The 57,671-nt window shown below is 48.9% G+C and carries 53 protein-coding genes (1 of these 53 running past the window's edge); 30 read left to right on the forward strand and 23 right to left on the reverse strand.

Features of this window, described 5'->3' with window-relative positions; genetic code table 11:
* From N836_RS65955 to N836_RS65990, 8 genes are all read left to right on the forward strand, one after another.
* Positions 1–389, forward strand: a 389-nt coding sequence (locus tag N836_RS65955) for a transposase (protein ID WP_023071803.1), incomplete at its 5' end; no start/stop codon positions are given.
* A gap of 149 nt (positions 390–538) precedes the next feature.
* On the forward strand, positions 539–1,717 hold the full coding sequence (locus tag N836_RS65960; RefSeq protein ID WP_023075739.1) for an efflux RND transporter periplasmic adaptor subunit: 1,179 nt from the start codon (positions 539–541) through the stop codon (positions 1,715–1,717).
* A 2-nt stretch (positions 1,718–1,719) separates the two neighbouring features.
* On the forward strand, positions 1,720–2,865 hold the full coding sequence (gene devC / locus N836_RS65965; protein WP_023075740.1) for an ABC transporter permease DevC: 1,146 nt from the start codon (positions 1,720–1,722) through the stop codon (positions 2,863–2,865).
* Positions 2,866–2,875: 10 nt separating this feature from the next.
* The gene (gene devC, locus N836_RS65970; RefSeq protein WP_023075741.1) at positions 2,876–4,045 is read left to right on the forward strand and encodes an ABC transporter permease DevC; all 1,170 of its coding nucleotides are present in this window, start codon (positions 2,876–2,878) and stop codon (positions 4,043–4,045) included.
* Between the two features lie 55 nt (positions 4,046–4,100).
* Positions 4,101–4,889: an ATP-binding cassette domain-containing protein gene (locus tag N836_RS65975; RefSeq protein WP_023075742.1), complete on the forward strand. Its 789-nt coding sequence runs from the start codon at positions 4,101–4,103 to the stop codon at positions 4,887–4,889.
* 14 nt (positions 4,890–4,903) lie between these two features.
* A complete protein-coding gene (locus tag N836_RS65980) occupies positions 4,904–5,386 on the forward strand; it encodes a hypothetical protein (protein ID WP_023075743.1) in 483 nt (160 codons plus the stop codon).
* Positions 5,387–5,771: 385 nt separating this feature from the next.
* Positions 5,772–6,764, forward strand: a complete 993-nt coding sequence (locus tag N836_RS65985) for a sulfotransferase family protein (protein ID WP_081716987.1) — start codon at positions 5,772–5,774, stop codon at positions 6,762–6,764.
* Between the two features lie 280 nt (positions 6,765–7,044).
* Positions 7,045–9,081, forward strand: a complete 2,037-nt coding sequence (locus N836_RS65990) for an elongation factor G (protein WP_023075746.1) — start codon at positions 7,045–7,047, stop codon at positions 9,079–9,081.
* Between the two features lie 86 nt (positions 9,082–9,167).
* Here N836_RS65990 and N836_RS65995 read toward each other — a convergent pair whose 3' ends face one another.
* Positions 9,168–9,452: a DUF3288 family protein gene (locus N836_RS65995; protein ID WP_023075747.1), complete on the reverse strand. Its 285-nt coding sequence runs from the start codon at positions 9,450–9,452 to the stop codon at positions 9,168–9,170.
* A gap of 274 nt (positions 9,453–9,726) precedes the next feature.
* Between N836_RS65995 and larE the strand changes: the two genes are divergently transcribed.
* Positions 9,727–10,554, forward strand: coding sequence for an ATP-dependent sacrificial sulfur transferase LarE (larE, locus tag N836_RS66000; protein ID WP_023075748.1), 828 nt, complete (start codon positions 9,727–9,729; stop codon positions 10,552–10,554).
* 97 nt (positions 10,555–10,651) lie between these two features.
* On the opposite strand, the gene fusA is transcribed toward larE, so the two are convergent.
* Together fusA and N836_RS66010 are read right to left on the reverse strand one after the other, a co-directional pair.
* A complete protein-coding gene (gene fusA, locus N836_RS66005; protein WP_023075749.1) occupies positions 10,652–12,739 on the reverse strand; it encodes an elongation factor G in 2,088 nt (695 codons plus the stop codon).
* 305 nt (positions 12,740–13,044) lie between these two features.
* Positions 13,045–13,809, reverse strand: coding sequence for a DUF429 domain-containing protein (locus tag N836_RS66010; protein WP_023075751.1), 765 nt, complete (start codon positions 13,807–13,809; stop codon positions 13,045–13,047).
* A 407-nt stretch (positions 13,810–14,216) separates the two neighbouring features.
* Between N836_RS66010 and N836_RS66015 the strand changes: the two genes are divergently transcribed.
* Positions 14,217–15,941, forward strand: a complete 1,725-nt coding sequence (locus tag N836_RS66015; RefSeq protein ID WP_023075752.1) for a cation:proton antiporter — start codon at positions 14,217–14,219, stop codon at positions 15,939–15,941.
* A 4-nt stretch (positions 15,942–15,945) separates the two neighbouring features.
* Here the strand turns inward: N836_RS66015 and N836_RS66020 are convergent, their stop codons facing one another.
* The 5 genes from N836_RS66020 to N836_RS66040 all read right to left on the reverse strand — a co-directional run bounded on the left by N836_RS66020 (position 15,946) and on the right by N836_RS66040 (position 21,123).
* Entirely contained in the window at positions 15,946–17,847 is a 1,902-nt protein-coding gene (locus N836_RS66020) for a two-component system response regulator (RefSeq protein WP_023075753.1), read from the reverse strand.
* Positions 17,848–18,018: 171 nt separating this feature from the next.
* On the reverse strand, positions 18,019–18,924 hold the full coding sequence (locus N836_RS73855) for a sensor histidine kinase (RefSeq protein WP_023075754.1): 906 nt from the start codon (positions 18,922–18,924) through the stop codon (positions 18,019–18,021).
* A gap of 131 nt (positions 18,925–19,055) precedes the next feature.
* Entirely contained in the window at positions 19,056–19,661 is a 606-nt protein-coding gene (locus tag N836_RS66030) for an L-threonylcarbamoyladenylate synthase (RefSeq protein WP_023075755.1), read from the reverse strand.
* 143 nt (positions 19,662–19,804) lie between these two features.
* Entirely contained in the window at positions 19,805–20,728 is a 924-nt protein-coding gene (gene murQ / locus N836_RS66035) for an N-acetylmuramic acid 6-phosphate etherase (protein WP_023075756.1), read from the reverse strand.
* Positions 20,725–21,123: a DUF3110 domain-containing protein gene (locus tag N836_RS66040; protein ID WP_031293978.1), complete on the reverse strand. Its 399-nt coding sequence runs from the start codon at positions 21,121–21,123 to the stop codon at positions 20,725–20,727. Before N836_RS66040 ends, murQ begins: the two co-directional genes overlap by 4 nt.
* Positions 21,124–21,400: 277 nt before the next feature.
* Here N836_RS66040 and N836_RS66045 point away from each other — a divergent pair, with 277 nt between their 5' ends.
* The 3 genes from N836_RS66045 (at position 21,401) to N836_RS66055 (ending at position 24,816) form a co-directional block, all read left to right on the forward strand.
* Positions 21,401–22,783, forward strand: a complete 1,383-nt coding sequence (locus N836_RS66045) for an NCS2 family permease (RefSeq protein WP_023075758.1) — start codon at positions 21,401–21,403, stop codon at positions 22,781–22,783.
* 182 nt (positions 22,784–22,965) lie between these two features.
* Entirely contained in the window at positions 22,966–23,955 is a 990-nt protein-coding gene (locus N836_RS66050) for a hypothetical protein (RefSeq protein ID WP_023075759.1), read from the forward strand.
* A 264-nt stretch (positions 23,956–24,219) separates the two neighbouring features.
* Positions 24,220–24,816: a Uma2 family endonuclease gene (locus tag N836_RS66055; RefSeq protein WP_023075760.1), complete on the forward strand. Its 597-nt coding sequence runs from the start codon at positions 24,220–24,222 to the stop codon at positions 24,814–24,816.
* 156 nt (positions 24,817–24,972) lie between these two features.
* Here the strand turns inward: N836_RS66055 and N836_RS66060 are convergent, their stop codons facing one another.
* Together N836_RS66060 and N836_RS66065 are read right to left on the reverse strand one after the other, a co-directional pair.
* On the reverse strand, positions 24,973–25,926 hold the full coding sequence (locus tag N836_RS66060) for an alpha/beta hydrolase (protein ID WP_023075761.1): 954 nt from the start codon (positions 25,924–25,926) through the stop codon (positions 24,973–24,975).
* Between the two features lie 278 nt (positions 25,927–26,204).
* Positions 26,205–26,831 (reverse strand): LabA-like NYN domain-containing protein, encoded by a 627-nt coding sequence (locus N836_RS66065; RefSeq protein ID WP_023075762.1) that lies wholly within the window; start codon positions 26,829–26,831, stop codon positions 26,205–26,207.
* Positions 26,832–27,051: 220 nt separating this feature from the next.
* Between N836_RS66065 and N836_RS66070 the strand changes: the two genes are divergently transcribed.
* Positions 27,052–28,695 carry an ATP-dependent DNA ligase gene (locus N836_RS66070; protein WP_023075763.1) on the forward strand — a complete coding sequence of 548 codons (1,644 nt, stop codon included), beginning with the start codon at positions 27,052–27,054 and terminating at the stop codon, positions 28,693–28,695.
* Positions 28,696–28,917: 222 nt separating this feature from the next.
* Positions 28,918–29,181, forward strand: coding sequence for a hypothetical protein (locus N836_RS0139340; RefSeq protein ID WP_023075764.1), 264 nt, complete (start codon positions 28,918–28,920; stop codon positions 29,179–29,181).
* Positions 29,182–29,260: 79 nt separating this feature from the next.
* Here N836_RS0139340 and N836_RS66075 read toward each other — a convergent pair whose 3' ends face one another.
* Both N836_RS66075 and N836_RS66080 read right to left on the reverse strand, forming a co-directional pair.
* Complete coding sequence (locus N836_RS66075) at positions 29,261–30,043, reverse strand: hypothetical protein (RefSeq protein WP_023075765.1); 783 nt, start codon at positions 30,041–30,043, stop codon at positions 29,261–29,263.
* A 176-nt stretch (positions 30,044–30,219) separates the two neighbouring features.
* Entirely contained in the window at positions 30,220–30,810 is a 591-nt protein-coding gene (locus tag N836_RS66080; RefSeq protein WP_023075766.1) for a sulfite oxidase-like oxidoreductase, read from the reverse strand.
* Between the two features lie 248 nt (positions 30,811–31,058).
* Here N836_RS66080 and N836_RS66085 point away from each other — a divergent pair, with 248 nt between their 5' ends.
* The 3 genes from N836_RS66085 (at position 31,059) to bioF (ending at position 33,472) form a co-directional block, all read left to right on the forward strand.
* On the forward strand, positions 31,059–31,529 hold the full coding sequence (locus N836_RS66085; protein ID WP_152532263.1) for a hypothetical protein: 471 nt from the start codon (positions 31,059–31,061) through the stop codon (positions 31,527–31,529).
* Positions 31,530–31,793: 264 nt separating this feature from the next.
* Positions 31,794–32,273: a hypothetical protein gene (locus N836_RS66090; RefSeq protein WP_023075768.1), complete on the forward strand. Its 480-nt coding sequence runs from the start codon at positions 31,794–31,796 to the stop codon at positions 32,271–32,273.
* An 8-nt stretch (positions 32,274–32,281) separates the two neighbouring features.
* Positions 32,282–33,472, forward strand: a complete 1,191-nt coding sequence (bioF, locus tag N836_RS66095) for an 8-amino-7-oxononanoate synthase (protein WP_023075769.1) — start codon at positions 32,282–32,284, stop codon at positions 33,470–33,472.
* On the opposite strand, the gene N836_RS74930 is transcribed toward bioF, so the two are convergent.
* A complete protein-coding gene (locus tag N836_RS74930) occupies positions 33,438–33,662 on the reverse strand; it encodes a hypothetical protein (RefSeq protein WP_071789093.1) in 225 nt (74 codons plus the stop codon). The two genes, bioF and N836_RS74930, sit on opposite strands and share 35 nt — an antisense overlap.
* A gap of 54 nt (positions 33,663–33,716) precedes the next feature.
* Between N836_RS74930 and ribD the strand changes: the two genes are divergently transcribed.
* Positions 33,717–34,829 (forward strand): bifunctional diaminohydroxyphosphoribosylaminopyrimidine deaminase/5-amino-6-(5-phosphoribosylamino)uracil reductase RibD, encoded by a 1,113-nt coding sequence (ribD, locus tag N836_RS66100; protein WP_023075770.1) that lies wholly within the window; start codon positions 33,717–33,719, stop codon positions 34,827–34,829.
* A gap of 50 nt (positions 34,830–34,879) precedes the next feature.
* On the opposite strand, the gene N836_RS66105 is transcribed toward ribD, so the two are convergent.
* Both N836_RS66105 and N836_RS66110 read right to left on the reverse strand, forming a co-directional pair.
* Positions 34,880–35,248: a thioredoxin family protein gene (locus tag N836_RS66105; protein WP_023075771.1), complete on the reverse strand. Its 369-nt coding sequence runs from the start codon at positions 35,246–35,248 to the stop codon at positions 34,880–34,882.
* A gap of 413 nt (positions 35,249–35,661) precedes the next feature.
* Positions 35,662–36,063, reverse strand: a complete 402-nt coding sequence (locus tag N836_RS66110; protein ID WP_023075772.1) for a hypothetical protein — start codon at positions 36,061–36,063, stop codon at positions 35,662–35,664.
* A 163-nt stretch (positions 36,064–36,226) separates the two neighbouring features.
* Between N836_RS66110 and gntT the strand changes: the two genes are divergently transcribed.
* From gntT to N836_RS66130, 4 genes are all read left to right on the forward strand, one after another.
* Positions 36,227–37,573, forward strand: a complete 1,347-nt coding sequence (gntT, locus tag N836_RS66115) for a guanitoxin biosynthesis MATE family efflux transporter GntT (RefSeq protein WP_023075773.1) — start codon at positions 36,227–36,229, stop codon at positions 37,571–37,573.
* 25 nt (positions 37,574–37,598) lie between these two features.
* On the forward strand, positions 37,599–38,378 hold the full coding sequence (locus N836_RS66120) for a TIGR00297 family protein (RefSeq protein WP_023075774.1): 780 nt from the start codon (positions 37,599–37,601) through the stop codon (positions 38,376–38,378).
* Between the two features lie 226 nt (positions 38,379–38,604).
* The gene (locus N836_RS66125) at positions 38,605–39,729 is read left to right on the forward strand and encodes a phosphotransferase enzyme family protein (protein ID WP_023075775.1); all 1,125 of its coding nucleotides are present in this window, start codon (positions 38,605–38,607) and stop codon (positions 39,727–39,729) included.
* Between the two features lie 162 nt (positions 39,730–39,891).
* A complete protein-coding gene (locus N836_RS66130; RefSeq protein WP_023075776.1) occupies positions 39,892–40,416 on the forward strand; it encodes a DOMON-like domain-containing protein in 525 nt (174 codons plus the stop codon).
* Here N836_RS66130 and N836_RS66135 read toward each other — a convergent pair.
* Entirely contained in the window at positions 40,400–41,476 is a 1,077-nt protein-coding gene (locus N836_RS66135) for a mechanosensitive ion channel family protein (protein WP_023075777.1), read from the reverse strand. The two genes, N836_RS66130 and N836_RS66135, sit on opposite strands and share 17 nt — an antisense overlap.
* 83 nt (positions 41,477–41,559) lie before the next feature.
* Here N836_RS66135 and N836_RS66140 point away from each other — a divergent pair, with 83 nt between their 5' ends.
* On the forward strand, positions 41,560–42,045 hold the full coding sequence (locus N836_RS66140; RefSeq protein ID WP_023075778.1) for a GNAT family N-acetyltransferase: 486 nt from the start codon (positions 41,560–41,562) through the stop codon (positions 42,043–42,045).
* 227 nt (positions 42,046–42,272) lie between these two features.
* On the opposite strand, the gene N836_RS73860 is transcribed toward N836_RS66140, so the two are convergent.
* Entirely contained in the window at positions 42,273–43,346 is a 1,074-nt protein-coding gene (locus N836_RS73860) for a fibro-slime domain-containing protein (protein ID WP_023075779.1), read from the reverse strand.
* Between the two features lie 260 nt (positions 43,347–43,606).
* Here N836_RS73860 and N836_RS66145 point away from each other — a divergent pair, with 260 nt between their 5' ends.
* Positions 43,607–44,689 carry a DUF362 domain-containing protein gene (locus N836_RS66145; protein WP_023075780.1) on the forward strand — a complete coding sequence of 361 codons (1,083 nt, stop codon included), beginning with the start codon at positions 43,607–43,609 and terminating at the stop codon, positions 44,687–44,689.
* 142 nt (positions 44,690–44,831) lie between these two features.
* Here N836_RS66145 and N836_RS66150 read toward each other — a convergent pair whose 3' ends face one another.
* The gene (locus N836_RS66150) at positions 44,832–45,392 is read right to left on the reverse strand and encodes a phosphoribosyltransferase (protein WP_023075781.1); all 561 of its coding nucleotides are present in this window, start codon (positions 45,390–45,392) and stop codon (positions 44,832–44,834) included.
* A gap of 198 nt (positions 45,393–45,590) precedes the next feature.
* Between N836_RS66150 and N836_RS66155 the strand changes: the two genes are divergently transcribed.
* Positions 45,591–46,994: an MFS transporter gene (locus tag N836_RS66155; protein ID WP_023075782.1), complete on the forward strand. Its 1,404-nt coding sequence runs from the start codon at positions 45,591–45,593 to the stop codon at positions 46,992–46,994.
* An 8-nt stretch (positions 46,995–47,002) separates the two neighbouring features.
* Here the strand turns inward: N836_RS66155 and N836_RS66160 are convergent, their stop codons facing one another.
* The gene (locus N836_RS66160) at positions 47,003–47,431 is read right to left on the reverse strand and encodes a HEPN domain-containing protein (protein ID WP_023075783.1); all 429 of its coding nucleotides are present in this window, start codon (positions 47,429–47,431) and stop codon (positions 47,003–47,005) included.
* Between the two features lie 300 nt (positions 47,432–47,731).
* Between N836_RS66160 and N836_RS66165 the strand changes: the two genes are divergently transcribed.
* Positions 47,732–49,435 carry a serine/threonine-protein kinase gene (locus tag N836_RS66165; protein WP_023075784.1) on the forward strand — a complete coding sequence of 568 codons (1,704 nt, stop codon included), beginning with the start codon at positions 47,732–47,734 and terminating at the stop codon, positions 49,433–49,435.
* An 80-nt stretch (positions 49,436–49,515) separates the two neighbouring features.
* On the opposite strand, the gene N836_RS66170 is transcribed toward N836_RS66165, so the two are convergent.
* Positions 49,516–50,346, reverse strand: coding sequence for a prohibitin family protein (locus N836_RS66170; protein WP_152532264.1), 831 nt, complete (start codon positions 50,344–50,346; stop codon positions 49,516–49,518).
* Between the two features lie 65 nt (positions 50,347–50,411).
* Complete coding sequence (purM, locus tag N836_RS66175) at positions 50,412–51,476, reverse strand: phosphoribosylformylglycinamidine cyclo-ligase (RefSeq protein ID WP_023075786.1); 1,065 nt, start codon at positions 51,474–51,476, stop codon at positions 50,412–50,414.
* A gap of 529 nt (positions 51,477–52,005) precedes the next feature.
* On the opposite strand from purM, the gene N836_RS77735 reads away from it, so the two are divergent.
* Entirely contained in the window at positions 52,006–52,923 is a 918-nt protein-coding gene (locus tag N836_RS77735; protein ID WP_071789094.1) for a septal ring lytic transglycosylase RlpA family protein, read from the forward strand.
* 207 nt (positions 52,924–53,130) lie between these two features.
* A complete protein-coding gene (locus tag N836_RS66185; RefSeq protein WP_031294001.1) occupies positions 53,131–54,684 on the forward strand; it encodes a bifunctional pantoate--beta-alanine ligase/(d)CMP kinase in 1,554 nt (517 codons plus the stop codon).
* Positions 54,685–55,026: 342 nt separating this feature from the next.
* On the opposite strand, the gene N836_RS66195 is transcribed toward N836_RS66185, so the two are convergent.
* A complete protein-coding gene (locus N836_RS66195; protein WP_023075790.1) occupies positions 55,027–55,791 on the reverse strand; it encodes a YebC/PmpR family DNA-binding transcriptional regulator in 765 nt (254 codons plus the stop codon).
* Positions 55,792–55,959: 168 nt separating this feature from the next.
* Complete coding sequence (locus N836_RS66200) at positions 55,960–56,991, reverse strand: glucokinase (protein WP_023075791.1); 1,032 nt, start codon at positions 56,989–56,991, stop codon at positions 55,960–55,962.
* A gap of 233 nt (positions 56,992–57,224) precedes the next feature.
* Here N836_RS66200 and cofH point away from each other — a divergent pair, with 233 nt between their 5' ends.
* Positions 57,225–57,671 carry the beginning of a 7,8-didemethyl-8-hydroxy-5-deazariboflavin synthase subunit CofH gene (gene cofH / locus N836_RS66205; RefSeq protein ID WP_023075792.1) on the forward strand. The gene runs 705 nt beyond the window's last position, so 447 of the gene's 1,152 nt are visible here — the first part of the coding sequence; it begins with the start codon at positions 57,225–57,227; its stop codon lies beyond the right edge, outside the window.

The following is a 57,671-nucleotide window of genomic DNA, read 5'->3' on the forward strand; positions in this document are numbered from 1 at the left end:
CTCTGTTTTTTCAAGCCTTAGCTGCGCGCTATCCTAATGCGGACAAAATCCAGGTTGTGCAGGATAATCTCAACACCCATAATGTCAGTTCTTTCTATGAATACCTGACGGCTGAGGAGGCCTTTGCCCTTGCCCAACGGTTTGAGTTTCACTACACCCCAAAGTCAGCCAGTTGGCTCAATATGATTGAGATCGAGTTTTCGGCACTGGCTAGAGGCTGTTTGCATCAGCGCATTCCCACACAAGACCAATTAGAGCAAGCGGTGCTCGCCTTGGTGCAAGAACGGCATGACCAGCGTATCCGCATCCATTGGCAATTTTCAGTTGAGGCCGCACGCGATAAATTTCAGAAGCATTATGTCAAAATTCGAGAAGATAAGACTCTCTAAAATGGTAGAAAACTTACTTTCCAGTGTATTTAGTAGGCAGCGGATAATTCTTTACCCATTATTCTCTCTTGAAGAATTAAACTAAACAGTACATTTTGCCCTATTTTCCATAACAGCCAACACCATAGAGAAAGAGCTGAGCGATCCATATGGTTACACAATCTGAGCAACGTCCCCTTCGCAAAAACAGCTTATGGATTGGGATAGTGCTACTTTTGCTGACTGGCGGTGCATCGCTGTGGGCACTGCGCTCTGTTCAACAATCACGACAGGCTGCCCTTGAAGAAGCCGCTAAACCTCCGCCAGAGCGAGTAGATGTCGCTGCTTTGGGACGGATTGAACCCAAGAGTGAAGTGATTGATGTGGCCGCCGCTGAAACTGGGGTGCTCGCCAAATTATTGGTGGCAGAAGGCGCACAGGTAGAATCCGGCCAGGTCTTAGTCGAGCTGGATATGTACGAAATCCGTAAAGCTGAGCGCGACTATGCTGCTAGCCAGCTGACAGAGGCTCAGCAAACCTTAGCGGCTGAGCGCGGTCTTGGCACCGCTCGGATTACTGAAGCCAATACTAAAGCTAGCCAAATCGATCAGCCCCAGCTGCAAGCCATCGAGGCCCAGGCTGCCAAAATTCAGAGCTTGGCAGCTCGGTTAGCGTTAGCGGAAACAGATCTGGCTCGATTTGAGGATTTGTTTAGCCAGGGAGCAATTACGCGCCAGGATCTGGACCGGCAGCAAACCCAGGTCGACGAACTTACCAACGATATGGCTAATGCGATCGCGACCAAAGCTCAGCTAGAACTTGCACGGGATACAGCATTAGAAAATGCAGCGGCTCAGGTAAACATGGCCGAGGCCGATTTACAGCTGGCCTCGGTAGAAACCGGGGTAGAGGCTGCTCAGCAAAACCTGGCCTTAGCTGAAGCCAGGCTTGAGCGTACGGTAGTCAAAGCACCGACCACGGGACAAGTTCTAGACATTTACGTACAGCCGGGGGAAGCCGTATCCAGCAATCGTCTCCTGTCCATGGGAAACACGGATGAGATGTATGTGGTGGCCGAGGTCTATGAAACGGATGTGGGGCTGGTCAAACCAGGACAAAAAGCAACCATTACTAGCCGTAATGGAGCGTTTACAGGAGAACTAACCGGCACAGTAGAAACCATTGGTTTACAAATTTTTAAAAACGATGTGTTGGACGATGACCCGGCTGCCAATGCCGATGCCCGCATTGTGGAGGTGCGCATTGCGGTCGACCAGGATGAGGCGGTCGCTATGCTGACCAATCTCCAGGTGGATGTGCTGATCGACATTAAATCTGAGGGGGGCTAACTATGGCTAGGGTGTCGGTGGCTTGGGCAAATTTGGTGCATGAGCGGACCCGACTGGTAGTTGCGATCGCAGGGGTTGCCTTTGCCGTTGTTTTGATCTTTATGAACCTCGGTTTTATGGGGGCGCTGATCGCAACTGCCACCAATTTTTACGAACAGTTCAATGCCGATCTATTTTTGATTTCACCTGAAACCCTGGAAATCAGCACCTCTACCGCCTTTCCACGGGAACGACTTTACCAGGTAGCCGGTTTAGAGGGCGTCGAGCACGTCATGCCCCTCTACAGCGAATACCTGCTGTGGCGAAACCCAGAAACCGGAGTCAGCCGCGCGATTTTTGTCTACGGCATCAATCCCAATGACCCCGTGTTTCTTATGCCCGAACTCCAGGGCGAAGATGCCCGTCGCATCCTCAGTCAGCCCGACACGGTCTTTATGGATCGCTTTTCACGACCAGAATTTGGTCCCCAGGAGATTGGCACCACCACTGAAGCCGATCGCCGCCGGGCCACCATTGGCGGCACCTATTTTCTAGGCGGCGGATTTGCAGCCGATGGCACGCTGATCATGAGCGATCAAAACTTTGTTCGATATCTAGAACCTCGTCCCTTGAGCTTAGTCAACGTGGGGCTGATTAAACTCAAGCCAGGGGTGTCGCCAACCAAGGTGGCAGCAGCCATGCGCCCACTGCTGCCAGCCGATGTGAATATCTACACCAAAGCCGGCATTATCGAGCACGACTCCACCTACTGGCTAGAATCCACGTCCATCGGTTTTATCTTCAGCATGGGAGTGGTCGTGTCGTTTGTGGTGGGAGCCGTGATTGTCTATCAGATTCTTTTCACCGATATTCGCGATCATTTGCCCGAGTACGCCACCATGAAAGCCATGGGCTATCGCTCCCAGTATTTGTTCAAGATTGTGTTGCAAGAAGCCGTCTTTTTAGCGGTGTTGGGATATCTCCCCGGTCTAGCCGCCGCCCTCGGACTTTATCATCTCACCACTACAGCCACCGCTGGCACCTTACCCGTCGCCATGAATGGCGGGCGAGTCCTGTTTGTTCTGGGGCTGACGTTGCTGATGTGTTGTCTGTCGGGTCTCATTTCTGTCCGCAAAGCCATTAACACTGACCCCGCCGAGATCTTCTAGGGGGAAAACTATGATCAAACGTATCCCTCTAGCCTGGTTAAATCTCACCCACGATCGCCGTCGGTTTGTGACATCCCTGGCGGGCGTAGGCTTTGCTGTACTGCTGATGTTTATGTTTAACGGGTTTATGAATGCCCTTTATGACAGCCAGCTGCAGTTGCTCAATCGGTTTAATGGCGAGGTGATTATCGTCAATCGGCTCAGGACCAATATGTTTGTGCCTCGGGCCTTTGCCCGCCGCCGGCTTTATCAGGCCCGTGCGTTTGAAGGGGTACAAAATGCCTACGCCATCTACATCAGCGAGGTGAACTGGAAAAATCCAGAAAATCGTAATTCCCGTGGTGTTAGGGTCATCGCCATCAACCCCGATGAACCGGTTCTCAATATTCCTGAGATTGCTGACCATCGTCAAACGTTAAAGCTACCAGAAACTGCACTGATGGATACCCAATCTCGGGCGGAAGTCGGTCCCGTGGAGGTCGGAGTGGTTAGTGAATTAGCCGATCGACGTATTCATCTAGTGGGTACGTTTACCATGGGCACTGACTTTGCCTCGGGTAACGGCAATCTGCTGATGAGCGACCAGAATTTTTTGCGCTACTTTGCCGATCGAGGCCCAGAAGAGGACAAACGCAGCTTTGCTACGGTGGATATTGGTGTTGTCAAGTTAGAACCAGGCGCTAATGTAGACCGTATCGTGGCAACACTGCAGGATAATCTTCCCAATGATGTATTGGTCATGGCCCGGGATGGGGAGAACGGATTTGTTATTCGCGAACGTAAGTATTGGCAGGAAAACACCAATATCGGCTTTGTGTTTTCATTACTGACCAGTATGGGCTTTTTTGTTGGGATTATCCTGGTTTATCAGATTCTCTACACCGATGTGGCAGACCATTGGGCTGAATATGCCACCCTCAAGGCCATGGGTTACAAAAATGGCTATCTGCTAGGGGTAGTTATGCAAGAAGCGTTAATTTTGTCAGTGTTGGGATTTATTCCAGGGGTTTTAGTCAGTCAGCTGTTATATCAGGCAGCGGGCAATGCTACTGGTTTGTTTTTTCAGATGACGCCAGAGCGGGTGATGAATTTACTGGTTGCCACGTTCATTATGTGTTTGGTGTCGGGCGCGATCGCAGTTCGTAAAGTTCAAACCACTGACCCAGCAGACGTGTTTTAGAAAGTAAATCCCCATGGTTACCAACTGTATATGGGGGTTGAGTTAGGGTAGTTATATGTTTCAAACTCAGCAAAAATCTACATTTGAACCACCCCAAGATGACCTGGCTGTACAAATCCAGCATCTCAATTATTACTTTGGCCTGGGCGACCTGAGTAAACAGGTGCTTTTTGATATTTCACTAGACCTGCCCAAAGGGCAAATTGTGATTCTGACCGGTCCATCGGGGTCTGGTAAGACAACGCTGCTCACCCTGGCAGGCGCTCTGCGCCACCTGCAGGACGGCAGTCTGCGCATCCTGGGCAAAGAACTTGTGGGCATGAGCGAGCGCGCCATGGTCAATATCCGGCGCAATATTGGGTTTATTTTTCAGGCCCACAATTTATTTGAGTCACTGACCGCCAGCCAAAATGTCGAGATGGCCGTGGAATTAACGGGAGACTTTTCGTCTAAACGGGAACAGGCCGCCGCGATGCTCAGCGCCCTGGGGCTAGCTGATCGTGTAGATTACAAACCCCATTCACTATCTGGCGGTCAAAAACAGCGAGTGGCCATTGCCCGCGCCCTGGTTAACCATCCCAAGCTGGTTCTAGCCGATGAACCCACCGCCGCTCTGGATAAAAAATCCGGTCGAGACGTTGTTAACTATCTGCATACCCTATCGCGGCAAGAAGGCTGCACCGTGCTAATGGTGACCCACGACAACCGGATTGTGGACGTAGCCGATCGTATTATCAACTTGGTGGACGGTCGTTTAGAGTCAGACACTACACCTAACGCCTTTGTGCAAAGGAAGACAAAAAGTACCATTACAGACGTCAGTGCCGACATGTTTATCATGTAAGTAATCAACTATCTATGAAATTTGCTAATGGTGCCCAAGAGCTGACCTACGGACGGGTTCAAGACTATTTGAATGGAAGTAGCTTTAAGCAAACGGTGCGGGCCAGCGATCAGCAGCCATACTTTGATGTACTGTACCAAGACACCACGCTGATTGAACTCTATATCCTGCCCTGGGAAACCCACCCTTACCCCGACAGAGAGCTGGCCATTGTGCGGGCCAGTAGCTGCGTTGCCATTGGGTGTGGCCCAGAATTCGATGTACTCAGGTTTTTGTTAGACGAAAATCGGAAAATGCGGTTTGGTTCGTTTCAAACTGATGAGGCTGGTACAGTCTTTTTTGCCAACCGAATTTTGGGGGGCAAACACATGGACACCACAGAACTAGAGGTATGTTTGCTATCAGTGGGTGCGATCGCAAGCCACTACAGCGACATCATGATCGACAAGTTTGACGGTCACCGTGCCCTGAACTCAACACTAACCTCTAAACTATAAAAGTAGAAAAATATTTACGGTTGACCATGGAAGACCTCGCAGCCTACGACGGTATTTTTGTAGTTTTAGCCCTGATCATCTTAGCCAGTGGCTTTATTATGCTGTTTGGCAATCTCATTGGTGTGAATAAAAACTGGAAATAGTCTGGCTTCAAAATAGTTTTCTCTTCACTGAAAATCATCACAGTCATCCACCCAAAGTAATGAGTTAGAAACACTTCCAGAATTTAACCTGCCTGAAGTATTGGCGCTATTGCAACAATGAAAATGAAAGCCTGGGTTTAGCGTTAACACTGCTAACTTTTAGGGAACCTTACCAATGGGAAACCGTTAGTCCTACCGATTAGGGCTAACGGTTTGTCTTTATCTAGGCCGCTCAGGGTCAGATGCATAAACTAGACAGTGTTCATATGGGTTCCCAGATTTCCTACAAAAAGATTTTCATTGTTGGTTGCCCTCGCTCTGGCACCACATGGCTGCAGCAGATGCTAGCTAAGCACGAAGCTGTGATCCCAATCAAACGTGAGAGTCACATTTATCGTTTAGTCTATGAGCCATTTACCTATATCACTCGCTTAGATGCGCAACAACGCTGGCAACGTTGGCGATACTTCTTACAACACTTTGGCCCCAGCGCTTTGGTATTTGGTGCAACCTCAGCAGACCTATGGAACAGCATCTTAAAAAGCTATCGGATTTATCAAAAAAACAACGATATCGGTCTACATCATTTAATTAGCTATCAACAGCTTGTAACTTTGATCCATCAGGTAAAACAAACTCCAGGTTCAGATTTGGAGAGAGCACAAACCTTAGTTAGTCTGATTCTAGATTCTTTTTTTGCACAGGTAGGGGGACAACCACAACAGTTTCTTCTTGAAAAGACACCCTTTCACATCAAACACGTTGATGTCATCTTAAACAGCTTTCCCGAAGCAAAAATCATTAATATCGTACGCGACGGTCGTGATGTCTGCGCGTCTTTACAAGCCCGAGCTAAAACTAAACGATGGGCTCAGTACGATACAAAAACAATCATTTCCCAGTGGGAGAAATGTATCTATTTAAGCGAGAAGTTTTCCCTAGAGCCTGCCTTTAAAGAACGTATTTACTCGGTTAAATACGAAGCCCTACGCCAGAATACGACGCCTGAGCTAAGACATATCTGTCGCTTTATTGATTTACCCATGGCTCCAGAAAAACTCAGGCAAATTGTAGCGTCATGTAGTATTGAAAAAATCAAAAACAAAGGAGCAGGTCAACACGTAAACCAGGGCAATATTGACAGCTGGAGAACCCACTTACCTAAAGAACATATTGATCTTTGGCATCAATCTGCTGGCACAACCCTGGCACGACTTGGTTACTCCATCGCGTAGTGTTTATAGTAGTTGTCATGCAGTTACAATTCCTTAAATCCTCTTACGCTTCTTAACCTAGTGAACTTTTCCAAACCCTGATCTCCAAAGGGTTACAGCAGAGCTAGGCTAAGCTTAATAACCCAGGGGATGGATAGATTCTTAACCTAGATAAATCTGCCATACGTGTTAAGAATTAGTATCCCCTGTCCCCTTATCAAGACTGATTGATTTACCGTTTTGGGACATCAATCAATATCAGCCTTGGTAGGGCTCTTCTTTTTAGAAAAGGGGTAAACCTATGGCAAAAGCTGCTGTCTCTCGTTCACGAAACGTGGCGATTGTAGGCCCATACTCAAGTGGTAAAACGACATTACTTGAGAGTCTGCTTTCGGTCACCGGTACAATTTCTCGAAAAGGCTCCATCCCTGAAGGTAATACCGTTGGTGACCATACGCCTGAAGCCCGCAATCGCCAAATGACGGTCGAAACGAATGCCGCCTGTACTGAGTACGGCGGCATTCGTTTTACATTCCTTGATTGCCCAGGGTCCATTGAGCTACTCCAAGAACCGCTACATGTGCTGATGGGGGTAGATGCGGCCATCGTTGTGTGCGAACCAGACCCTAGCCGGGTGCTCACCGTATCGCCACTATTACACTTTCTCGACAAGTGGGAAATTCCCCATGTTCTATGGCTCAATAAAATGGATCGAGCCAGTGCGCCATTTTCTGAGGTGCTAGATACTTTGAAATCAGTGTCCAGTCGACCGTTAGTGCCGCACCAATATCCCATCGGTGCGAGCGAAGATCTGGTGGGCTTTATTGACTTGGTGAGTGAGCAGGCCTATCACTATCATGCAGGTGCTGCCGCCGATCCAGTCCCGCTGCCTGCAGACCTGGCGGACGAAGAAAAAGCGGCTCGTACTGAAATGCTAGAAACCCTGGCAGACTTTGACGATCATCTTTTGGAAGAACTGCTAGAGGAGATTGACCCGCCAGAAGATGAGATCATCCAGGATCTGAAAATGGAATTGGGGGCAGACCTAGTGGTGCCGGTTTTTCTAGGTGTGGCCTCTAAAGACTATGGTGTCCGTCCGCTACTGGATGCCCTAGTGCGTGAAACTCCGGAACCTCAGGTGACCGCAGAACGACGGGGCATTGATCTAAGTGCTAGCGAGCCCCTGGTCCAGATTCTCAAAACTTACTACAGCCCTCAGGGTGGCAAGCTGTCCCTAGCACGACTGTGGCGAGGCACCCTCAAGGATGGGGCCAGCCTAGGAGTGGATCGTATGGGCGGTCTATATTCGCTGATGGGTAGTCAGCAGCAAGCGCTGAGTGCGGCTGAAGCTGGGAGTGTGGTTGCGATCGCACGTCTGGAAAACGCCAAAACTGGCGACACCCTCACCACAGCTGAAACTACCGATGAAATCTTACCCACAGGCGATATTCTGCCAGCAGTTTACTCCTTAGCCATTGCCCCCGAAAAACGGGACGATGAAGTGAAGCTGAGCGGAGCCCTCAACAAATTAGTGGACGAAGATCCGGCGCTGCATTGGGAGCAGCATGGCGATACCCATGAGGTAATTTTGTGGGGACAGGGGGATGTTCACCTCAAGATTGCCATGGACTGGCTCAACCGCAAGTACAACTTGCCCATGACTACCCATGTCCCCCAAGTCGCCTACAAAGAAACCATCCGCAATGCCAAAGCGGACATCCGCGGACGCTATAAGCATCAGACTGGTGGTCATGGTCAGTTTGGGGATATTTACATCGACATTCAACCCCTACCGCGTGGTGAAGGGTTTAAATTCGATGAAAAGATTGTTGGTGGTGTGGTGCCAAAGCAATATATTCCCAGTGTTGAGACTGGTGTGAGAGAGTTTCTCAAACAAGGTCCCTTGGGTTTTCCGGTGGTGGATGTGTCGGTTACGCTGAAAAACGGCTCTTATCACCATGTAGATAGCTCTGACCAGGCCTTTAAGCAGGCGGCACGGATTGCGATGCAAACCGGTTTACCTGAGTGCAAACCTACCTTGTTAGAACCGGTTGCTGCTCTATCGGTATCCGTTCCTAATCGGTTTACCTCGAACGTTCTCACCTTGATCAGCGGTCGTCGAGGTCAGGTGATGGGGTACAACCACAAGGAAAATTGGCCTGGTTGGGATGAGGTTTCTGCTCAGCTACCTGTGGCTGAAATGCAAACGCTCATCCTGGAACTGCGTTCGTTGAGTATGGGGGTAGGCTTCTTTAGCTGGCAGTATGATCATCTGAGTATGGTGCCTGAGCGTTTGAAGGAGAAAATTGTGGCTGAAATCAGCAGTCAGCAGCAATAACCGTTACCTGCTCAAGGCTTGATCAAATGTGCGCCGCTACTCACCTGAGTAGCGGCGCACTTGCATTGATGGAGATTGTGCCATATCTAACTCCAATCTTCCTTTTTAGTTCGCTGTGCCTTATACAGCATTTCTGTCTGATGAATCTCACGAGTTTTGGCCATCAGTTCATCTTCTGTCAACGACCAATTGGCTAGGGCCTGATCCAGGTCTGTTTGAATATCCCGTGCCCCTGGAAACCCGTCATAGCGTATACGGAGCCGCGCTAACTCAATCAAATTAAAGTCCGTTGGTTCACCATTGATCAGATTAGTGACCACCTCACGGTCTGCTTTGTATTGGGGATGGGTGAGTTCCTTTTTTTCAGCCATATTTCCTAGGGTGGGGATTGGTAATGGTTATAGTAGCTTGGGCTGAGAGGGAGTTGTGAGTTTTTAAGTTTGGGTTTTGGATTCGGGAGCCGAGCGTTCTTAATTTTGAACTTAGGTTGAGATGCGGAGCAGAGACTATAGGGCAATGACTGCCGACAACTAATGTCCATCAGGCAAAAATCCACCTCAAAACTGATCCCTCAAAACTGATTCATTGTAGTTAGGCTAAACATAGTACTCCCTGCGGCTGAAGACCGATCCCAGATTTCAGATTATGACGATTACTCAAAAACTACAGCAGCTTCAGTCGATCTTTCACGATATGGACTGCGCGCTAATTGCCTACTCTGGCGGTATTGATAGCACGTTGGTGGCTAAGGTCGCCCATGATGTCCTTGGCAAGAGGGCTCTAGCGGTTACTGCAGAATCTCCATCGCTGATGCTAGAGGACCTGGAGGCGGCGAAAACCCAGGCTACGTTTATGGGCCTGGTCCATCGCATTGTCCAAACTCACGAGATGGACAACCCTGACTACACCAGCAACCCTACCAATCGTTGTTATTTTTGTAAAAGTGAATTGCATGACACCCTGAGGCCATTGGCCATTGCTGAGGGGTATCCCTATGTGGTTGATGGGCTCAATGCAGATGACCTGCAGGATTATCGACCTGGTATCCGGGCGGCTAAAGAGCGAGGGGTGCGATCGCCATTGGCAGAGGTCAGCCTGAGCAAGCTAGAAGTGCGAGAAATGTCAAAGTATTTGGGCCTACCATGGTGGGACAAACCCTCTCAACCCTGTCTGAGCTCAAGGTTTCCCTATGGTGAGCTGATCACTACAGAAAAGTTGCATCGCGTAGGCCAGTGTGAACGTTATCTGCGGCAGCTAGGCATCCGCAACCTGCGGGTACGCTCCGATGGTGAAACTGCAAAAATTGAACTGCCACCCAAGGAAATTAAAGACTTTGTGGCAATGGTGGATCTTGATGCACTGGTAATTGCGTTTCAGTCCTATGGATTTACCTATGTAACCCTCGATTTGGAAGGATACAAGAGTGGCAAGCTTAACCGCGTTTTGGAAAAAACAGGGGTAGGCATACCGTAGGGGTATTTCCTGCCTGGAGTGTCTGGAACAAAAAAATCCTCGGCGAATTCGCCGAGGATTGCTCATTCATTGTTCAACCAAAAAGGTTGTTGAAGTTTTATGCCGCTACACCCTGACGCTCTTTGGCTTCCTTGATCACCTCTTCTGCCACATTCTTGGGACAAGGTGAATACTTCTCAAAGGACATGGAGAACTGACCACGGCCAGATGTCATGGTACGCAGGTCGCCAATATAGCCAAACATTTCGCTAAGAGGAACATCTGCCTTGATGCGAACGCCTGTGGGGCCAACATCCTGACCCAGGATCATGCCACGACGACGGTTAAGGTCACCGATGACATCACCGACGTAATCTTCAGGGGCAAATACGTCAACCATCATGATCGGCTCTAGGATCTGAGGGCCAGCCTTGCTGAAGGACTGACGATAGCCTGCTTTAGCAGCGATTTCAAATGCGATCGCACTGGAGTCAACCGGGTGGAAACCACCATCTGTGAGGGTTACCTTAAAGTCAACCACGGGGAATCCGGCTAACATGCCTTTTTCCATACTTGCGGCAAAGCCCTTTTCAACCGCAGGCCAGAATTCACGGGGCACATTACCACCGGTCACCTTGGACGTAAACTCAAACCCAGCCCCGGTCTCATTAGGTTCGATGATGTAATCAATCTTGCCGTACTGACCAGAACCACCGGACTGCTTCTTGTGGGTGTAGCTGTCCTGCAGCACCTTAGTGATGGACTCGCGGTAAGCCACCTGAGGCTTACCAACTTCCACTTCGATACCGTGGGTCCGCTTGAGGATGTCCACCTTAATATCCAGGTGAAGTTCACCCATTCCCTTAAGAATGATCTCACCGCTTTCTTGGTCAGTTTCAACCTGGAAGGACGGATCTTCCTGAACCATCTTGCTCAGGGCAATACCCATCTTCTCAGATTCACCCTTCTTCTTAGTCTCAACTGCAATCGAAATCACAGGGTCAGGGAAAACCATAGGTTCAAGCGTAGCCGGGTTTTTAGGATCGCAGAGGGTATGACCCGTTTGTACGGTCTTCATGCCCAGCAGTGCCACAATATCACCGGCTTGCGCTGCATCCATCTCCTGACGGTCGTCAGCGTGCATCTCCACAATGCGGCTAACCCGTTCACTCTTACCCGTGGCGGTGTTCAGAATGGTGTCACCCTTCTTCAGGGTACCGGAGTAAATCCGAGTAAAGGTTAGAGCGCCAAAGCGATCGTCCATGATCTTAAACGCCAGAGCGCGCAAAGGCTTCTCAGGGTCAACATAGGCCAATTCGCCAGTTTCATTCCCTTCGAGGTCAACTTCGGGCTGGGGCTTAACTTCAGTTGGTGCAGGCAGGTAATCAACCACCGCATCCAGCACCAGCTGTACACCCTTATTCTTAAAGGAAGAACCGCAGTAAGTGGGGAAGAAGGCTAGCTCACGAGTTCCCTTGCGAATGCAAGCCTTAATTTCATCAATGGAGAGTTCTTCACCTTCAAGGTATTTCTCCATGATGTCGTCGTCCTGCTCAACAGCGGCCTCAATCAGCTTTTCGCGCCACTCGGCTACTTCATCGGTCATATCAGCAGGGACATCCTTGATCTCATAGTTCATCGGCTCACCAGAGTCGTCCCAAATCCAGGCTTTCTCAGTCAGCAGATCAACGACACCCACAAAGTCGTTCTCGATACCGATGGGTAACACCATGACTAGAGGATTAGCCGCTAGCACATTCTTCACCTGGCCGACGACGCGGTAAAAATCAGCCCCCGTTCGGTCTAGCTTGTTGACATAGATAATCCGGGCTACCTCGGAATCGTTTGCGTAGCGCCAGTTAGTTTCAGACTGAGGTTCTACGCCACCAGAGCCGCAGAATACGCCGATACCGCCGTCAAGTACCTTTAGAGAACGGTATACCTCAATGGTGAAGTCAACGTGGCCGGGGGTGTCAATAATGTTGAGTTGGTGGTCGTTCCAGAAGCAAGAAGTGGCTGCAGACTGAATTGTAATGCCGCGCTCTTTTTCCTGGTCCATAAAGTCGGTGGTCGCCGCACCGTCATGCACCTCACCAATCTTGTGCACCTTACCGGTTAAATTCAAGATCCGCTCGGTGGTGGTGGTCTTACCCGCGTCTACGTGGGCAAAAATGCCAATATTTCTGTAAGTACTGAGATCTTTCATGGGTATTTTCTAGGATTGAACTACGTCTCCAAACAGTTTTTGACCACCTTTTAGGACCGTTCCAGGACCATTTAGAGCTAAAGCAGACTTGCCAAGTGGAAGCAACCGGGTGGTTGCCCCAAGCAATAGATAGTTTACTTCAAAATTATTCACATTCCCTGAATTCTTAGAACGGACAAGTCTGAGAACTTAGGGAATGTGAATAACGTTTGCTGGCCGATAGATGTCACCATGGTATCAACTTAGCCAGGTCAATGGTATTAGTCGACTTGGGGATAACCGATCACTCACCCCCAGCAGCATTACTAGGGCCGCTCGATTGGACTATTGGCAGGGCTATAGTCTCGGACATCGTAGGACACAGGCGCAACAATATAGCCCGTATTTAGATTACCTAATACTTGGTTGCGATGCTGCCCCCAATACCACCAGTGGGCAGCACCATAGGCACAAACAAGAGCATCTAGCTGATCTTCTACAGCTTTAAGGGCGACTCCACCTTGGGGAATAGTTGGCAGAGCATTGAGACGCAGACTAGGGGTGTGATGAGGCAAGTGCTGCAAAATCAAATTCTTTAGATGTGTAAGTTCTTGCCGCCGCTCGGCAACCCGACCTTTCTTATATTTGAGAATGCGGGATAGCCCAAACAGATGCACTATGGCTGGGTGGGGAAAAAATTCAATCTGATAGCGACCCGGTTGCTGGGGCTCTAGGGTAGGCGCATGGGCAAAGCCATCATCCATCAATGCCTGACCAAAGGCAATCAGCTGTGGGGCAAAAACGGAGGCCTGGTTAGCGGGATAGCACCCGGCATGGTATTTCCCAAAGTGCTTGTGAGCCAGACGATCGGGGACACGCATTCCCGTTGGATTAGGAATGATCATGGGGGCATCGACAGCGACCATAGCCGGGGTAGGTCTTGGCGCATTTTTTTGTAACCAAGCCAGAACATCATGGTGGCTTGCCAATCGATCCAGGGAAACTAGGGACAGGCAATCATTCTCTAAATATAGACAGCAAACACCACTGGGTCCTATTTGCCAGCCTAAATCAACGCCTAGAAAAATCATAGGTTCCTGGTTCGCTCATGTCTGGGAGATACCTTACTGGCTCTCAAGTCACTGACTCTCACTTCAGTAGCAGCAGCAGCTTGTCTGTATAAAATAGTCTCTCTATTAACTTTCTTACACTTTAGGGTTCTAATCCCTTGGTTTTCTAACATCCTGGAAGCAGCAACGCTGGTTTTGTTCTGTTTGGGGTGTAAGCGCAGGGGGCACAGCAGTAATTCGTGTTAGTAGCGACTATCAATGCTGCATAACAAACATCACAAAATCTTTAGAGACTAGGCCTGTCAAAGGATAGATTCACTACTGACAACACCCATCAGCTCTCTCAAACTAGGCAGGTGTTAAGCCTAACTTTCTTAAACTCCACTAGAGTAAATTTGAGAGATCTGAGAACGTATCAAAACTAGGTAATGGTAGCAAACAGTGGGTTTATCTTAGATTTAACCGTGGCGTTGGGCGCTTCTGCCACAGGAGGTTACTTGGCCAATCGGTTGCGTCAGCCGGTTCTGCTGGGCTATTTACTGTCGGGTTTGGTGATTGGTCCCTTGGGACTCCAGTTAATTAATGATACGGATGCTATTCAAGGTCTGGCAGAGCTGGGGGTGGCTTTTTTGCTGTTTTCCTTGGGTGTGCAGTTTTCCTTAGCAGAACTCAACCGCGTGCGCAATGTGGCCCTGCAGGGCAGTCTGTTACAAATTGGTCTGACGACAGCGGCTGTAGCGATAATTAGTAGTCTGTTGGGCTGGGCCAATTCCTGGGTTCAGGGTATTTTTCTCGGGACGGTGCTGTCTTTATCGTCTACAGCTGTTGTCCTGAAGACCCTGACAGAGCGAGGGGAAACCAACACTCGCCATGGTCAAATTATGCTGGCAATTTTGATTGTCCAAGATTTAGCCCTGGGGGTAATGCTGGCTATTGTTCCTTCACTCAATTCCCAGGGCGCGTTATTGCCGATCTTGGGTCTGTCGTTGCTAAAGGTGGGGGCATTTATCAGTGTTGCGATCGCAGCTGGTTATTGGTTAGTTCCCCGAATGATCCGTGCTGTTGCTCGCACGGAAAGTGGCGAGTTGTTTTTACTCACGCTCTTAGCCCTATGTCTCAGCGTTGCTTTGGTGACAGCGCGTTTGGGTCTTTCCATCGAAATTGGAGCCTTTGCTGCTGGTCTGATGATTGCAGAAATTGACTATGCCGATCACGCCCTAAGTCGATTTCTGCCTTTGCGAGATACATTTGCCTGTTTGTTTTTCACCTCTATCGGCATGTTGATTGACCCGCAAATTTTGTTCCAAAATACGGGGATAATATTAGGGTTGGTGGCCCTGGTGATGGTTGGTAAAGCCCTAATTGTTTTACCTGTGGTGCTGTCGTTTGGCTATTCATTCAAAACATCATTACGTACCAGTTTAGGCATTAATCAAATCGGAGAATTCTCGTTTGTACTAGCTTTGGTAGGCTTAGAGAACAATCTGATTTCAGAACAAAAGTATTTGCTTTTGTTGGGAACAACTGCTATCACCCTGGTATTTACCCCGATTTTGTTTAAGTTTGCGACCCCCATCGCTGAAACATTACTCAAATCGCCCCGGCTGCAGAAGTATCTCACCATTTGGGAAGCTCCCCAGGATCTATGGATTGAAAACGAACTTAGTAACCATATTGTGGTCGCTGGCTATGGCCGAGTGGGACAAGTTGTTGTTAACATTCTGCAGCAGCAGGGGCACTACCCCATCTTGGTGATTGAAAATAATGAAGCCGCCATTCAAACCCTACGACACCACCAGCTTCCCTATATCCTGGGCGATGCTGACTCAGAACAAATTTTAGAAAAAGCCTCTTTGGATAAGGCCATCGCCCTGGCGATTACGCTACCCGATCCGGCCAGCGCCAGATTATTGCTCAAGCGATCCCTTGCGATCTCGCCTGATCTTGATGTCATCGCTCGTGCTCACATCACCGCCGAAATAGACAGCCTCACCCAGGCTGGTGCCCGAGAAGTAGTCCAGCCCGAGTTTGAAGCCGCCCTGGAATTGGGGTCTCACCTGCTAAAAATTCTTGGCAATGCGCCAACAGACATTCAGGACACCATGGAAGCTATTCGGCATAATCGCTACCTCAGTATTCGTGGGGGTAGATAAAGCCTTAAAACTTCTCCAATAGCTCCCAAGCCGCCTCACTATCTAGGGGTGGCGCAAACCAATACCCTTGCCCATAGGTGCAACCCAGCTTGACTAGTTGTTGCGCTTGCCACTCAGTTTCAATCCCCTCAGCAACAACATCGAGTTTTAGCACCTGAGCCAGCTGCACAATGGCCTCAACAATCTTGAGGGTATCAGCATCAGACTTGATATCTTTAATAAATGCCCGGTCAATTTTGAGGGTATCCACCGGTAGCTGTTTCAGATAGCTCAAGGATGAATAGCCAGTCCCAAAGTCATCAATGCTAATTTGAATCCCCCAGCGTCTAAGCTGTGCCAGGGTTTCTAACACGGGCTGAGCATCACCAATCAGCAGGGTCTCAGTGATTTCGAACTTAAGCCAGGCCGGTTGCGCCTGGGTTTGTTGCAACACCGTATAAATCTGTTGAGCAAAATGTTCACCCTGTAAATGACGCACCGAGAAATTAACACTGACAAAAGGGACTGGCTTCGATGGATAGGCCTGATGCCATTGGCTAAGTTGCTCACAAACTGTACGAAAGGTCCAGTTGCCCAGCTGTAAAATCAGGTCGCTCTCCTCGGCCAGCGGAATAAAATCTGCAGGTGACATAAAATCAGAGGTGCCCTCGGGCTGCCAGCGAACCAGGGCCTCATATCCGACAATGGGGGCCGTAGCCGCTGCACAGGTTAATGCCACAATAGGCTGATAAAAAACCTGTAGCTGTTGTTGCCGTAATGCCTGACGCAGTTTACCTTCAAGGGTCAGACGCTGTAACGCCTGCTGATGCATTTCAGGTTGAAAAATACGCCAGCCTTGGGGTTTTTGTTGAGCTTGAATCAGTGCTAAAGAGGCATCTCGCAATACATGCTCAGCCTGGGCATAGCTAGAATCAACCAGCACAATACCGATATTGGCGCTCACGGTAACTTCATAGGTGCCTAATTTGATCGGCACCGTCAGCCCTTGCTGCAAACGTTTCACTAGGGGGGCAATCCCTGCCGTGTCCGGTAATTTTGGTAACAGAATTGCGAATTTATCATCCGCTAAACGTACGGTAAAACTATTGTCGGGAACAACTGCTGTAATCCGATTGGCAATATCAATTAGCAACTGATCGCCCTGCTGGTGGCCCAGGGTATCGTTGATGTCTTTGAAGCGATCGCAACTCAACATCAGCAGGGCAGAGGATTCGTACACACTCAATTGACTAGCCTGCACCGTCTCTTCTAAGTGCTTAAGTAACAATGTCCGGTTAGGCAACCCAGTCAACGAGTCATACATAGCCAAATGCATGAGCTGAGCCTGAGCTTGCTGCCGTTCATAGATTTCTTGCTGGAGAGCCTGATTAGTCTCATTTAGCTCTTTTGTGCGTTCTAAAACCCGCTGCTCCAGCTCTTGATTATTCTGATAAATTTGTGTCTCAGCAATTTCATATTGCTGCAAAATGATCCGTAATTTCTGATTTTGCGCTTTAAGCGTCTGTCTTAAATGCTGTAGCTCTAACTGATGCTTGATTCGCACCAATACTTCAGGAATTTGAAAGGGCTTAGTAATATAGTCAGCACCACCGACAGAGAATGCCTTGAGTTTTTCAGGGACATCATCCAAAGCGCTCATAAAGATGATGGGAATATCCGCTGTCATAACGTCATTATGCAGATGACGACAAACAGAAAATCCATCTAATCCCGGCATCTTGATATCCAGCAAAATGAGATCAGGCCGTTCAGTGGCAACTTCCATAATCGCTAAAGAACCACTAATAGCGTTACGAACGCTATACCCAGCCTCAACCAGTGCTGTCGATAGCAGCTGTAGATTACTGGGCAGATCATCAACAATCAAAATCTTTGACGAGCTGCGCTCTTGATGACGCAAGGGCATCTTAGCGATATTAGCGTTAGATATATAGAGCAAGAGAGTTAAACCGTTGTTATCTAGTTGTTATTGATAAAATTTAGCGTTACCCTTTCGTCACTATCAAGCAGTTGTGAGGCTGCTTGCTTAGCCACTACATGCTCATAATTCTATACTAGCCCTAAGCTTGCTACAGGCCTACATAGTTGCCGGTAGCTTTACAGTAATTATAGGAACATCTGCTGCTGTCGGTAGCAGCAAGTCTCCATTGAGGGATTTCACCATTTCTTGAGCAACAGCCAACGTCAGGCCTGTAGAAAGATAAACCGATGAGAGATTGCTTAAATCCACTTCACGACCGTAAAGGGAGGTATCTAGTCTGACACTAAGATCATCGACCGGACGATCAGCCTCTAAACGCAGGATTACATACTCCCCTTCCTCAAAGGCTTCCAGGGTAATATCACCTAATTTTGTAGAAGTAATGGCGTCGTCAATAAGGCTAATCAACATCATCTGTAACCACTTTAGATCGCTAACCACCGACAGATCGGTGGGCTTCAATGTCAGACGTACATTGCTATTGGCGGCCTGAAGATGGGTGAGTTCTTCTAAGGTTTGAAATAGCGTTTTTAGAGCAATGGGTTCCAGGGTAGGAACTTCACGCCCAATATCCAGCTTTGAGGCCGCAATAATGGTATCAAACAGCTGTAAAACCTTATATGCTGCCTCCTTAGCCTCGGCAGTAAATTGTTTTTCCTCTTCGGGGGTTTCGCATAATCCTTCTAAGATCAGCTGATGTAAACCAATCACGCTGTTGATGGGCGATCTCAACTCATGGGCGGTACGAGCCAAAAACCCGCTCTTAAACCGTTCTAACTGACTCAACCGTTCATAGGCGAGGGCTTTGGGCTCGTCCGGGGGTGTGCCCTGGAGGGTAGGAGTAGGCTGGGGCCGCATGTCCTCTTCAGGTAGGGAAGCGGGTTCAGGGGCGGCGGCGGGAGCGGCGGCAGCACTTTCAAGCTGACGAGGTCGGCGTAGGCTGGTAGTCACAACTCCACCTAAAAAGCCAAGGCCGATGAGTACTGCTGTTTGCCAATCCATAGGAATTTATAGGTTGTAAATACTGGTGTAATTAGAAAAGTAAATTAGGAATCAAGCTTGCATGCGTCCTGAGTTGTGTAGATGCTGAGGTCATTTCCTGTTCATCGGAGCGCATCCTCATTACTTATACTCTACAAATATACGGTTCCCTGACGTATCGTCTCCCAATGGTCAGATTGCCAACCAGCCACAGTTGAGGGCAATCCGGACGGAGACGGAATGACGGTTTCAGGCCCTAAAGGTTCCAACAGCGTTTGCCAGGCTTGCTCGTCTAACCCATATACCTGGGGAAATTGAGCCAGCACCTGATCGTTGGTCATCAGGGTAGGTTGTCCTGACAGATTTGCACTGGTCGTGGCTAATGGTCCTGTCAGGGTCAGTATCTGTCGAGCAATCGGATGATCGGGCACACGCACACCGATGGTATCGGGTGTTTTCGGATGCATTGCCATCGGTACTTTAGGACTCGCAGGGACTACCAGGGTAAGCTGACCAGGCCAATACTGTTCCGTCATGGTTTTCCACTGAGCCATATCCAGGGTGATATAAGGCCAGAGATCAGACGCACTAGCTCCCATTAAGATCAAAGACTTTTCGAAGCTGCGCTGTTTGAGCTCATACAGTCGGGGGCTGTGATCAGGCGCTGTAGCTACCCCCCAAACCGTATCCGTGGGCAACGCGACAACACTGCCAGAGCAAGCAGCGTCTACATAATTTTGCAAGGAGACGTAGGGCATAGTTGAAAAAGATGCTGTACCAGACCAAAGGTGTCGTGATGGGAATATAAGGGTGCATATCCAGTCCCATGCAACCCCCTCTAAATTAAATCTTGACTCAAAATTTTTAGTTTAGAAGACTCCAACTGGAACGTGCATGGCACTCATGATTTATGGCTGACTGTCAGCAATGCCTGTCGCAGATTCCCTTCATTGTGCTCTAACGCTGTCTGGGCTGTTGCTTTATCCAAATCAGCCCAGTGCATCAGGAGGGCAAGTTTAACTTTGTGATCACTCCGATTCAGGAGGCCATCGGCCTGATCTCGGGATAAATCAGTAAGGGCAGAGATAATTCGTAAGGCCCGATCATGGAGCTTAGTATTAGTGACCGACACATCTACCATGCGATTGCCGTAGACTTTGCCTAGCTTTACCATCACCCCCGTTGACAAAATATTTAGGGCCATCTTTGTGACGGTGCCTGACTTTAGACGCGTGGACCCGGCCAACACTTCTGGCCCCACGGGTAGCCGCAGGTCAATATCGACCTCAATATCGACTTGATCAGCGGGAACACAGGCCATAAAGATGGTAGTCGCCCCCCTCAGGTTTGCCTCTTGGAGTGCACCATGAACATAAGGGGTGGTACCGCCCGCCGTAATCCCGACGACAACATCAAGGGCAGAAATTTGATGGGTCGCCATGGTCGCTGCCCCATCGGCAGGCAGATCCTCCAGTGCTTCTGAACTGCGCAGTAAAGCAGGCGGTCCCCCCGCCAAAATCCCTTGAACTAGCTCGGGAGGGGTGCAAAATGTCGGCGGGCATTCAGCTGCGTCCAAAACCCCTAACCGACCACTGGTTCCTGCTCCCACATAAAACAACCGGCCCCCATTACGTAGTGAGGTTGCTGTGCGATCAATGGCCTTCGCCAGTAAGGGCGCTGCTGTTGCGATCGCATCCACCGTGCGCTGGTCTTCCTGATTAAATACCCGAACCATTTCCAGGGTTGACAGCTGATCTAGATTCTGACTGTTAGGATTAATCTGCTCAGTTAGCAGGTAGCCACGATTGTTGAGGGTATCCGTCATAGCAACTTCTCCAACTGCTGCCGAATCCGATCCAGTTCATTCTGCGACATATCCTGCTCTGATGAGGCAGCTTCAGTAGGCGTTACACGTTCTTCCGGGCGGGTAGCCGGGTCCCAGTCCGTTGCTTCCAAATTTTGCTCCGGGGGCATCACCAATGTGCCAGTTTCGACATGTTTGGCCTCGTAACCGGCTCCGCGACAAAACTCTTCAATTTCTTCTGACTCAAACCCTTCCACACTACAAGGTGGAAAATCCTGCGCCTCCAGCAGTCCACCAAAGCGTGTGGCATCGTCTTCGTCTTCAAACATCAGCACGATGTTGCGATCGCCCACTTTTAGGGAATGAATCCCCTCATTTTCAGTGCGAGCGTTAAACAGAACCACAAAAACACGCATGGCCATTCTCAGGTGTAGAAGGTTTGCTAGCTATCTTATCAGTCTCATAAAGTCGATACGCACTGGTCATTCATCCATCTAAAAATTTGTAGTAGGCCATGAGCGGTGCGCAATCAGTGGTAAAGATGCTGTACTGGGCTTCAAACATATGGCTGAACCAGCCTCTAATTTCCCAAAAAATAAAAAATAAATATTACATCCATTCCATCGGTAACCACCTAGACAGACGATGGAAGCACTAAGCATTTCACTAGGAGTAAGCTCAGCACTTACCGCTATGTCTAACCAATCGGGAAATATTCAACAATCGTCTGGCCTGACTCGGGCCATCGCCAATTTTTTTCACTTTGATGCCCTTGGTACAGATCTACCCACCGAAGTACTGGCTGGGGTAACAACGTTTGTCACCATGGCCTACATTCTTATTGTCAATCCGGCCATTTTATCGGAGGCTGTGTTTCTTGAAGGATCAGGGGATTTGTTTGGGGAACTGGTAATGGCAACCGGGATCTCAGCTGCGATCGCAACCCTAATTATGGGTCTCTATGCCAAACTCCCCTTTGCCCTGGCTCCTGGCATGGGCATCAATGCCTTTTTCGCCTTCACCGTTGTTCTAGGCATGGGAGTAGATTGGCGCGTTGCTTTAGCCGCCGTTTTAATCGAGGGAATTATCTTTATTATTCTGACCCTCACCAATGTGCGTAACAAGATTGTTGCCGCAATTCCCGATGCGGTTAAACATGCAACAACTGCAGGCATTGGTTTATTTATTGCCTATATTGCTCTGAAGAGTGCGGGCATTATCGCACCATCTGAAGCTACCTTTACTACCCTGGGTGACCTCAGGTCGGCTCCGGCAGCCATGACTCTGCTAGGGTTAGGCATTACTGCCTTTTTATTCTCTCGTCGGGTGGCGGGCGCATTATTGTGGGGCATCATCGGCACTGCATTCCTGGCCTGGGTATTTGGTGTTGCCCCCTGGCCAGAAGGTGTTGTTGCCCTACCGGCAGCACCCACACATCTGTTTGGTCAAGCCTTTACCGGTTTAGGTGAGTTGTTTCAACTCAATCTTTTAGAAGTGATCAGCATTGTGTTTGTTTTCTTATTTGTTGATCTGTTCGATACTATCGGCACACTGACCGGTTTAGGTGCCAAAGCGGGCTACATTGATGGTGAGGGTAAGTTTCCTGGCGTTGAAAAAGCCTTTATGGCTGACGCTGTCGGCACCACAGCTGGCTCGATTCTAGGCACATCTACTGTTACCACCTATATTGAATCTGCTTCAGGCATCTCTGAAGGAGGACGTAGTGGCTTTACAGCAGTCATAGCGGCGGTCCTGTTTCTGTTATCTATCCTCTTCATCCCGCTCTTTGCTGGCATTCCTGCTTTCGCCACAGCTCCGGCATTGATTATGGTGGGTGTGCTGATGATGTCCGGTGCCAGACTAATTGATTGGGAAGATCCGGCAGCTGCGATCGCGGCATTCCTCACCATTATCATGATGCCGCTGGCTTACTCCATCGCCGAAGGTCTCGCCATGGGGTTAATTGCCTATCCTGTAGTCAAGGCATTCCAAGGAAAGGCAAGAGAAACAACTATCGGCATGTGGGTTCTAGCCGCAATCTTTATCCTACGCTACATCTTCGTTGCTGGAGGTTAAGAGAAAGCGTGCTCACCTTATACAAGACTTGAAACCATGAAGGAGCCCTTTCCAGTAAGAGGAAAGGGCTCCTTCATGGTGGGTTAATCCCCTAACGCCATAAACCCACCCTATCTTTGTAACCCTCACCACCACTGCCTCTGAAAATATCGCTACAGTGGTAAAAAATAGAGGAATCTGACATGCGCGGTTGGCAGATGGTCATATCCGGAATACTCGCCCTAGCCTGCGGTTTTAGCACCGTAAGCTGCACCACGGCCATTGAAACAACACCCCGTATTACCTTCGAAGGCGACACACCTACCTGGGCAGATTCTGCTAGCTCGGTTATGGGTGAGTTAGAACAGTGGCGCGGCTTAAACTTTAAAGAAAACCTGCAGGTCACCTTTCAACCGCAAGACGATCCGGGCCTTAACGGCTGGTATAACTCTCAAACCAAGCAGCTCGTTGTGACTACCTCAGGTTCTGAAGAGCTGGGGCGTGGTGTCATGCTCCACGAGATGTTTCATGCCCTGCAAGATCAGCATTTTGATCTCTACAGCCTACGCCTTCAAACTCAAGACATCCCCGACTATGGCAAAGCCGTTAGCGCCGTCATAGAAGGCGAAGCCATGCTAGCCGTCAGTGAGCTAATGAACTACGATTTTCTCGCCCATGCTCAGTTGCCTCCTGAAGGCCCGATCAGCGACCAGCTCTTCGAGAATATATTTCTCTATGGTGCAGGCCTAAAATTTGTCCAAGCTGTCCGCGATCAGGGCGGTTGGGCAGCCGTAGATGCTGTTTTTGCCGAGCCACCTCAGGCAACAGCGCTAATTTTGAACCCAGAACGCTATTTAGCTGGAGAACGAACGGTTGAACCTATCGAGATTCCTCTTAATTCAGGAGAAACCCTAACAAGCGAGACCATGCGCGGCGAGTATGCCATTCGCTTAATGCTGGCCAGACAGCCCGAAACACGATCTCTTATGGAAAGTATGGACAACAGCTATGTGACAGATACTCTGGGAGTGATTAACAACAATGGCGATGTCATCCATCGCTGGGTTGTTGAACTGAGTCATTCGAGTGCTACCGAGTCATTGGCGGCGGGCTTTAAAACAGCCTTAGCAGAAGAACTAGCAGAAGAACCTCTAGTAGAGATAGATAACAACTCAATTATTGTTGAATGGTAGTCTGCAGCTAGCCCACAAAAACCTTTCAAACGTCTTTATCGAAGTAGGGGCAATAGAAGAGAAAATCTCCTAGCTATCTGGTGCTCAGCCTCTGGCTGAGCACCCCTTCGGGCTCCAGTCTCTATGGGTGTTTGCCCTATTACAGTGGCAGAGCCACGGTATTTCCCCCCAGACAGAGCCTGGGAGCGAGTAAGGGGATGCTGTCATGGCTACTGACAGTTATGATGATAAAGAGTAAGCTTACGTCTGATTGAGGCAACGCTGATGACGATCTCAACGGTTCCTCCAATCCCCAAAGAAAATCGACTGCTTTTCAAAGGCCTCACCTGGCGAGAATTCAAAGCAGTAGAGCAGCTCCTTGACCAACCAGGTTATCGTCTTTCCTTTCTAGATGGCATATTAGAGATACAGCAAATGCCTGGTGAGCCCCATGAAACTGTCAAAAAGCGAATTGCAGCACTATTAGAACTCTACTTATTGATGGCTGGGTTCGACTTTCAGCCAACTGGTTCTATGACATTAGAAAATGAAGCCGGTAGCGTTAAACGAGAAGCCGACGAATCATACAAACTGACCTCTAACAGCAGACGTCCAGATCTAGTTATTGAAATTGTTTTTTCTAGCGGTGGTATTGATAAACTAGAAGCTTACAAGCGACTCAAAATAGCTGAAGTCTGGTTATGGGAAGATGGAGTGCTAGAGCTTTATCATTTACAAAATAACAGTAATGAAGCCTGCTATGAGAAAATCAATCACAGTGAAGCTGTTTCAGGAATTGATTTAGAGGTATTTTGTCGATGTATTCTTATTGAGAATCATGTCGAGGCGCTCAAAACCTTTCAAGCGTCTTTATCGATGTAGGGACAATGGAAGAGAAAATCTCCTAGCTATCTGGTGCCCGGCCTCTAGCTAAGTAACCCCTCTGGGCTCCAGCTTCCTGCAGTAGTGCAGTGGCAGAGCCACAAACAACAGTATTTTGCTCCAGGCAGAGCCTGGGAGCGAGTTCTGCAGCAAAACTTACAATACTCGATATGCACCGGTCCCTGCATCAAATGCTAGCCCGCGCTCTGCTTTAGCTCCATTAAAGGCACGTTGAAACAGCTCTTTAATTCTCCCATTTTGCAAAGCGCTGTCGTCCGTAAAGTAATTATGGTGGGCCATCACATTAGCCGCATCGGTAAAGTCCAAATAGGCAGCATTTTGAGCCGTCAAATTCTTGGACCAATGGCCTAACCTTGCCTTTTGTTCATCGCCAGCCAGGGCCTTGGATGCTAGCAAAGCTGCATCATCTTCATTGATGGTGATAAACAGTCTGTTACGAAATCGAACTCGATCAACCCAGCTGGCATGGCCTTCATTATTGACATCTGCTGCCAGCATAACAATGTTGTCAAACAACAGAGTTTCTCCTTGGTAAATTGACGATGATAACAGCCGCTTAAAGAGATAGTTGCCCATACTATGCATCGCCAGGCTAAACTTACGCTTGCAGGCTTGCTCGGCATACTTTATAAAGTAGTCCGCTAACTTCTCAAAGCATCGATCTAAAGCACCAATGGATAAAGAAGCATCACGCTTATCATCTTGATAGCTGGTCAAACCTTCGACAGTGCCACCCCCGTTTGATGGCCATGTGAATAGAATGACCTCAAGGTTATATAGCTGTTCTATTTTGTAAGCACTCTCCAGGGCATCATTAAAGTCTGTATTAAACCCATGAACAAAAAAGAGCGCATTGGTTTGTCTTTGTCCCATGCGCTGCTGCGCTTGCAGAAATGCGGCTTCACTAGCCCACATTTCTTGTCCGTTAAATGTAGTGCGATCGTCTAGGATATTAACCTGCCATCGAGCACCAACCTTTTGTGCCTCCGCTAATCTCAGTTCATTGGGACCTTTCTGGTTAAACATTGGTCCAAATCGTTCTTCTGGTTGTGCGTCTGGCTGCAGATTTCGATTGGTTACTACATACATTAGGCAATCTCCCGAATGCTGAGGCTGATTCTATGCAGGTGGATCTCCACAAGCATCACACTGTTCTCCGGACGTGCCATTAGAGCGTAATAATCTGTATCCTGACAAAAAAACTGAAATTACGGGATGGTGGCGGGAAAAATGAGGGTAGTCTCTAATTTGGTCTAACTATAATAAGGACAGATATCAGTCACAATCACTGCCAACAAGTTTGACCAGTATCCTTGATGGGGATACTGGCCTTTGGTCAAAGTGTATTACGGTGATGCGGTAGAGTATTAACCGACCTTACAGATGCTGTCTCGTAGTGCGGCCAAGTCTGTGTAGCGATCGGCTAAATCAATTAACGTATCGCTGGTCATGGACTGTAAGCTTACTAGCTCTACCCTGACGCCTTGATAGCTGAGGGCGTCTACGGCATAGGTCAACTGTCCATCACCGCTGAGTAGCGTGATGGTATCGCAATGATCGGCCAGACGTAGCATATCCACTGCGATCTCCACATGTAGATTGGCTCGCCTTGTACCATCGGCAACTTGTGCTAGATCTTTGCTGATGACGCGATAGCCATTGCGATTGAGCCACAGCAAAAATCCTCGCTGTTTTTCATTTTTTGGATCGAAGCCTGTGTAAAAGTATGAGCGTAGTAGCTGCCGACCGCCAACTAGGGTCTTGAGCAGACGAACGTAGTCTACTTCAATCCCAAGGTAGGAGGCAGAATAAAATAAGTTTGCTCCATCAATCAAGACCGCCATGCGATCGCAACTATCGGGCACAGCATGTTCCGTATAGGGAGTAAATAATGTCCCTTCCATTGGTGACAGTCTGAGATCTCCTCCCGACATATGACCGTTAGAGCCATTAGACGATTGAGCAGGCCCGTTGTGTTCAATATTTTTTGCCATAAAAACGATCGCGGCTGGACTTCTGCACAGGGCAGACGAGTAGTTTGTCAGAACTTAACTTTTAGCTAGGTGCTATCACCCACCCTTTCAAGCTGAGGTTGAATGCACCACTAGTATTATCGAGGATAATATGGATTTTAATTATTTCTTAAGATTTTATAGATTAACCTGAACAGGCCTCAAATTCCGTTTACTGCCAAGGAGCCCTCCTGTTGAAACCATGCAACGATTTACTCAGCTCTTTCAGGCTGTGGATAGTACCACCTCCACCAATGAAAAGGTAACAGCTCTACAACGATACTTTCATGAGGAGACGGCTGCCAACTCAGTTTGGGCGCTATATCTGTTTCTGGGAAAAACCCGTAAACGCCTGATCACATCACGGATATTGCGGGACATTTTTTTGCAAGTTTCCGATATTCCTGAGTGGCTGTTTGAGGCCAGCTATGCCCATGTGGGTGATTCGGCGGAGACCATTGCCCTATTGCTAAGGGATACACCGCTGCCCAACCCTTGTAAAGATTTTCAGGATCAGCCCCTACACATTTGGCTAGAAACCTTGATTCCCCAGGTGAAAACCTATAGTGACGAGGAACAACAAGCATTGATCGTATCCTGGTGGGCCAGCCTGGAGGGATATGAAGTCTTTGTGCTCAACAAAATTTTGACCGGTGCGTTTCGAGTGGGGGTATCCACAAAGCTGGTGGTCAAAGCCCTGGCGGCTGAGTACGATATCCCTGTCGATGTGGTGACCCATCGGCTCATGGGGGACTTCACACCCTCCGTCGAGTTTTATCAACAGCTCATCCAGACCGATACAACCCAGGCTGCACCCAGTCGTCCCTATCCATTCTTTTTGGCCTCTCCCATTGATGTGGATAAATTTTCGCAAGCAACCATGGCTAATTGGCAAGCTGAATGGAAATGGGATGGCATTCGGGCTCAAATGATCCATCGGGCTCAGCAGCACTTTATTTGGTCGCGGGGGGAAGATTTGATTACCCATCAGTTTCCCGAGTTTGCAGAACCACTGCTGCAGCTGCCTGAGGGTACCGTACTCGATGGTGAAATTGTTTGCTGGGATGGTCACCAACCTTTGCACTTTAACCATTTGCAAAAGCGTCTGGGTCGTAAGCGTGTGGGGCCAAAACTCATGGCGGCAAATCCCGTGCATTTTCTGGCCTATGATCTTTTGGAACACCAGGGAGAAGATATCCGTGAGCGTCCCCTCCGCCAGCGTCGCCAGCTACTAATGGAGTTGCTTGATGCCAGCGAGGCAGGCTATATCAGCTATTCTCAACCCCTCACGTTTAAGACCTTTGAGCAACTGCAAGCATTGAGAAACCAATCCCGTGAGCATCAGGCGGAAGGGTTAATGCTAAAAGCGTTAGAAAGCCCCTATCTGGTAGGACGTAAGCGGGGGTTCTGGTGGAAATATAAGGTCGACCCCATGACCCTGGATGCGGTTTTAATCTACGCCCAGGCCGGCAGTGGCAAACGGGCTAATCTCTTCACAGACTATACATTTGCGCTCTGGCGCGGCGAACAACTAGTCCCCTTTGCGAAAGCCTACTCAGGATTGGATAACCAAGAAATTGCTACCCTGGATAAGTGGATTCGCCGCCATACCCGTGAGCGTTTTGGCCCCGTCAGATCCGTTGAACCCACCCATGTGTTTGAAATTGGGTTTGAAGGGATTGCCCAGTCCAATCGTCACAAGTCGGGGATTTCCGTGCGCTTCCCTCGGATTTTACGCTGGCGGCACGATAAATCGATTACAGAAGCAGACTCTTTGGATGCGGCCTTGGCACTGCTCAAAGCGAACATCCATACGCCTTTGACCGCAGACGAATCGCCTAAATGAAGCAGTCCTTGGGCTTTTTAATGCTCTCTTTTAGAGGGGAATCTGTAGCGTTGTAACAGCTATCTTTAAACTCATAACAGCTTTCCGCTAGGATGCCCATAAGCAGTTAGGACACATTAAGGCAGAGCTGAAGTCACCGACAACTCATTGCAGAAACAATTCATCTTAGATAGAGCTGCCTACCCACGCAGATCAAAATCCATTTTTACGGCATTGACAGCTATGAGCAATTCCTATGACAACCCAGTCAATTCTGCAGACCGTAACCATCCATCGGATACTGCTCAAATCGAGGAGATTTTAGAGAAAAATGAAGTCACTCAGCTGGTTGATCAGCTGATCAAGGCAAAGCGCATTACCTACACTCAATATCAATCATTATCCAAGCTGGTGTTGGCTGATGGCACCGTTGATGAACAAGAGCGTCGCCAAATCAATCGGCTGTTTGATGCAATTCAAGCAGGTGCGATTCGTATTGTCGAGTGATGTTGGCTTTGGATGATAAATATCTGCGATAGCAAAGACCCATGGTGCTGGAATCGTAGATCGGTGTTGGATGCGATCGCTAGCCAAAAATAACGGTATCCGAGTCTTGTTGAAAGATATGCTCGTAGTTAAACTGCAGCGCATTTTGATGACGCATGACGATTGACCCAAGCTGACTAATTTGCTTCGGAGAAAAGCTAGCCATAATCAGGGCTCTAGTCTGGCTGATCTTTAGCTGAGGAACACGAATAAAGTAATCACGGCGGGCAAAAAAGCGATGCTCATCTTTAGGAACAATTACGCCGTTGAGACGATGGGCCTGCTGCACCGGGCGAATGTAGAGATTGAAAAAGTCTTCCTGATGGGGCTGTAAGGTATAGAACCGCTCATGTTGCTGCCAGCTCATCCCAAACAGTAATATCAGCAGCTCAAACCCAAGAATATACATAATCGCACGGCTATGTTCCTGGCCATCCATCATTAACCGAATAGCCGATTCCAAATATGCTTTATCGCGATGCTGACGCGCCTGGGCCGCATGCAGATAGTACTGACGAATGTAGCGCCGCAGAACTTTCTCCGTCAGCTGGGTTTTAATGTGAAAACGGCGGAGATGATGATAAATTCGCTGCTGTGTATCCTGGTCGTGGATAATGCGCGAAATTACACCGTCAGCAGTGTACTCATCTAAAAAGCGTACCTGTTCCTCTAGGGAAGTGGCACACATCACATGGCAGAGAGACAGTACATAGCGACGCTGTACCCAGGGTAAACCTAACAACCACTGTTGGGCTTCTGAGGGGAGCGCTGCAATTACCTGTTGTTTATTTTTTTGTTCTGGGGAGTCATTAATCGCAGACATGCGACCTGTGATTTACCGGTTTTCATCGCAAAGCGCACTGAATTTTCAGGAAATCTGGCCTGAATAACTATGTTCAGGGCTACAGATAATTAAGCAGACGATCAGGAAGGTTTGGTGTTCCTGATCACGGCCAAATTGAGACCTGTGAGCTAATTACACAAAAGCTGATGGTCTCCCTAGCGATCGCTATAGCGTTCTTCAGCCCAAGGTTCACCGCGTCTGTGATAGCCATTACGTTCCCAAAAGCCGAGCACAGGTTCGGCAAAAAATTCCAATCCGCTGAGCCACTTCGCACTTTTCCAGGCATAGAGATGGGGGACTACCAAGCGTAGAGGTCCGCCATGGTCTGCAGGTAATGGCTGACCTTCTAAGGTATGGGCTAGGAAGTTTTCAGGGCGAGCAAAATCTTCCATGGCTAAATTTGTGGTGTAGCTACCGTAGCAATGGGCCATCACATGGGCGGCCTGAGCATCGACATCAACCGTAGCGAGTAGATCAGTAATCTTGACGCCAGTCCAGGTCACGTCTAGCTTGGACCAGGTGGTGACACAGTGAAAATCCGCTGTGAACTGATGCTGGGGCAGTGCCATCAAATCATCCCAGCTCAAGGTTTTAGCGGTTACCAACCCTGATAGCTGCAGTTGCCAGTCTGCCTGGGTCACCTCTGGGGTGGGACCATAGGTTAAGACGGGAAACCCTTTGGCTAAATGCTGTCCGGGAGGTACACGATCAGCCAGGTCAGAACTCGGTTTTTCAAAGAACTTCATAGGGTTAATTGCCTGAGGACTTTAGCTAGCAGCAAGCGGATCTTCTCCAGTGGAGAGTTGCTAGCTAACTTTATTGTATGGCTGGATGGCCGGCTTAGATTTCGGCATTTGTTAGAGCGTGAATGTGGGATTACTGGCCAACCTGGCCACTGCCACAACCTGTTCTCTGGCAGAAGATTTTTTGGGCTAGATCTAAAATGGAACTAGAGGTGTTTTCCCTAAATTGTGTAACCCACATCGAGGCCACTATGAGACGACAGCAATGGCTGAGGCTAGGAATTATAGGGACGCTGTGTGCGATCGCATTGCCCCTGGCAGTTCCCCCGCTGGCCCAGGCTGGCCAAATTATTATCCGCACCTACCCCCACGGACATCATCGCTATCCCATCTATGAGCGCCGTCGCCCTGTAAGAGAACAGGTAACCGTGGAGTTTATTGCCCTCGGTGACGAGTGGGCTAATGTGTACGTTGACGGTCGCCGCATCATGTCGGCCCATAATACCAATCGCCGTAAACGGTTTACCTTTCGAGAAGGTGCCTACGAGTTGAAAATTACTGGTATCGATTATTTTGATATTTGGGCAGAAGGGTATTTGGATGTGGGTCGTGATGACACCAATATCATTGTCGTTAGATTTTCAGAGCGAGGCGTCAGAGTTTCAGGCGACCCTTATGCCTGGATTCCCCTAGAGACCGGGCGACGGTCCTCAAGACGGTAGGGGTATATCAGACAAACATGTTAAAAAATTAAGGTTTCAGACAGTAGACAGTGATAGTTCGCTACTGGGCTGGAATCAGCTTGAGGATAGGTCTCAATCAACGATCAGGCCATCAGCCTGGTGTGGCCAATATCTGCTAGAGAAAAGTTCAAAAACTACACCTGAATCTTTCCGGAATCTGACATTAGGTGGATGATGGTACCTGGTATCACAGCAAAGGTCAGATCATGCCAAGGAGTATCTATCAACTAAATCAGGGTTACCATGACATCAAAAACATGGCTAAAGCTAGGGCTAGCAATACTTATTAGTAGTGGAGTTGCGCCTGCTTTAATTAATCACTTTGCTTACCCGGCAACAGCGGAAACTATCATCAACTATCCTTCAAACTCAAGCACTCAAGACCCGGACCACGAGGAAGAACACCACGATCGAGTTGACCGCAAAGTTACCCTGGAAATTGTTGCTCGGGGTGACGAATGGGCTGACGTCTATATTGACAACCGTCGCTTATTTTCGCCTCGTAGCCTGACTCGCCGGAGAACTTTTCAGTTGGAAACCGGAACCTACAACATCCGGGTGCATAGTGCTAGTAATTTCTTTGATCACTGGGTCGATGGCTATCTAGAAATTAGCGATGCTAAAGAAGCTTCCAGTACTGTTGTCTTCAGCTTTTCAGAAACTGGGCAGGTGCGCGTATCTGGGCGGTATCATACCTGGAGATCCACCTTAGACCCAGACTAAAAACTTTAGTGACAACCAATCCCTACGGATGGCTGACAAAATCGCTGCAGACATTGCGGCGAGCCAACTGGCACCGTCAGGTTCAGACGATTGACGGTAAAGGCGGCGCTACCATCAGCGTTGATGGTCGTGTGTGTCGCAACTTTGCTAGCAACAATTATTTGGGACTGGCGGGCGATCCACGATTGGCAGCAGCGGCAACGGCTGCGATCGCAACCTATGGTACCGGTAGCACGGGCTCTCGGCTCCTCAGCGGTCATCGCCCCATCCACCGCAAGCTAGAACAGGCCATTGCCCAACTCAAAGGCACAGAGGATGCCATTGTTTTTAGCTCTGGATATTTAGCCAACTTAGGTACCCTGGCAGCGCTGGTGGATCATCGCGATCTAATCGTGGCCGACCAGTACAATCACTCCAGCTTACAAATGGGTGCTCGCCTCAGTGGAGCCACTGTTGTCATATACGACCACAACAATTTAGACCAGCTGCAGCACCATCTGGCAGAACAACGCTCTCAGTATCGTCGCTGCATGATTGTTACCGACAGCGTCTTTAGTATGGATGGCGACCTGTGTCCGCTACCAGAGATTTTGGCCATTGCTAACCAGTGGGACGCCATGGTGATGGTGGATGAGGCCCACGGCACCGGCGTTCTCGGTGAAACTGGCGGTGGGGCGGTGGAATACTTGGGCTGTCGCCAGCAGACCATGGTGCAAGCAGGTACTCTGAGTAAGGCCCTGGGTAGCCTGGGTGGCTATGTTACTGGCTCAGCCGAGCTGATCGACTTTTTACGCAACCGCACCGCCACCTGGATTTATACCACAGGTCTCTCCCCTGCTGATGCTGCCGCCGCGAAAGCTGCGATCGCGATTCTTTCCGAAGAACCCGAGCGACTGACCCAGCTCAACAAAAATGCTACCTATCTGAGGCAGCGTCTGGACAAGTTGCCCAATATTCACCTGCTGCCCTCTGAGTCTCCCATTGTCTGTATCCAAGTCAAAGATGCCGCCACCGTGCTTGCCCTGGGGCAACATCTCAAGCAGCAAGGGATTTTTGCCTCAGCAGTCCGCCCACCAACGGTGCCCACCAGTCGTCTACGGATGACGGTCATGGCCACCCACACCCAGGAAGATATTGAGCGGCTGGTGATGGCAATTGCGTCGTTTACTCCAAATCCTCTGGCATTACCCACTTCCTAGGTTCCGTTGCCCGAGCCATAATCTTCTTACGTACGGCCTCTTCGGCAATTTCTAACATTTTGTCGAGGGACGTGTTTTCAATAAACGTAGATGCCTGCTGAATGTAGGCTTCATTGGGACAGGCATCACCTTTAATGCAGCCATTGACGCATTCAACGGCACAATTCACGCTAGTGTTCTCGGTCGTCATGGGATTATTTTAAATAGCTCTTCTCTTCATACAAAATTCTAGATAACTTTGCCCATGATTTCACAGTCCGATGCACTCCATGATCTGTCCCCTGGTGAAAATCATCGCACTCTGATGCGTCGCTGTCTGGAGCTGGCAGCCAAAGGTGCAGGCCGGACAGCGCCTAACCCCATGGTGGGAGCGGTTGTTGTCAAGGGTGGCAAAATTGTTGGTGAGGGGTTTCATCCCCAGGCTGGTCAGCCCCATGCTGAGGTGTTTGCGCTGCAAGCCGCCGGGGATGCTGCCCAGGGAGCCACACTCTATGTGAATTTAGAACCCTGCAACCATACGGGACGTACTCCTCCCTGCACCGAGGCTGTTTTGCAAGCAGGCATTGCTACGGTGGTGATTGGGATGACAGACCCTAACCCCAAGGCCAGCGGTGGCATCGAACGGTTACGCTCGGCTGGAGTCGAGGTGATTGCTAATGTAGAAACAGCGGCCTGTGAGCGCCTCAATGAAGCGTTCATCCATCGGATTCGCCATCGTCAACCCTTTAGCATTTTGAAATATGCCATGACCTTAGATGGCAAAATCGCCACGGATACTGGCCATAGTGCCTGGGTTACTAGTCCAGAATCACGACGGCGGGTGCATCAGCTCCGGGGACAGTGTGATGCAGTCATTGTGGGAGGTAATACAGTCCGTCAGGATAATCCTCGGTTGACTAGTCACGGGGTGTGCGATCGCAATCCCCTACGAGTTGTCATGAGCCGACATTTAGAGCTGCCAGCCACAGCCCACCTCTGGCAAACCGACATCGCCCCTACCTTAGTTTTTACCGAAGTCGACCAGCCACAGGCCCAAACCCTATTGCCAAAGCAGGTGGAGGTCATTTCTGTCAACGCGCTGACCCCCGCCATCGTATTAGACCAGCTGTACGAACGTGGTCTGTCTACAGTGCTATGGGAGTGTGGCGGCACCCTCAGCGCCGTGGCCCTGGGCCAGGGTGTGATTCAAAAGCTATGGGCCTTTATTGCCCCCAAACTGATTGGTGGTCAACAAGCACCTACTCCCATCGGTGACATGGGCTTAAAAAATATGTCCGACGCCCTGAGCTTGCACGACACCGTCCTCGATAAGGTTGGACCAGACTGGCTGATCCAGGGATATTTGCCAGCTGCATAAACCCAGAGCGGTTATGCCACTGTGGTCAGCAAAACTCAGGGCAGAAACACTCAGCTATCCACCAGACCGGCTTCTTCAGCGGCAAAGCTATTGTCTAACTGATAGCGACGCATGAGTAAATTCAGCGCTCGCATAAACTCATCACGGTTACGCAGTACATCAAAGCGCTGAACTACCTGCCCTTGATCAAGAAAAAGCAGTGTAGGTAAGGTTTGCAGTCGATAAAGGTTTGCCAACTTTAGATTTTCATCAGCATTGACGTTAAAGACATTTACCTGTCCCGACCAGTCTTGCTGAAATCGACTAAGCATAGGTGTTACCCGACGACATAACCCGCACCAGGGAGCCCAAAAATGCACGAGAACCGGCACAGGAGAAGCTAGCACAACGCTTTCGAAATTATCTTCAGAAATTGTCATTGACACTTAATTATTGTCAGTATTGATAAAAGTCTTTTAGTACTTTCAATCTTATTAAGGAAAGCCGAATACCGAAAGGGCATCTTGTTGCTATTGTGAACCTTTCCTCACAAAAAAGACAGCTTATCAACAAGAAAAATTTTGCAGATGTCAGTTACTACTCATCTACGGACAGGAAATAACGCTCAGAATTGGCCCCAACCCTGAAAACCCTTCTACAGATAGAGTTATTGGACCACTAATGGTCATTTTTGTACAGAGCTTGTTTATGAGTAAATCTTAAGAAAATCTAAAAAACATCGATTATTGCTAGAAATTTACGTTGATGTTTCATGCCCAAAATCCACCGACGATTTTGTTGTCATCGTTGTGTAAAAGCTAGCGCAAGTGCCGTTCACAAAATCACCAACCGATTACACTCCGTTTTGCATGTCCTGTTCAATGGCGTCCAGGGTTTTGACAACTAGACGTTTTGCCTCTAGTTTCCATCCCCACGATTGAATACCAAAGGCAAGATAAAAACCAATGCCCGTAGCCATGAAGTCTAAGGGCTGCTGCATAGATACTCCCAGTAATAGGCCCAAACCGCCAATGCCCCAAAAGGGTAGTGCTACCATCTGCCGGTCACGTTCGACAATTTTGGCAAAAATATTTTTAGGTATATCCGCCAGTAGCTGTTCTCTTACCGCTTTTTGCTGTGGATAGGGTACGGTCAGCCCCACCTTGGGCCGCAGCTTTTCGATTTTTCGCGCTTCTGTGCTGTACTGAGTAAGCTCGTCCTCGGCCATGGTAATGAGCTTTTCGATGGAATCCATAAAAACGCTGAATTAACTGTAGAGCATACTTTTGAAGAACTGGGTAGAGTCTGCAAAACTGGCAAAAGTATGTTTGATTGTGCAATATTAACGTTTACTTAAGCATTATTAACTTAAGTCAGTAGTGTAACTCTCTGCAATGAGCTGGAGCGCTTCACAGTCTATGGTTTCTGCTATCCCAGCATCTGATCAAAGTTTTTTGCCTCGTTTCTATCGACTATCCATTGTGGGCATGTTTTCCAACATGATGGTGCCGCTAGCGGGGTTGTGTGATACGGCATTTTTAGGGCATTTGTCCGATATTCACTACCTGGCCGGGGTGATCTTGGGCAGCATTTTATTTGACTATCTCTATCGAATTCTCAAGTTTTTGCGCAACAGTACTAATGCTCTGACCGCCCAGGCTGTGGGAAAAGATGATGCTGTTGATGTCTTGGTGGCTGTTTTACGCTGTGGGGTGGTAGCCCTTGCGATCGCAATCATCATCTTGTTGCTGCAATACCCCATTCACCAGCTCGGCTTCACTATTCTGGCTGGAGCCCCTGAAACCGAGCAGGCTGGTCTGGCTTACTTTAATGCCCGTATTTGGGGTGCCCCGGCAGTATTGCTCAACTTTGTGCTGATTGGCTGGTTTTTAGGGCGGGAAAAAAATGGCATTGTGTTTCTAATTTCTCTGATGGCCAATGGCTCTAATGTGCTGCTGGACTATTTGATGATCAACCGCTGGGGCTGGGAGAGTGCAGGCGCTGGCTTAGCCACCGCCCTTAGCCAATATTTGGGACTGCTGGTGGGGATTGTTGCAATTGCGCTAACCATCGACTGGGCCTGCATGGGTAAAGCTATGGCCCAGGTGCTCGATCGTCAGGCTTTGGGGTCCACCCTCATTCTCAAAGGCAATATCCTGGTCAGATTTCTAGCGTTGATTTCCGCCTATTCCATCTTTACCAACCTCAGCGCCACCTTTGGCACCGTCTCCCTGGCGGAAAATGGATTACTACTGCAGATTGCACTGCTCAGCCAGTTTACGGTACAGGGGGTAGGAATGACGGCACAGACCTTAATAGGCAACTTTAAAGGGCAAGGGCGCATAGAAGACTGTTTACCTGTGCTAAAAACTGCTATCGTCACCAGCCTGGTAATTGCCCTGGGGTTTGCCCTAGCCGCCGTGGTCTTTCCGGAGACCGTATTTACCCTGCTCACTAGCCATATGGAGGTGAGTCAGGCCATGGGCAGCTATGCCGCCTGGCTAGTACCCCTGCTTAGCATTACATCCGTGGCCTTTATGCTGGAGGGCTACTTTATCGGTCTTAAGGAAGGAGCCGTGCTCCGTAATGGTGCTCTCCTCAGCTTTGGCATCGGGTTTATGCCCCTGGCGGTGTTGGCGATGTATCTGCACAACAGCTATCTGCTATGGACAGCACTAACCGCTTACATGACAGTACTCATGCTGTTTTTGGTCTATAAACTCGTTAAGATGCCACTAGTCGGGTCCACCGCGATATCTTCATAAAAACGGAGAAGACGGAGAGCAATCCATGACATGGCAAAACCCTTGGTTCGTGGCAACTGTTATCAATGCTGTTCTCGTCGCCATAGCATTTGTTAGCCCCAAAAAGCTCCTGACTCCCATGGGCTATCTCCACGCCTGGGTTTTGGGCGTTATCCTGTGGGGCTGTTTAGGCTGGCAGGCTTATTTTGTGACCCTGGTCTATTTTGCAGCGGGCTCTGCTGTGACCAAAGTTGGCTTTGCCCAAAAAGCAGCGGCAGGTATTGCCGAAGATCGTGGGGGGGTACGAGGCCCAGGCAATGTGTGGGGTTCAGCCCTAACAGCAGCCCTATGCGCCCTTTTGGTGTGGCTGACAGGGCTCACATCGGCAACGTTAGCCGGGTTATCCAGCACTCAGGTGGTCCAATTGCTGATCATTGGCTTTGTTGCCAGTCTGAGTACCAAGCTCTCGGACACCTCTGCCACTGAAATTGGTAAGGCCTATGGTCAGCGCACGTTTTTAATCACCACACTACAGCCGGTGCCTCGGGGCACTGAGGGAGCGGTCAGTCTGGAGGGGACTCTGGCGGGAGTGGTGGGGTCGCTGCTCCTGGCGGTGGCAGCTTGGGCAGTGGGGTTTATTCCCGCCATTGGCATTGTTATTTGTGCGATCGCAGCCTTTGTAGCCACGACCGTGGAAAGCCTGATTGGGGCCACCATCGAAGACAAGCTACCCGGTCTCACCCACGATGTGGTGAATATTATTAATACGCTGATTGGGGCCGTAGTTGCGATCGCGTTAGCCGCCGTGCCTGTTTTATCTGCCTAGGCTCAGGATTGTTTGTAAATCAGAACAAATAGATGTTGTAGATGATCGAGATTGGGGTAAAGTCCTAAAAACATTCTTATCACCCTAGGGAGTCTAGCGGTGTCCATCGCCCCTAAGCTCACACATCAAAACTTCGAAAACCGTTGGTGGCAGCTTATTCTGGCCCACTAGTTTTCTAGTTGGAGTGGTGAAAGCATAATTACTCAAAGATTTACTAAACTATCCCATGCTCTCCGAGGCTGAGCTGCCTAACTCACTGATTAGCACAACTGCCGCCCTGGCCAGCATTGCCCAACAATTTGTTGGCTATGGTACTGTGCAAACTATTCGTCCCCTGGGTAATGGCAACATTAACGACACCTACCTGGTCGATGCCGGGCAAACATTTGTTCTACAGCGCATCAATACCGAGGTGTTTCCCCAGCCACACCAGGTGATGGACAACCTTTGTCAGTTTATCAGCCACGCCCATCAACGCTTGGGTAAGGCTTCTCTAGCTCGTCGTTGGGAAGTCCCGACGGTGCTCAAAACCGACGACAATCAACACCACTGGATCGATCAGCAAGGCAACGTTTGGCGGGGGCTCAGCTTTGTTCAAGACACCACTACCTTTAACACCATCCAAAACCAGCAGCATGCCACTGAGATTGGCTATGGGCTTGGCTATTTTCACAGCTTGCTTAGTGATTTACCCTGCACTCAATTAGCAGATACGCTCCCAGGGTTTCACATCACCCCCAATTATTTGGAGCAATATGATGCGATTTTGCCCCAGGCTCAAGTGCGATCGCCCGAAGAAAATCATTGCTGCCAGCTGATTGCCGATCATCGTAGAAAACTCTCAATCCTGGAAGACGCTAAAGCTGAGGGGCATCTCCCCCTGCGCTCTATCCATGGTGATCCAAAGATTAACAACATTCTGATTGATACAGCAACGGGGCAGGCCGTGAGCTTGATCGATCTGGATACGGTCAAGCCAGGTCTTGTCCATTACGACATTGGTGATTGTTTACGCTCTAGCTGTAATTCCCTGGGAGAAGAAACCCGGCAGTGGCAGGCGGTGACGTTTGATGTGGAGCTGTGCGCTGTTGTACTAGAGGGATATCTTGCTAGTGCTCACATATTCCTTGACGCGGTGGAATATGACTATATTTATGACGCCATTTGGCTCATCACCTTTGAGCTGGGGCTAAGGTTTTTTAGCGATCACCTATCGGGGGATATTTACTTTAAGACACAGCGGCCCAATCATAACCTAGAGCGAGCCCTGGTTCAATTTCAGCTGGCTGAGAGCATTCGCACTCAAAAACAGGCTATTCAAACCGTAATTGATCAATTAAAAGCTCATTAATGTACTGACGCTGGATAGGTAGCCTAGAACTATTGAGTATGTACTGAGTTCTGAAAATAACCCCGTGAGCCATCGCCATACCAGCCTTACAGTCATTGGGGGCAATAGCAACTGCCTATTTAGAGACTTTGCACTCAGTACTTGTTCCCCTAGGAGATGTCTATGGCTGTACCATTTTTGCTGAAACCCTTTGAACCGATCTCTGATTTGGCAATTTCTGGTCGGGTGGTGCGATCGCAATCGGCCCTGACCGTAGAATACACACTTACTGGCGCGGTTGACGAGCTTGAAGTCCCCCCTGCCACTAGCGCAACCCCTAGTCGTCGCGATCAGCTCTGGCAGGACACCTGTTTTGAAGTTTTTATTGGTATCCCCGATTCAACTCGCTATTGGGAAGTCAACGCAGCTCCCAATGGGGATTGGAACGTCTATCGTTTTGATGACTATCGCCAAGCTATGGTAGCTGAATCCGCCTGTCAGCACGTATCCAGTACCTGGCAATCCATCACCAAGGGATACTATTTAACCCTGGAGCTGTCGACAGGTGGGTGGCTAGCCGTCGACCAGCCCCTGGAACTCGGCATTAGTACTGTCCTCAAAGCCAACAGTATCTCTTACTGGGCACTTGAACATACCGGCACAGAACCCGACTTTCACCGCCGAGATAGTTTTAGTCTAGTTGTTTAAATGGTTCAGGAGCCTGGCTCAAGTACACTACCTGAGTTGGATACGCAAACTCAATTCCTACTTGATCAAATTGTGCTTTAATCGCCAGATTGATCTGTTGTTGCACATCGCGATAGACCATATAGTCATTGGTCTCTACAAAGTAAACAACTTCATAATTGAGCCCAAAGTCACCAAAACCAGCAAAATGAGCCCGATCAAAGGCTACTTGAGGAAGCCCTTTGATAATATGGCTAACGATGATGGGAATTTGCTCTAGTTTATCGATATTAGTCCCATAGGTAACCCCCAGATAAAAGGCAATTCGCCGCTGAGCCATACGCTGAAAATTTTGAATACGCGAACCGATGAGATCGGTATTTGCCAGAATCAGTTGTTCACCATCGAGACTCTGAAGTCGGGTTGTTTTAATCCCTATTTGTTCGACCGTGCCCGCTAGCTGGTCAACAACAATAAAATCACCAATCTCAAATGGACGATCTAACAAGATTGAAAAATAGCTAAACAGATCTTGTAAGATGCCCTGGGAGGCCAAGGCAATGGCAACACCACCAATTCCTAACCCGGTAACGACTGCAGAAATATCAAATCCCAGGTTATCGAGCACAAAGACAATCCCAATTGCCCAGAGGACAACCCGTACAGCTGGAATTAATGCATTGAGGCTTTGGCGTAGATTGGGCTGAGCGCGGTGAATAAACCCATAGATACGCAAACCATATTCAGCCACTGAATCCACCAGTTGCAGCAGCAGCAAGGTGGCGATAATCACGCCAATGCCTTCCAGCAGTTGCGAGACCATGTCAGACAGCTGCAAGTTTTGGATGCTAACATAGCACACCCCCAAATAGAGCAGCCATAGAGCCGGTTGCTCAACCAGACGAATCAGCTGGTCGTCCAGGGTTGTGGTCGTGCGCTTGGCCCAGCGTTTAAGACGACCGAGAATCAGTCTTTTCAGCAGGTTTGCGATCACAAACCCCACACCAATATTAAGCAGTGCAACACCATACGCTTTGACCGGATTACCTAAAAAGGACTGCTGCAAAATGTCAGACACCATGGGGCCTACGTCATCACCATGTTTAGCGTAACAGGACAGACGATACACTATAAATCGCCAACATCAGTCAACTTAAAACCATTGTGGATTCTGTAAACATCCGTCGCGCCCAACCCAGTGATGCCAAAGACATTGCATACTTTAATCGAGCAATGGCTCAAGAAACGGAGAATAAAGACCTCATGCCCGATGTCATTTTAGCGGGGGTCAACACCTTACTAAACAATCCCGCCTATGGCTTTTACATTGTCGCAGAAGTAAACATGAAGGTAGTCGCCTGCTTGATGATCACAACGGAGTGGAGTGATTGGCGTAATGGCCTCTTCTGGTGGATTCAGAGCGTATTTGTATTGCCCGACTATCGTCGTCGCGGCATTTACCGTCAGATGTACTTGTTTATCAAAGAGCTTGCCACCAATGAGGCCAATGTCTGTGGCTTTCGCCTCTATGTCGAACAGGATAATACACGGGCACAAGAGACATACATCGCTCTTGGCATGCAACAGAATCCTTATTGCCTGTTTGAGGAGTTAAAAGCCAATGTCGATTACTATCGAAAAGCACTGTAAAACAACGAGAAACAGTTATAGAAAGTCAAAGCCACATAAAAATCCCGGTAACAGTTATCATTACCTGTTACCGGAACTATAGGAGTTACTACCCTACGGGCATCTCTACACCAAAGCAGTGACTAGTACCCGATGGCAGAAATTTGCAGCTATTTCATCTACCCATCCACCCATCGACTCATCCACTCATCCACATTGGATCGTGGGCAAACTTACGCCACAGAGTACTAGTGTACAAGCAGCCAGAAGCCACAAATAGCCAAGAATATGATCACGAGAATGATGAGTAAATAGTTAGGCTGCTTAGGAGGCGCTTCTGAAATGGTCACCTTAGCTACCTTACATTTACCCAGCTTGTATCCTTCACCAGGCTGCAGCTTAACAATGACAGTCTCATCTCCTTCACAAGCAACCTTATCCGCCAGAGGAGTCACATCAATGCAAACTTCTTTCTGTCCCTCTGGAATGGTTGCACTGCGACCAATGGACTTATAATCTTTACCTTCTTGCGCAGTCCCGCGCACATCATAAGTAATGACGGTATCCTGAGTCACGGGTTCTGCCGCACAAATTACAAACTTACCGCCATCAAGACACACTTCACCTGCGTAGGGTTCGACTGCTTTTGGATCAGGTGATTTGATGCAGACTACCGGAGCGGGTTTTAACAGCAGTGACGTTTCAATCTGGAAGTGGGATTTCGTAGTATGACGCTCCGCGAAAAACAGATCAAAGGAATAGGTTTTCCCTTTTTCTAAGACCAGTGTTTCACCTGAGTCTAGACCTTTTCTAAATTCTGTTTTGTCATCGTCAATTTTCATATCGATGGTTTCTGTCAGGGCTGAATGAACCCCCCCCAGATCGATTACCAGCTTGCCATCGATAAACACCCACAGGTCATCATCCCCAGTGAAGGTAAACTTCTCATAGCCCTGATAGGTAAATTTAGAATGGAGCTCGTAGGTAAAGTGATAGTTATGTGGGCGGCCTTCATTCCCAAACAAGTCATCATCAATGGGGAAGAATTCCGTATTCTCATAGGTGAAGACACCGTTACCGTCTGTGTCTTCTAGAACAATATCCAGCCGTTTGCCCAGATTGATATCGTCTACATCACGAAACCACTGATCAAAGTTCTCTTTGCCTGTAGTGGTTTTACCCTTTCCCCCTTTATAAATTGGTTTACTATCTTCATCCAGCTTCGGTCCAACAATGTTTTTTTCGGGGGCAATTACGTGCTCAAAATCATTGTGGCTGTCTTTGAAGTCGCGAACCTTACCGGATAATGTTAGTTGTGTCATGGGAGCTTCCTCAGTCTGAATAGAAGGCCATTTTTTATACAGTCGTTCTCGTGATTTTTCCAGATGATCACTTGTAACTCTGTCTAAACTCCTCCAGGGTACAGGCACAGGCCATTATGAAACTTCGTAACAGCGGTTCATAAAGTCATACACCCAAAAGATTTATGGTACGAATTAAAAAGCAATATTCAGGCGATTCTCATGTGGGCTAATCACAATAGGTCCAGTCTGCTGTTAGCTGCAAGCCCTTACCCATTACTATGTCAACTCAACGCCCTACTCCCTCATCACGTCGTGGATTACTAAAATATCTGGGATTGTTAACGGGTGCAGTTGCCTTACCCCACGCCCTGAAAACATTGGGAACACAACAACCTTCAGCTTCAGAGCAGCCTATTTTGGCTTCGGAGCTATCAGCCACCCCCCTAGCGATCGCAAATCTCAATCCTCACCGCGTTGCATTAATCAAAACAACAGATCGGAGCAGCGGCATTCGTCGGGCAATTGAACTGTTACAGCCTTCAGACTTTAGTAACAAGCGAGTTTTTATCAAACCCAACTACAACACAGGCGATCCAGCACCAGCTGCCACCCATCCCGCGGTATTAGAAACCTTAGTACAAGAAATTCAGAGTGCTGGAGCCAGCACCATCACAGTCGGCGATCGCTCAGGGATGGCAGATACGCGTCAGGCGATGACACAAATGCAAGTGTTTGACCTGGCTCAACGCTATGGGTTTAACACCGTTGTATTTGATGAGCTGGATCGAGACGACTGGCAGTATTTTGCTGCGGCAGGCACCCATTGGTCCCGTGGGTTTGCCATCGCCCGTCCTGTTCTCAATGCAGATGCGATTGTCAACCTATGCTGTCTCAAAACCCACCGCTTTGGGGGACATTTTACTCTTTCCTTAAAAAATACCATTGGTATGGTGGCTCGCTATGTACCGGGGGATAACCATGACTACATGCGTGAACTACATCGTTCTACCCACCAAAGGCTCATGATTGCTGAAGTCAATAAAGCCTATCGCCCCTCGCTGGTGATCATCGATGGTGTAGATGCTTTTGTGAATGGGGGACCTGAACAAGGCCAGCGGGTTCAAGCCGGAGTAATTCTAGCCAGTACAGATCGCATTGCTGTTGATGCGGTGGGAATCGCCATATTGCGAAAGTTAGGCACAACTCGTGAAGTATCTGGAGGCTCAATCTGGAGCCAGGCTCAAATTCGCCGGGCCGCAGATCTGGGCTTAGGAGCCATCAATGCAGACCAAGTGGAACTCATCACCGCAGATCAAGCCAGCGTTCAAATGGCTGATGAAATTCGCCAGTTTTTAACTTAGGAATAAAGGTTCAATTCGATCCAAACAATCGTGTAAAACCCTTTGCGGCACAACAACAAGAACAATCCGTTCTCGTTAAGTGGCGTCAAAATCAAACAGCCAGGTCTTTAAGGGCTACTAAAACTGTTTGCACTAGCGTTTTTCATACCTGAGACGTTTTTGCTTGCGCTAGGGTATCAATGGTCATCTCCTCATACTTTTCAAAGGGCTGATGAATCCATGGATTAGTTTCTAAATAACTGACATAGTAATCGGGCTTAATAACGGAGCACTTCTTATACCAAATCACAGCCGTTTTGATGTCATCAATGTAAAACCCATATCGATGTTCTAGCCAACGAATACTGCGCTGCAGGCTCTGTCCTGAATCCACTAAATCATCGACCAAAAGGACGTGGGTGCCGAGATTCGTCGTCGTCATGCTGAGATCTCTGGAAAACGTAATTGCTCCACGTGTGCGGTTACCTTCACCGCCATAGGATGACGTTGACAGAATCGCCAGGGGTTGGCCAGAAATTCGGCACAGAATATCCCCGATCCGTAGGCCACCTTTAGCCAGACACACAATCTGATTAAACTGCCATCCTGATTCATGAATAGCGATGGCCAAATTTTCAATGGCCTGGTAATAATCTGCCCAGGATACGTATAGGTCGCTATCGGAAGAAGCATTAGACGCTGTGAGATCAGAGGTGGCTGTCATGGATAACTTAGAAAAAGGGATGACACAAATAGAGCAATAATATAGCGTTGCTCCATTGCCTGGGAATAAGTCTTGCGCTCAAGGCTTTGACCTGGGCAAGGGCAAAAGGGGTTAGTGTGATGCTTGATGTGACTGTACAGTTACGGTTGAGCCTCATTCTACAGATGATTTAATAATTCCTAGCCATCTCCCAACACTATGGAAACTTCAGGTAAACCTTTGCATCCACCAAAACTGACTTGGTCCACAAAGCTGGCCTACGGGGCTGGGGATATGGGAGCTGGTTTAACGTCTAATCTGCTGGCATTTTCATTTTTGATCTTTTTAACCAATGTTGCTGGCTTAGAACCCCTGACCGCAGGGACGGTGCTGCTAATTGGTAAAATTTGGGATGCGGTGAATGATCCATTGGTAGGTATCCTTAGCGATCGCACCCGTACCCGCTGGGGGCGACGCTATCCATGGATAGCCTTAACAACTATCCCGTTTGGCCTCACCTTTTACTTGAATTGGATAGTCCCAGGATTCACCAGCCAAACCGCCCTATTTTGTTACTACGTCATTGCCTCTATCCTGTTTCAGGTATTTTTCACCACCACCAATTTGCCCTATTCCACGCTGACAGCCGAAATCACCGAAGACTATGACGAGCGAACAGAGTTGACCTCGTTTCGGCTATCGTTTTCGCTAATTGGTGCTGTTTCAGTTCTAGCAATGGGGTTAGTCGTCAGTAACCTGGTTGCCAATCCCGAGCAGCAATACCGGGTCTTAGGCCTCATCGGCGGTGGCATTTCCATTGCGACCCTTTGCTGGTGTGTTTTAGGGACCTTTCCCCACTATAAAAACCGAGCTGCCTATCGTGGACAGTCGCTCGATGACACTGAAATAGAAGATAGCGATTCATTTTTCCAACAGCTAAAAATTGTTTTTAGCAATCGGCCCTTTTTATTTGTAGTTGGCATCTACCTATTTTCATGGCTAGCGTTGCAAATTACAGCCACAATTATTCCTTTCTACGTCACCTTTTGGATGGGGGCCAATGATTACTTTTTAGCGGCCCTGTTGGTCCAAGGAACCGCTATTCCCATGATGGCCCTATGCAACGTTCTATCCAAACGTGTTGGCAAAAAAGGACTATATTTCCTAGGCAGTGGTATCTGGATTCTGGTGCAAATTGCCCTCTTTTTTCTACAGGCAGGCCAGCTGGGTATCTTATACGGTCTTTGCCTGGTAGCGAGCTTTGGCGTAGCTACCGCTTACGTCGTGCCCTGGTCAATTTTGCCAGACGTCATCGAACTCGATGAGCTGAATACGGGTCAACGACGTGAAGGCATATTTTATGCATTTATGACTCTGCTACAAAAAATGGGCTTAGCCGTTGGTATTTTTCTAGTCAGCTTAGCCCTGCAAACCTCAGGATTTATCGCAGAAGCTGCCACTCAGCCAGAGTCGGCCCTACTAGCAATTCGCTTCTTTATGGGACCAGTTCCCCTCATACTGCTGATTTTTGGCATGGTTCTGGCCTACTTTTACCCAATTACCAAAGCTACCCACGCTGAAACCTTACTCAAGCTAGCTGAACGTCGGCAACAAACCCAGTAGACTATCAATTAACCTAACCGACTTGCGCCCACCTCGGCAGGTTCTGAAGCCGATAGCTCGGTCATCAAGTAGTGTTTAGCTAAATCCAAAAATGCTTTAGCCCGATTAATATGCTGTTTGGCATCCGCCAGGGTTGCCTTATCACCATGGGAATAGTCTGCTCGCAGTCTGGCGGTGAGGCCATCCTCCAAATAGGTGCCATAGGGCTGAAACAGGGGGGTTTGGGCCGAAAACCGCTCTGTAAACAGAGTATTGACTGCTTCGTTTTGAGTGGGTATAGCTGTCGTCTGGTCTAGAAGAAGCGCTTCTGCCACGTACAGCATGGCGTAGTAAGCACGGGAAATAGCAATATCGTAAAAGTGACTATGGGCCAGTAGCTGAGCTGCTTTAATATTCTCCTTTGCATTGAAGAGGCGCTGCTTTTGCTCAGACTTCATGAACAAGAACTCCGGAAACTCTGAAAACATCCGTCCAAGCGGACATTAAACCATAAATTGACGTCAATCTACTGTCGTATCCTGACAATATGGGGGAGAGATGCATAAATTACCGCATACCGCCAGATAGCTGACACACCTCAGCCACAGACATTAGAAACGTCCTAGATAAAGGGTAGTATCGTTTGCAGAGTTTGTTCAACAAAATTCTATGGCCCAGTTTTTGGGCTGTCGCCTTTATCATGCAAGAAAGGAAATTTTGTGTTAGAGGTGATGCTGTGAGGTTATGCCGAGGACAGGGTGAGTAACATCAATTTGGTGGGCACCAGTCTGCAAAATGGGAAATATTTGATTGAAAACGAACTAGGGCGCGGTGGGTTTGGCGTCACCTATCGGGCTGTGCATCAAACCCTGAATCAGATTGTGGTGATCAAAACACTACGATGGCCAGCCAATGATGCGGAGAAAGCTCAGCAGCTGCAGCAATTTCAGGCAGAGGCTCGTCGTTTAGCCCAGTGTCAGCATCCTCACATTGTCAATGTAACGGACTTTTTTATCGAGGCAGAGCGGCCCTATCTGGTGATGGATTTCATTCCAGGGCAGCCGCTATCGGAGCTAATTTTTCCCAACCGTCCCCTGCCAGAAACTACAGCGCTGCAATATATGCGGCAAATTGCTAGTGCCTTGCAGACAGTTCATAATCAGGGCTTACTGCATCGGGATGTCAAACCTCAGAACATCATGGTCAATCAAGGTAATGCCGTTTTGATTGATTTTGGCATCGCCCGAGAACTGATTAGCGGTCAAACTCAAACCCATACCAATTTAGTATCTGAAGGATACGCCCCGCTGGAACAATATTTACCGAAGGCTCGCCGTACAGCTGCTGCGGATGTGTATGGTCTGGCTGCTACGCTTTATTCTGCGGTCACGGGGCAGGTGCCTGTGGCCTCGGTGTTGCGATCGCACCATCCCCTAACTCCCCCTAGACAGCTCAACCCTAAACTCAGCCCTAGAACCGAGCAGGCCATTCTACAGGGCATGGCCCTAGAACTTGCTCAGCGGCCCCAGTCAATGGCTAGCTGGCTGACACTGTTATCAGCTCGCGGCGCTATAAAGACTCTGTCGACCCAACCTACTCAGGTTGTTGCCCCTGACAGACCCTCTGGCCATGTTTTCCATAGTGAAACAGGGAATGAGCTGTCCTCAGCTGCCACAGCAGTAGCCCCTCAAAAACAAAACAGTCAGCCCTCCAAGCGGCCGGGGCCGGGGCTTTTGGGTACCCTGATCAAAACAACAATCTCGTTAACTGTCCTGGGACTACTAGGCGGTCTGGGGTTTGCTGGATATCGGCTTTATCAAGCCGCTCAACAAACCTTCAATGACCTCCAAGAAAAAACAGCAGACTTACCGGAAGTTTCTATTCCTGAAGTCTCTTTACCGGAAGTCACCCTGCCCAACTTAGAAGAAATTCTGCCGGACTTATCCACCACACCAACAGATATCGAGATAACTGAGCCCGACGTGCCAACACCGGCAGCTCAGCCAGAGACGTTACCACCGCTCATCTTAAGTAACAGTGGCAACCCCAGTACAGCTACTCCTGGCAGTGGCAACATTGTGCCTGTTCCTGGTTTTGCCCCTGGCACTGCGGCCACAGCTGTGATTAATCGCTTGGGAGAACCCACACGCAGATCGGTCTCACCCTCGGCCACCACAGCCGTCTATGAGCTTGATCCCAATCGTGCCACTGTTGCCTACATTTATGATGCGTCTGGTCGTACGATCCAGCAAACTGAAGCTGTCTTCGCCCCTGCTTATGATCGCTTGATCATGAGAACAGCCTTGACCGGCATGCTTAACGGTCGGTCCACCCGAGCTATTGAAACTGGTTTAGACCAAGTTCGTACTGGCGAAATAGAGCGCTATCCATTTGAACAAAATGGTCTACGCGGTAGCATTGAACGCAACAACAATGGGTTTATTCACATCCATGTGCGGTAAGAGAATAATGAATATTTAATATCCAAAGCTGCTGGTTGGTCATTAATAGCCAAGCACTGCGACCAACCAACAACCAACGCCTATTCGTTTTCTAGATTGAAGATAAAGGGGGCCTGGCCTCCCTTTTCTCCCATCACTAACACCCTGGGCATCTGAGAACCACCGGCTTTCCAGGCTTCAATGGCTTCTTTCTGCAGCACCAGTTCACCCCCTTGGGCCTTTAAGGTTTCGGCCAATAAACGCTGGGCTTCGGCGCGACCTTTGGCCCGGTTGATTTCTGCCTGGGCTTCTTGTTCAGCCTGCTGGGCTACATACACAGCTCGACGAGCACTTTGCTCAGCAATTTGCTTTTCTTCTACCGCTCGGGCAAATTCTTCTGAAAATGAGAGATCAACCACACTCGTGTCGAGAATGATGATGCCGTACTTTTCTAGACGGCTACTGAGAGCATCGTCAAAATCTTCCTTAAGCTTGGTTCGTTGTGTAATTGCCTCTTCTACAGTACGACGGGCAGCCGCAATCTTAAAGGATTCCTGGGTCTGGGGGGCAATGATCTTGGTAACTACGTTGGCCAACGTTCCCTGCTTTCTGCGGATTTCCACAATGTTGCTAGGATCTAACCGAAAGTTAATGGCAAACCGAGCCCGCAAATCCTGCAGATCCTTCGTGGAACTTTCGGCAGGTACCTCAAATTTTTGAACTGTGACATCGTAAATATCCACAAAAGACACCAAGGGTGGCTTAAAGTGAACTCCTTCTAATAAAGGGGCATTTTGGGCTTTTCCTAAAATGCTTAAGACACCAGCCTGTCCAGGGTTGATGATGACCAAAGTGCTAGTCAAAATCAGGCCGGTAATAATGGCCAAAAGTGCGATCGCAGCTGGCTGCCAGCTACCCGTCCGAGCGCTCAAAATCAATTCCTCCGATATACATGGATGAAAATTTTGCCTAGAAAATTTTCTTTCCCCAACGTATCCTAACCTTCCGGCAAACCACTGACCACTCCATTGCCAGCAATTACTCTGCCAATTGGGTAAGCAGGCTGAAAATGAGCCAGTGCAGCCTCAGCCTGATCCGCAGGCACGATGACCACAAAACCAATGCCCATATTAAAAGTCTTAAACATTTCAGCCAGAGCAACATCACCCGCCGCCTGCAGCCATTTAAAGATCGGTAATATTGGCCAGCTCTCAGCCTCTATATATATAGATTGATTTTCCCCCAGACAGCGAGGCAAATTTTCAGGAAACCCGCCGCCCGTAACATGGGCCATGGCATGAATCTCTAAACCACGCTTAAGAGCAGCCAGTACAGGTTTTACATAGAGCTGCGTCGGGGTCAGCAGCACATCTCCTAAGGACTGGCCCAACAACATCTCAGGACATTCATCCCAGCCATACCCCACAGACCGACTGTCGGTCCTACCGACTAAGGTCTCTTGTCGGGGAGCTTCTGCCATAATTTTGCGCACTAGACTATAGCCGTTGCTATGCACACCACTGCTAGGCAAGCCAATTAACACGTCCCCTGTGCGCACTTGAGAACCGTCTAAGATGGCGCTTTTCTCCACAATACCTACACAGAACCCGGCCATATCATACTCACCCTGGCCATAAAAGCCAGGCATTTCAGCCGTTTCTCCACCTAGCAGCGCACACCCCGACTGGCGACAGCCGTCAGCTACACCTGCCACCACCTGAGTCAGCTGCTCAGGCGCTAATTGTCCCGTAGCTAAATAATCCAAAAAATAAAGTGGCTCAGCCCCTGATGTCAGTACATCATTGACACACATCGCTACGAGATCAACACCGACCGTATTATGGCGATTGAGCCTGTGAGCCAGCTTCAGCTTGGTACCCACCCCGTCTGTTCCTGAAACGAGAACGGGCTGTCGATATCCCTCAGGCAGTTCAAAATAGCCGCCAAATCCACCTAATCCACCTAAAACCCCAGGCCGATGGGTCCCTTCTACCAGGCTGCGAATGGTTTCCACAAATGCCCGACCCGCCTCAACGTCCACCCCTGCTTGCCGATAATCCATAGCCCTTACAAAAAATGACTTGATTACTTTACGACAGCACCGCTACGCCTTTGTCAGGTCCATCGTGCTGGATACGGGTCAAAACCTTCATCAAATGTTCGTCAACAAGAACATTTGGGTCATGGAAACTAAACAAGACAGCAGACTAGTCACCCAGAACGTACTGTAAACTTGCTTGGTATCTATTAATAATCTGTAATCATCCTAAAGTCATACATAATTTTTCAAAAACTAATTGCTCCATTGGGACAGATAGGAAATTGTCTACAAACCTTGTTATTCATGGCTCAGCGCTCATCGATGAAGAAACTGTGAAGTTATGGTGGCCAGCCATTGTCTGTTTTTACGGGCGAAAATGCGGATTTAAATCACAAATTGTTCGTGATAGATTAGCTCGCGTTGCCATTTTTTTGTCCGCGATGCATTGTCATCTTGAAGCTGCCCTGTTCAATCTATTGAATTTGCCACTTCTTGCTCTGCGATGTAGACGCATACGCCTGGTGCAATCTGGTTTATGAACAAAAGTTTTATGAGTCGTGTAGCAGCCGCAGCGTTGCTTGCTACCGTCGTTCCAATGTCTGAACGGGCCTACGCCCAAGCATCTTACACAGCTGACGACAAAGCTCTTGAAGCTTTAACCACTGAGTCCTTTTTAGAATCTTCCTCGACCAACCCTCTACAACAATCTCTTAGGTCGACGACCACCGTTCGAGTTAATGCCCATGTCCACGAAGATAGGCAAGCCGCAACGGTCTACGTAAGAAATATTCCTGTTCTCACCTACATCGACACTGAAGTATCCGTCGCCAACGACGTCGTTTCCGGCTGGTTGCCTTTGGAGACCTCTACTCCAGCTCCAGCTGATGATGTGATTATCGATGCCAAAGCAATGGCCGCTCGGCTAGAGCAGCTGAGCGACTATGGGACCGCTCTAACGGCTCACTGGGATGATGGTGACTATGTGGTGATGGCTGGAGATAGGCCACTGGTGACATTGGGCGATACAGTACAGCTGCCCGATGCTACCGATAATGAAGCAGAAAATCTGCTGCAGGTGACTAACCGCTTGCGGCGTTTGCTTGGAGATGGTGCAGCTGAACCGATTACTGAGGTGATTGGCAGACCGGCTCCGGCCCAGCAAGTGGCAGCTGTTCGTTCTAGCTACAGCGGCATGGCCTCTTGGTATGGCCCTGGGTTTCACGGTCGCAGAAGTGCCAGTGGTGAATCCTTTAACCAGAATGCAATGACCGCCGCTCATCGGACATTGCCCTTTGGTACTGAGGTACTTGTGACGAACTTAAACAACGGGCGTCAGGTCGTTGTGCGGATCAATGATCGTGGTCCCTTTAGCCATGGCCGGATTATTGACCTGTCAGCCGGAGCTGCTAGTGCTATTGGCTTAAGAGCAGCGGGTGTAGGTCCTGTAAAGATTGAAGTCATGCCCTAAAGACATCAGGAATGCTGCCTGGTGTTGTCATTGACTTGCCTCTCAGGTGCCACAGAAGCGTTAGCCCTGTGGCCCATATCTGCTAATACTCAGCCCCTGCTGTAAAACCGCCGGGCCTTGCTGAGTAGCCGTTGATGCATTAACAACGGTGGTATGGCGGTCTGCTATCGTTAAACCTTGTGTTTAGCGAGGTGTTTGGGGACTGTTTTGCGGTTACTAAAAACGGTAGAGGGACTGGGATGCTGGTTAGGGAGTCAGTCAGGTTCTGTTGGCTTGGTGCCAACCATGGGAGCATTGCATGAAGGGCATCTCAGTCTAATTCGTCAGGCTCGTCGCGATAATGATATCGTTGTTGTCAGTATCTTTGTAAATCCACTTCAGTTTGGCCCTAATGAAGATTTAGAGGCCTATCCTCGCACCTTAGAAGTGGACGCAGCGCTGTGTGAAGTAGCCAAGGCTGATTGTATCTTTGCACCATCACCCTTGGATTTCTATGGGTCTGACTTTAATCAACCGAACGCGCTGGTTAAGGTGATTCCCCCACCGACACTAGCTCAGCCTTTATGCGGTCAGTTTCGACCTGGTCATTTTGATGGGGTGGCTACGGTGGTTACTAAGCTCATCAGTTTGGTCCGTCCCCAGCGCTCCTATTTTGGCCAGAAGGATGGTCAACAGCTAGCTATCATTCGCCAGCTGGTCCGCGACCTGAATCTGCCGGGGGCTGTAATTGGTTGTCCAATCGTGCGGGAGGCTGACGGTCTGGCCCTAAGTTCTAGAAATCGGTATTTAGACGGGCAAGAACGCCAACAAGCAGTTATACTCTATCGGGGGTTGAGGAGAGCTGAGCAAGAATTTAGAGCAGGTGTGCGATCGCAACATTCTCTCGTGCGCATCGTCTTACAGTACTTAGAAACGGCACCTGCTGTTGTTCCTCAGTATATAGAACTAGTAAATCCATATACGCTAGCCCCCTTAGAAAAAATCGAAACAGTTGGTATGTTGGCAGTAGCAGCACTTGTAGGTACGACCCGATTAATTGATAACGTTGTATTACGCGCACGGCGACCCATCATTGCTATTGATGGTCCTGCTGGAGCTGGTAAATCGACCGTAGCGAGACAGTTAGCTCATCAATTAGGGCTACTCTACTTAGACACAGGTGCTATGTATCGTGCTTTCACCTGGTACGTTCTATCCCAAGGATGTGACCCCGAAGATGAAGTCGCTGTTGCTGACCTCTTACCCAAGTGTGACATCAAGCTTGTTGCCAGAGCATCAGATCACGGTCCCCAACCACCAGAAGTCTGGGTTAACGACACCTCAGTTACCCAAGCCATTCGCACCGCAGCAGTCACCGCCAACGTATCCACGATCGCTGCCCAGGGCTCTGTGCGTGAAGCACTAGTTAAACAGCAGATGCAATACGGCTTAGCGGGTGGCGTTGTTGCTGATGGCCGAGATATTGGCACCCATGTCTTTCCCGACGCTGAGCTAAAAATCTTTTTAACTGCATCGGTAGAAGAGCGCGCCCGACGACGCCAGAGAGACTTGGCCAGTCGTAGTCAGCCCGTTCCTGAGCTGGCCGCATTGACCCAAACCATCAGTGAACGCGATTACAAAGACAGCACGAGAGAAATTTCTCCCCTACGCCAGGCCGATGATGCCATTGAAGTTGTTACAGATACTCTCGCCATCGACAGCGTTATAGATAAACTCTTAACGCTTTATGAAGAGAATGTTGTGACTGAAGATAAGCCATAGCAACGCTCAAAAGGCTCGGTAGGGCTCGATTAAAAATATCTATGAAGTAAATATACGTAAAATGGCCCAAATTTTTGGGCCATTGCTTTTTGAATTTACGTATTTACGGCGAAGCTTTTTCTTAGAACCCCAGGGGAAAATAATAGTAATTCTGAAGAACGCGTGCAAGGCACCTTTCATCCGAGGGGGCATTTGGATGATGGTTTCAATCTTGTGGAAACGCGTTTTACAGGTGAGCTGTCTGACCCTGGGGGCTTTATAGGGTCAGACATTTTTCTTTTAAACGTTTGGGACGTTGCATGCAACGTCCCAAACGTTTAAAGACGCATCTAGAAAGATCTTCTAAAAGACCACAGATAAAATCTCCTCGCTCACGTCAAAGTTAGCGGTCACCGATTGCACGTCATCGAGATCTTCTAAAGCATCCATCATCTTTAACAGAGACTTGGCCTGGTCAGTATCGGTGACATCCACAGTATTACTTGGCACCCAGCGTATTTCAATATCTTTCACCTGATAGCTCTCGGCTTTGAGATGATCGCTGAGAGTCTCTAGATCGCCAGGAGGGCACAATACCTCCGCGCCAGGAGTATCCTCATCTACCTCGGTTAGCTCATAGGATTCGGCTCCTCCTTCAATGGCGGCTTCTAGCAGGGTGTCTTCATCTAGCTCGCCTACTACGACAACAACACCTTTTTGCTCAAACATCCAGCCGACACAGCCGGTTTCCCCCAGGTTGCCGCCGTTCTTACTAAAAGCGGCCCGCAGATCGGCGGCGGTGCGATTGCGATTATCGGTCAGAGCTTCCACCAGCACTGCCACACCGCCAGGACCATAGCCTTCATAGCGAATGGCTTCTAGGTCGCCATCGCTGCCTAGTTTGCCAGTGCCTTTTGCGATCGCACGATCAATGTTGTCATTGGGAACGCCTGCTGCCTTGGCCTTATCAATGGCTGTGCGCAGCTGAAAGTTACCATCCGGGTCACCGCCGCCATGTTTCGCCGCCACAATAATTTCTCGCGACAGCTTGGCAAACACCTTGCCTTTAACGGCATCAACCCGCGCCTTTTGGCGCTTAATATTTGCCCATTTACTATGACCTGCCATAAAGGTGCTACTTGTCCTATCACTAGCCCACCATTTTAGCGAGAAGTTTTGCGACCAAATTGGAAAGCTTGAGGAAGAAAAGGGCAGTGGGGAAATTGCTCAGTGCTTAGGTGTCAGTCATGGACAAAACTGTCAGGGTGCCACCCCACTACTCTCTGACACTTCCTGTTAAGCAATCTGTCCAGCCCGCACCGCTGCGCCAATCAAGCCGACGCTCTGATTAGTGACCAAATGAACAGGTACATCTTCGAGCAGCGGACTCATTCGCCCTTTATGGCCAAAGGCCGATAGAAAACTACCGTCGCGGATCAGGGGCATATTTTTGGCAGTCACACCCCCAGCTACGTAGAGGCCCCCATAGGGCAACAGCATGAGGGCTAAATCACCGGCAGCTGCACCATAGGCATCGATAAAAATTTCCATGGTGCGCTCGGCGGTACGGTCGGTGGTTGCCGCTCCGGAAATCGCTGCGGCTGGATCTGGCAGTTCGCTCCGTTTGCCTGCGCCGCGTTCCCAGTTGCTGACAATCTCGGCCAGCTCTTTAGACTCGGTGGCAAAGTCGCGATCGCGCAAAAACTGATATATCGAAATGATTCCTTGACCTGAAACTACCCGTTCTACAGAGACACGGGAAATCGAATGTTTTTCTAAAAGATATTGCCTCAATTGAAATTCCAGCTCTGAGCGGGGGGCAAAATCCACATGGCCACCTTCGGATGGAAACACCTGATAGTGGCCATTGCGGTTAATCAAAAACCCTTGACCCAGCCCCGTGCCCGCCCCAATGATGGCAATTGGAGCATCCGGGTGAACGTCACCAGTTTGTAGCGTGACGACATCCTCTGACTTGAGACCCAGCACCCCATAGCCAACCGCCGCAAAATCATTAATCAGCTCGACTACCTTAAGATCGAGTTCATCGGCAATGCGATCGCCGCTCAGTAGCCAGGCCAGATTGGTCAGCTGAGAACGATTGTCGATCACAGGGCCTGCGATGGCAAAACAAGCCGCTTGGGGTTGAGCCGAGACCGGAGCGGTCGCCAAAAAGTCTTTGACCATAGGCACCAGATCGGTGTAGTCACTACTGACAAATCGTTGTTCGTAGAGGGTTTCTTGAGCACTATCTGCGGTGCTGTCCGCCTGTACTAAACGCAGAATAGTTTTAGTACCGCCAATATCACCAGCCAATAGTTGAAGCATAATAGTTTCAAAATAAATTCAAACTTAGAGAGAGCTGCTCAGACCGATTGAAAGCATCGTTCAAACCAGGTCTGCATCGCTCAAAGATAAATTCTGAGCCCCCAGGCAAAATCATCCTCCACGTCAGCCCCAGGATTCTTAGAAAGATGTTAAGAGCTAACCTCTATGCTTGATGATTTCTTAAAGGATAATTGCCTACAGCCTGTTCAACATCATCTATCGCAGTCAGTGTTATGCCCTCCCAACTAACCACGCCCATAGTCGACATTCTAGACCGCGCCCTAAACGGTCAGGATATTTCGCCAGATGACGGCATCGCCTTACTAAGCCAGCCTACTGCCGCCGCCCGAGAGACCATCCGAGCGGCGGCTGATCAGCTTCGCCAGCAACAGGTGGGTGATACTGTCACCTATGTCATTAATCGCAATATAAATTACACCAATATCTGTGAACAGCACTGTAGTTTTTGTGCGTTTCGTCGAGATGAAGGACAGCCAGGAGCATACTGGCTTAACTGGGAAAACATTCTTGAAAAAGCCACGGCAGCCGTTGAGACCGGGGCAACGGAAATCTGCATGCAGGGAGGTCTGAATCCGACAGCAAAAGTCAATGACCGTTCATTGGACCACTATCAACAATTGGTGACAACGATCAAGGACAAATTTCCTCAGCTCCATATC

The sequence above is a fragment of the Leptolyngbya sp. Heron Island J genome (genome assembly GCF_000482245.1).
Classification (GTDB): Bacteria; Cyanobacteriota; Cyanobacteriia; order Phormidesmidales; family Phormidesmidaceae; genus Leptothoe.

What these genes read in the sequence shown, in the direction of transcription:
- N836_RS65960 (WP_023075739.1), top strand. Translation starts at nt 539, where the DNA reads ATGGTTACACAATCTGAGCAACGTCCCCTTCGCAAAAACAGCTTATGG.
- devC (WP_023075740.1), top strand. Translation starts at nt 1,720, where the DNA reads ATGGCTAGGGTGTCGGTGGCTTGGGCAAATTTGGTGCATGAGCGGACC.
- devC (WP_023075741.1), top strand. Translation starts at nt 2,876, where the DNA reads ATGATCAAACGTATCCCTCTAGCCTGGTTAAATCTCACCCACGATCGC.
- N836_RS65975 (WP_023075742.1), top strand. Translation starts at nt 4,101, where the DNA reads ATGTTTCAAACTCAGCAAAAATCTACATTTGAACCACCCCAAGATGAC.
- N836_RS65980 (WP_023075743.1), top strand. Translation starts at nt 4,904, where the DNA reads ATGAAATTTGCTAATGGTGCCCAAGAGCTGACCTACGGACGGGTTCAA.
- N836_RS65985 (WP_081716987.1), top strand. Translation starts at nt 5,772, where the DNA reads ATGCATAAACTAGACAGTGTTCATATGGGTTCCCAGATTTCCTACAAA.
- N836_RS65990 (WP_023075746.1), top strand. Translation starts at nt 7,045, where the DNA reads ATGGCAAAAGCTGCTGTCTCTCGTTCACGAAACGTGGCGATTGTAGGC.
- N836_RS65995 (WP_023075747.1), bottom strand. Translation starts at nt 9,452, where the DNA reads ATGGCTGAAAAAAAGGAACTCACCCATCCCCAATACAAAGCAGACCGT.
- larE (WP_023075748.1), top strand. Translation starts at nt 9,727, where the DNA reads ATGACGATTACTCAAAAACTACAGCAGCTTCAGTCGATCTTTCACGAT.
- fusA (WP_023075749.1), bottom strand. Translation starts at nt 12,739, where the DNA reads ATGAAAGATCTCAGTACTTACAGAAATATTGGCATTTTTGCCCACGTA.
- N836_RS66010 (WP_023075751.1), bottom strand. Translation starts at nt 13,809, where the DNA reads ATGATTTTTCTAGGCGTTGATTTAGGCTGGCAAATAGGACCCAGTGGT.
- N836_RS66015 (WP_023075752.1), top strand. Translation starts at nt 14,217, where the DNA reads ATGGTAGCAAACAGTGGGTTTATCTTAGATTTAACCGTGGCGTTGGGC.
- N836_RS66020 (WP_023075753.1), bottom strand. Translation starts at nt 17,847, where the DNA reads ATGCCCTTGCGTCATCAAGAGCGCAGCTCGTCAAAGATTTTGATTGTT.
- N836_RS73855 (WP_023075754.1), bottom strand. Translation starts at nt 18,924, where the DNA reads ATGGATTGGCAAACAGCAGTACTCATCGGCCTTGGCTTTTTAGGTGGA.
- N836_RS66030 (WP_023075755.1), bottom strand. Translation starts at nt 19,661, where the DNA reads ATGCCCTACGTCTCCTTGCAAAATTATGTAGACGCTGCTTGCTCTGGC.
- murQ (WP_023075756.1), bottom strand. Translation starts at nt 20,728, where the DNA reads ATGACGGATACCCTCAACAATCGTGGCTACCTGCTAACTGAGCAGATT.
- N836_RS66040 (WP_031293978.1), bottom strand. Translation starts at nt 21,123, where the DNA reads ATGCGTGTTTTTGTGGTTCTGTTTAACGCTCGCACTGAAAATGAGGGG.
- N836_RS66045 (WP_023075758.1), top strand. Translation starts at nt 21,401, where the DNA reads ATGTCTAACCAATCGGGAAATATTCAACAATCGTCTGGCCTGACTCGG.
- N836_RS66050 (WP_023075759.1), top strand. Translation starts at nt 22,966, where the DNA reads ATGCGCGGTTGGCAGATGGTCATATCCGGAATACTCGCCCTAGCCTGC.
- N836_RS66055 (WP_023075760.1), top strand. Translation starts at nt 24,220, where the DNA reads ATGACGATCTCAACGGTTCCTCCAATCCCCAAAGAAAATCGACTGCTT.
- N836_RS66060 (WP_023075761.1), bottom strand. Translation starts at nt 25,926, where the DNA reads ATGTATGTAGTAACCAATCGAAATCTGCAGCCAGACGCACAACCAGAA.
- N836_RS66065 (WP_023075762.1), bottom strand. Translation starts at nt 26,831, where the DNA reads ATGGCAAAAAATATTGAACACAACGGGCCTGCTCAATCGTCTAATGGC.
- N836_RS66070 (WP_023075763.1), top strand. Translation starts at nt 27,052, where the DNA reads ATGCAACGATTTACTCAGCTCTTTCAGGCTGTGGATAGTACCACCTCC.
- N836_RS0139340 (WP_023075764.1), top strand. Translation starts at nt 28,918, where the DNA reads ATGAGCAATTCCTATGACAACCCAGTCAATTCTGCAGACCGTAACCAT.
- N836_RS66075 (WP_023075765.1), bottom strand. Translation starts at nt 30,043, where the DNA reads ATGTCTGCGATTAATGACTCCCCAGAACAAAAAAATAAACAACAGGTA.
- N836_RS66080 (WP_023075766.1), bottom strand. Translation starts at nt 30,810, where the DNA reads ATGAAGTTCTTTGAAAAACCGAGTTCTGACCTGGCTGATCGTGTACCT.
- N836_RS66085 (WP_152532263.1), top strand. Translation starts at nt 31,059, where the DNA reads ATGAGACGACAGCAATGGCTGAGGCTAGGAATTATAGGGACGCTGTGT.
- N836_RS66090 (WP_023075768.1), top strand. Translation starts at nt 31,794, where the DNA reads ATGACATCAAAAACATGGCTAAAGCTAGGGCTAGCAATACTTATTAGT.
- N836_RS74930 (WP_071789093.1), bottom strand. Translation starts at nt 33,662, where the DNA reads ATGACGACCGAGAACACTAGCGTGAATTGTGCCGTTGAATGCGTCAAT.
- ribD (WP_023075770.1), top strand. Translation starts at nt 33,717, where the DNA reads ATGATTTCACAGTCCGATGCACTCCATGATCTGTCCCCTGGTGAAAAT.
- N836_RS66105 (WP_023075771.1), bottom strand. Translation starts at nt 35,248, where the DNA reads ATGACAATTTCTGAAGATAATTTCGAAAGCGTTGTGCTAGCTTCTCCT.
- N836_RS66110 (WP_023075772.1), bottom strand. Translation starts at nt 36,063, where the DNA reads ATGGATTCCATCGAAAAGCTCATTACCATGGCCGAGGACGAGCTTACT.
- gntT (WP_023075773.1), top strand. Translation starts at nt 36,227, where the DNA reads ATGGTTTCTGCTATCCCAGCATCTGATCAAAGTTTTTTGCCTCGTTTC.
- N836_RS66120 (WP_023075774.1), top strand. Translation starts at nt 37,599, where the DNA reads ATGACATGGCAAAACCCTTGGTTCGTGGCAACTGTTATCAATGCTGTT.
- N836_RS66125 (WP_023075775.1), top strand. Translation starts at nt 38,605, where the DNA reads ATGCTCTCCGAGGCTGAGCTGCCTAACTCACTGATTAGCACAACTGCC.
- N836_RS66130 (WP_023075776.1), top strand. Translation starts at nt 39,892, where the DNA reads ATGGCTGTACCATTTTTGCTGAAACCCTTTGAACCGATCTCTGATTTG.
- N836_RS66135 (WP_023075777.1), bottom strand. Translation starts at nt 41,476, where the DNA reads ATGGTGTCTGACATTTTGCAGCAGTCCTTTTTAGGTAATCCGGTCAAA.
- N836_RS73860 (WP_023075779.1), bottom strand. Translation starts at nt 43,346, where the DNA reads ATGACACAACTAACATTATCCGGTAAGGTTCGCGACTTCAAAGACAGC.
- N836_RS66145 (WP_023075780.1), top strand. Translation starts at nt 43,607, where the DNA reads ATGTCAACTCAACGCCCTACTCCCTCATCACGTCGTGGATTACTAAAA.
- N836_RS66150 (WP_023075781.1), bottom strand. Translation starts at nt 45,392, where the DNA reads ATGACAGCCACCTCTGATCTCACAGCGTCTAATGCTTCTTCCGATAGC.
- N836_RS66155 (WP_023075782.1), top strand. Translation starts at nt 45,591, where the DNA reads ATGGAAACTTCAGGTAAACCTTTGCATCCACCAAAACTGACTTGGTCC.
- N836_RS66160 (WP_023075783.1), bottom strand. Translation starts at nt 47,431, where the DNA reads ATGAAGTCTGAGCAAAAGCAGCGCCTCTTCAATGCAAAGGAGAATATT.
- purM (WP_023075786.1), bottom strand. Translation starts at nt 51,476, where the DNA reads ATGGATTATCGGCAAGCAGGGGTGGACGTTGAGGCGGGTCGGGCATTT.
- N836_RS77735 (WP_071789094.1), top strand. Translation starts at nt 52,006, where the DNA reads ATGAGTCGTGTAGCAGCCGCAGCGTTGCTTGCTACCGTCGTTCCAATG.
- N836_RS66195 (WP_023075790.1), bottom strand. Translation starts at nt 55,791, where the DNA reads ATGGCAGGTCATAGTAAATGGGCAAATATTAAGCGCCAAAAGGCGCGG.
- N836_RS66200 (WP_023075791.1), bottom strand. Translation starts at nt 56,991, where the DNA reads ATGCTTCAACTATTGGCTGGTGATATTGGCGGTACTAAAACTATTCTG.